Origin of the sequence: Caballeronia sp. LZ024 (genome assembly GCF_031451455.1) — a bacterium.
GTDB lineage: Bacteria > Pseudomonadota > Gammaproteobacteria > Burkholderiales > Burkholderiaceae > Caballeronia > Caballeronia telluris.
On record NZ_JARUXL010000001.1, the window covers coordinates 57672 to 113906 of the forward strand.

At 64.2% G+C, this 56235-nt stretch carries 54 protein-coding genes and 1 CRISPR repeat array (2 of these 55 running past the window's edge); of the genes, 23 read left to right on the top strand and 31 right to left on the bottom strand.

Going from position 1 to position 56235, the window contains the following annotated elements:
• The 4 genes from mrdA to QCE48_RS00255 form a co-directional block, all read right to left on the bottom strand.
• Window positions 1-327 carry the 5' end (the start) of a penicillin-binding protein 2 gene (gene mrdA, locus QCE48_RS00240; protein WP_309786780.1) on the bottom strand. Its footprint begins 2004 nt before the window's first position, so 327 of the gene's 2331 nt are visible here — the first part of the coding sequence; its start codon is at window positions 325-327; its stop codon lies beyond the left edge, outside the window.
• Between the two features lie 78 nt (window positions 328-405).
• Window positions 406-918 carry a rod shape-determining protein MreD gene (mreD, locus tag QCE48_RS00245; RefSeq protein WP_087631912.1) on the bottom strand — a complete coding sequence of 171 codons (513 nt, stop codon included), beginning with the start codon at window positions 916-918 and terminating at the stop codon, window positions 406-408.
• Window positions 915-2039, bottom strand: a complete 1125-nt coding sequence (mreC, locus tag QCE48_RS00250) for a rod shape-determining protein MreC (protein ID WP_309786779.1) — start codon at window positions 2037-2039, stop codon at window positions 915-917. The genes mreD and mreC overlap by 4 nt, the downstream gene beginning before the upstream one ends.
• 186 nt (window positions 2040-2225) lie before the next feature.
• Window positions 2226-3269 carry a rod shape-determining protein gene (locus QCE48_RS00255; protein WP_004189550.1) on the bottom strand — a complete coding sequence of 348 codons (1044 nt, stop codon included), beginning with the start codon at window positions 3267-3269 and terminating at the stop codon, window positions 2226-2228.
• 385 nt (window positions 3270-3654) lie between these two features.
• Between QCE48_RS00255 and gatC the strand changes: the two genes are divergently transcribed.
• The 5 genes from gatC to QCE48_RS00280 all read left to right on the top strand — a co-directional run bounded on the left by gatC (window position 3655) and on the right by QCE48_RS00280 (window position 8746).
• Window positions 3655-3954, top strand: coding sequence for an Asp-tRNA(Asn)/Glu-tRNA(Gln) amidotransferase subunit GatC (gatC, locus tag QCE48_RS00260; protein ID WP_309786778.1), 300 nt, complete (start codon window positions 3655-3657; stop codon window positions 3952-3954).
• Window positions 3955-4051: 97 nt separating this feature from the next.
• Window positions 4052-5548 (top strand): Asp-tRNA(Asn)/Glu-tRNA(Gln) amidotransferase subunit GatA, encoded by a 1497-nt coding sequence (gene gatA, locus QCE48_RS00265; protein ID WP_309786777.1) that lies wholly within the window; start codon window positions 4052-4054, stop codon window positions 5546-5548.
• Window positions 5545-7020 (top strand): Asp-tRNA(Asn)/Glu-tRNA(Gln) amidotransferase subunit GatB, encoded by a 1476-nt coding sequence (gatB, locus tag QCE48_RS00270; RefSeq protein WP_309786776.1) that lies wholly within the window; start codon window positions 5545-5547, stop codon window positions 7018-7020. The genes gatA and gatB overlap by 4 nt, the downstream gene beginning before the upstream one ends.
• A 75-nt stretch (window positions 7021-7095) precedes the next feature.
• Complete coding sequence (locus tag QCE48_RS00275; protein ID WP_309786775.1) at window positions 7096-7935, top strand: PPK2 family polyphosphate kinase; 840 nt, start codon at window positions 7096-7098, stop codon at window positions 7933-7935.
• Between the two features lie 31 nt (window positions 7936-7966).
• Window positions 7967-8746, top strand: a complete 780-nt coding sequence (locus tag QCE48_RS00280; protein ID WP_309786774.1) for an exodeoxyribonuclease III — start codon at window positions 7967-7969, stop codon at window positions 8744-8746.
• Window position 8747: 1 nt separating this feature from the next.
• Here QCE48_RS00280 and QCE48_RS00285 read toward each other — a convergent pair whose 3' ends face one another.
• The 6 genes from QCE48_RS00285 to argB form a co-directional block, all read right to left on the bottom strand.
• On the bottom strand, window positions 8748-9680 hold the full coding sequence (locus tag QCE48_RS00285; protein ID WP_309786773.1) for a M48 family metallopeptidase: 933 nt from the start codon (window positions 9678-9680) through the stop codon (window positions 8748-8750).
• On the bottom strand, window positions 9677-10963 hold the full coding sequence (locus tag QCE48_RS00290) for an AmpG family muropeptide MFS transporter (protein ID WP_309786772.1): 1287 nt from the start codon (window positions 10961-10963) through the stop codon (window positions 9677-9679). The genes QCE48_RS00285 and QCE48_RS00290 overlap by 4 nt, the downstream gene beginning before the upstream one ends.
• A gap of 42 nt (window positions 10964-11005) precedes the next feature.
• On the bottom strand, window positions 11006-11614 hold the full coding sequence (metW, locus tag QCE48_RS00295; RefSeq protein WP_309786770.1) for a methionine biosynthesis protein MetW: 609 nt from the start codon (window positions 11612-11614) through the stop codon (window positions 11006-11008).
• The gene (locus QCE48_RS00300; protein ID WP_087631902.1) at window positions 11611-12756 is read right to left on the bottom strand and encodes a homoserine O-acetyltransferase; all 1146 of its coding nucleotides are present in this window, start codon (window positions 12754-12756) and stop codon (window positions 11611-11613) included. The genes metW and QCE48_RS00300 overlap by 4 nt, the downstream gene beginning before the upstream one ends.
• A 193-nt stretch (window positions 12757-12949) precedes the next feature.
• Window positions 12950-13681, bottom strand: a complete 732-nt coding sequence (locus QCE48_RS00305; protein WP_309786768.1) for a pyrimidine 5'-nucleotidase — start codon at window positions 13679-13681, stop codon at window positions 12950-12952.
• Window positions 13682-13739: 58 nt separating this feature from the next.
• A complete protein-coding gene (gene argB, locus QCE48_RS00310) occupies window positions 13740-14639 on the bottom strand; it encodes an acetylglutamate kinase (RefSeq protein ID WP_062638272.1) in 900 nt (299 codons plus the stop codon).
• Window positions 14640-14777: 138 nt separating this feature from the next.
• Here argB and QCE48_RS00315 point away from each other — a divergent pair, with 138 nt between their 5' ends.
• Complete coding sequence (locus tag QCE48_RS00315) at window positions 14778-14990, top strand: cysteine-rich CWC family protein (RefSeq protein WP_309786767.1); 213 nt, start codon at window positions 14778-14780, stop codon at window positions 14988-14990.
• A gap of 52 nt (window positions 14991-15042) precedes the next feature.
• Here QCE48_RS00315 and QCE48_RS00320 read toward each other — a convergent pair whose 3' ends face one another.
• On the bottom strand, window positions 15043-16620 hold the full coding sequence (locus QCE48_RS00320) for a tetratricopeptide repeat protein (protein ID WP_309786766.1): 1578 nt from the start codon (window positions 16618-16620) through the stop codon (window positions 15043-15045).
• Between the two features lie 234 nt (window positions 16621-16854).
• Between QCE48_RS00320 and QCE48_RS00325 the strand changes: the two genes are divergently transcribed.
• A complete protein-coding gene (locus QCE48_RS00325) occupies window positions 16855-18177 on the top strand; it encodes an ATP-binding protein (protein WP_309786765.1) in 1323 nt (440 codons plus the stop codon).
• Window positions 18174-18716 carry a response regulator transcription factor gene (locus QCE48_RS00330; protein ID WP_087631897.1) on the top strand — a complete coding sequence of 181 codons (543 nt, stop codon included), beginning with the start codon at window positions 18174-18176 and terminating at the stop codon, window positions 18714-18716. The genes QCE48_RS00325 and QCE48_RS00330 overlap by 4 nt, the downstream gene beginning before the upstream one ends.
• Before the next feature lie 48 nt (window positions 18717-18764).
• Here QCE48_RS00330 and hslU read toward each other — a convergent pair whose 3' ends face one another.
• The 9 genes from hslU to QCE48_RS00375 form a co-directional block, all read right to left on the bottom strand.
• Window positions 18765-20111, bottom strand: coding sequence for an ATP-dependent protease ATPase subunit HslU (hslU, locus tag QCE48_RS00335; RefSeq protein WP_309786764.1), 1347 nt, complete (start codon window positions 20109-20111; stop codon window positions 18765-18767).
• 28 nt (window positions 20112-20139) lie between these two features.
• Window positions 20140-20676 (bottom strand): ATP-dependent protease subunit HslV, encoded by a 537-nt coding sequence (hslV, locus tag QCE48_RS00340; RefSeq protein WP_116560890.1) that lies wholly within the window; start codon window positions 20674-20676, stop codon window positions 20140-20142.
• Between the two features lie 385 nt (window positions 20677-21061).
• Window positions 21062-21481 carry an RNA polymerase-binding protein DksA gene (gene dksA, locus QCE48_RS00345; protein WP_062638304.1) on the bottom strand — a complete coding sequence of 140 codons (420 nt, stop codon included), beginning with the start codon at window positions 21479-21481 and terminating at the stop codon, window positions 21062-21064.
• A 620-nt stretch (window positions 21482-22101) separates the two neighbouring features.
• A complete protein-coding gene (locus QCE48_RS00350; RefSeq protein ID WP_309786762.1) occupies window positions 22102-23175 on the bottom strand; it encodes a GTP-binding protein in 1074 nt (357 codons plus the stop codon).
• A 144-nt stretch (window positions 23176-23319) separates the two neighbouring features.
• Window positions 23320-24522 carry a class I SAM-dependent rRNA methyltransferase gene (locus QCE48_RS00355; RefSeq protein ID WP_309786761.1) on the bottom strand — a complete coding sequence of 401 codons (1203 nt, stop codon included), beginning with the start codon at window positions 24520-24522 and terminating at the stop codon, window positions 23320-23322.
• Between the two features lie 48 nt (window positions 24523-24570).
• Window positions 24571-25494 carry a tyrosine recombinase XerC gene (gene xerC, locus QCE48_RS00360; protein ID WP_309786759.1) on the bottom strand — a complete coding sequence of 308 codons (924 nt, stop codon included), beginning with the start codon at window positions 25492-25494 and terminating at the stop codon, window positions 24571-24573.
• A gap of 8 nt (window positions 25495-25502) precedes the next feature.
• Window positions 25503-26222: a DUF484 family protein gene (locus tag QCE48_RS00365; RefSeq protein ID WP_309786757.1), complete on the bottom strand. Its 720-nt coding sequence runs from the start codon at window positions 26220-26222 to the stop codon at window positions 25503-25505.
• A 51-nt stretch (window positions 26223-26273) separates the two neighbouring features.
• Window positions 26274-27146: a diaminopimelate epimerase gene (gene dapF / locus QCE48_RS00370; RefSeq protein WP_309786756.1), complete on the bottom strand. Its 873-nt coding sequence runs from the start codon at window positions 27144-27146 to the stop codon at window positions 26274-26276.
• Between the two features lie 63 nt (window positions 27147-27209).
• Window positions 27210-28094, bottom strand: a complete 885-nt coding sequence (locus QCE48_RS00375) for a lipid A biosynthesis lauroyl acyltransferase (protein ID WP_309786755.1) — start codon at window positions 28092-28094, stop codon at window positions 27210-27212.
• Between the two features lie 263 nt (window positions 28095-28357).
• Between QCE48_RS00375 and metK the strand changes: the two genes are divergently transcribed.
• Window positions 28358-29545 (top strand): methionine adenosyltransferase, encoded by a 1188-nt coding sequence (gene metK / locus QCE48_RS00380; protein WP_309786754.1) that lies wholly within the window; start codon window positions 28358-28360, stop codon window positions 29543-29545.
• 155 nt (window positions 29546-29700) lie between these two features.
• Window positions 29701-30819 (top strand): alkene reductase, encoded by a 1119-nt coding sequence (locus QCE48_RS00385; RefSeq protein ID WP_309786753.1) that lies wholly within the window; start codon window positions 29701-29703, stop codon window positions 30817-30819.
• 9 nt (window positions 30820-30828) lie between these two features.
• On the opposite strand, the gene QCE48_RS00390 is transcribed toward QCE48_RS00385, so the two are convergent.
• Complete coding sequence (locus QCE48_RS00390; RefSeq protein WP_309786752.1) at window positions 30829-31188, bottom strand: hypothetical protein; 360 nt, start codon at window positions 31186-31188, stop codon at window positions 30829-30831.
• Between the two features lie 344 nt (window positions 31189-31532).
• On the opposite strand from QCE48_RS00390, the gene QCE48_RS00395 reads away from it, so the two are divergent.
• A complete protein-coding gene (locus tag QCE48_RS00395; protein WP_309786751.1) occupies window positions 31533-32309 on the top strand; it encodes a phytanoyl-CoA dioxygenase family protein in 777 nt (258 codons plus the stop codon).
• A gap of 19 nt (window positions 32310-32328) precedes the next feature.
• Here the strand turns inward: QCE48_RS00395 and QCE48_RS00400 are convergent, their stop codons facing one another.
• Both QCE48_RS00400 and QCE48_RS00405 read right to left on the bottom strand, forming a co-directional pair.
• Entirely contained in the window at window positions 32329-32532 is a 204-nt protein-coding gene (locus QCE48_RS00400) for a DUF3185 family protein (RefSeq protein ID WP_116560900.1), read from the bottom strand.
• A 40-nt stretch (window positions 32533-32572) separates the two neighbouring features.
• Entirely contained in the window at window positions 32573-33388 is an 816-nt protein-coding gene (locus QCE48_RS00405; RefSeq protein ID WP_309786750.1) for a mechanosensitive ion channel family protein, read from the bottom strand.
• A gap of 229 nt (window positions 33389-33617) precedes the next feature.
• On the opposite strand from QCE48_RS00405, the gene mgrA reads away from it, so the two are divergent.
• The 12 genes from mgrA to QCE48_RS00465 all read left to right on the top strand — a co-directional run bounded on the left by mgrA (window position 33618) and on the right by QCE48_RS00465 (window position 47193).
• Complete coding sequence (gene mgrA / locus QCE48_RS00410) at window positions 33618-34661, top strand: L-glyceraldehyde 3-phosphate reductase (protein ID WP_309786749.1); 1044 nt, start codon at window positions 33618-33620, stop codon at window positions 34659-34661.
• A gap of 467 nt (window positions 34662-35128) precedes the next feature.
• The gene (locus QCE48_RS00415) at window positions 35129-35899 is read left to right on the top strand and encodes a ferredoxin--NADP reductase (protein ID WP_309786748.1); all 771 of its coding nucleotides are present in this window, start codon (window positions 35129-35131) and stop codon (window positions 35897-35899) included.
• Window positions 35900-36261: 362 nt separating this feature from the next.
• Window positions 36262-37218 carry an ATP-binding protein gene (locus QCE48_RS00420; protein ID WP_309786747.1) on the top strand — a complete coding sequence of 319 codons (957 nt, stop codon included), beginning with the start codon at window positions 36262-36264 and terminating at the stop codon, window positions 37216-37218.
• Window positions 37215-37871, top strand: coding sequence for a response regulator transcription factor RqpR (gene rqpR / locus QCE48_RS00425; protein ID WP_309786745.1), 657 nt, complete (start codon window positions 37215-37217; stop codon window positions 37869-37871). Before QCE48_RS00420 ends, rqpR begins: the two co-directional genes overlap by 4 nt.
• A 238-nt stretch (window positions 37872-38109) precedes the next feature.
• Complete coding sequence (locus QCE48_RS00430) at window positions 38110-39507, top strand: amino acid permease (RefSeq protein WP_309786744.1); 1398 nt, start codon at window positions 38110-38112, stop codon at window positions 39505-39507.
• A gap of 300 nt (window positions 39508-39807) precedes the next feature.
• The gene (locus tag QCE48_RS00435; protein ID WP_309786743.1) at window positions 39808-40284 is read left to right on the top strand and encodes a 2Fe-2S iron-sulfur cluster-binding protein; all 477 of its coding nucleotides are present in this window, start codon (window positions 39808-39810) and stop codon (window positions 40282-40284) included.
• Between the two features lie 67 nt (window positions 40285-40351).
• Entirely contained in the window at window positions 40352-42742 is a 2391-nt protein-coding gene (locus QCE48_RS00440) for a xanthine dehydrogenase family protein molybdopterin-binding subunit (protein ID WP_309786742.1), read from the top strand.
• 16 nt (window positions 42743-42758) lie between these two features.
• A complete protein-coding gene (locus tag QCE48_RS00445) occupies window positions 42759-43559 on the top strand; it encodes a xanthine dehydrogenase family protein subunit M (protein ID WP_309786741.1) in 801 nt (266 codons plus the stop codon).
• A gap of 18 nt (window positions 43560-43577) precedes the next feature.
• Window positions 43578-44465: a MoxR family ATPase gene (locus tag QCE48_RS00450; protein ID WP_309794052.1), complete on the top strand. Its 888-nt coding sequence runs from the start codon at window positions 43578-43580 to the stop codon at window positions 44463-44465.
• Between the two features lie 6 nt (window positions 44466-44471).
• On the top strand, window positions 44472-45674 hold the full coding sequence (locus QCE48_RS00455) for a VWA domain-containing protein (protein ID WP_309786739.1): 1203 nt from the start codon (window positions 44472-44474) through the stop codon (window positions 45672-45674).
• Window positions 45665-46198, top strand: a complete 534-nt coding sequence (locus QCE48_RS00460; RefSeq protein WP_309786738.1) for a carbon monoxide dehydrogenase subunit G — start codon at window positions 45665-45667, stop codon at window positions 46196-46198. Before QCE48_RS00455 ends, QCE48_RS00460 begins: the two co-directional genes overlap by 10 nt.
• A complete protein-coding gene (locus tag QCE48_RS00465) occupies window positions 46171-47193 on the top strand; it encodes an XdhC family protein (RefSeq protein WP_309786737.1) in 1023 nt (340 codons plus the stop codon). Before QCE48_RS00460 ends, QCE48_RS00465 begins: the two co-directional genes overlap by 28 nt.
• Window positions 47194-47248: 55 nt before the next feature.
• Window positions 47249-50493: a CRISPR direct-repeat array (repeat unit 32 nt; unit sequence GTTTCAACCCACGCGCTCGCGAAGAGCGCGAC).
• Between the two features lie 192 nt (window positions 50494-50685).
• On the opposite strand, the gene cas2 is transcribed toward QCE48_RS00465, so the two are convergent.
• The 8 genes from cas2 to cas3 form a co-directional block, all read right to left on the bottom strand.
• Complete coding sequence (cas2, locus tag QCE48_RS00470) at window positions 50686-50976, bottom strand: CRISPR-associated endonuclease Cas2 (RefSeq protein ID WP_309786736.1); 291 nt, start codon at window positions 50974-50976, stop codon at window positions 50686-50688.
• 10 nt (window positions 50977-50986) lie between these two features.
• Window positions 50987-51109: a hypothetical protein gene (locus QCE48_RS00475; protein ID WP_309786735.1), complete on the bottom strand. Its 123-nt coding sequence runs from the start codon at window positions 51107-51109 to the stop codon at window positions 50987-50989.
• 15 nt (window positions 51110-51124) lie between these two features.
• On the bottom strand, window positions 51125-52027 hold the full coding sequence (cas1c, locus tag QCE48_RS00480) for a type I-C CRISPR-associated endonuclease Cas1c (protein WP_309786734.1): 903 nt from the start codon (window positions 52025-52027) through the stop codon (window positions 51125-51127).
• Window positions 52012-52677 carry a CRISPR-associated protein Cas4 gene (gene cas4 / locus QCE48_RS00485; RefSeq protein ID WP_309786733.1) on the bottom strand — a complete coding sequence of 222 codons (666 nt, stop codon included), beginning with the start codon at window positions 52675-52677 and terminating at the stop codon, window positions 52012-52014. Before cas4 ends, cas1c begins: the two co-directional genes overlap by 16 nt.
• A gap of 1 nt (window position 52678) precedes the next feature.
• Window positions 52679-53548 carry a type I-C CRISPR-associated protein Cas7/Csd2 gene (gene cas7c, locus QCE48_RS00490; RefSeq protein ID WP_309786732.1) on the bottom strand — a complete coding sequence of 290 codons (870 nt, stop codon included), beginning with the start codon at window positions 53546-53548 and terminating at the stop codon, window positions 52679-52681.
• On the bottom strand, window positions 53545-55377 hold the full coding sequence (gene cas8c / locus QCE48_RS00495; RefSeq protein WP_309786731.1) for a type I-C CRISPR-associated protein Cas8c/Csd1: 1833 nt from the start codon (window positions 55375-55377) through the stop codon (window positions 53545-53547). The genes cas7c and cas8c overlap by 4 nt, the downstream gene beginning before the upstream one ends.
• The gene (gene cas5c / locus QCE48_RS00500) at window positions 55374-56048 is read right to left on the bottom strand and encodes a type I-C CRISPR-associated protein Cas5c (RefSeq protein ID WP_309786730.1); all 675 of its coding nucleotides are present in this window, start codon (window positions 56046-56048) and stop codon (window positions 55374-55376) included. Before cas5c ends, cas8c begins: the two co-directional genes overlap by 4 nt.
• Before the next feature lie 92 nt (window positions 56049-56140).
• A protein-coding gene (gene cas3, locus QCE48_RS00505; protein ID WP_309788311.1) for a CRISPR-associated helicase Cas3' crosses the window boundary here: on the bottom strand, window positions 56141-56235 show its final stretch. It continues 1633 nt past the right edge of the window; only the last 95 of its 1728 coding nucleotides appear in the window; the start codon falls outside the window, past its right edge; it ends in the stop codon at window positions 56141-56143.

The window sequence follows — 56235 nt, forward strand, 5'->3', positions numbered from 1 at the left end:
GATGGGAATGACCTGCGCGAGGTTGTCGATTTCCTCATCGAGCGTGCCGTTGATCTTCGACGGCGTGATTTCGAGCGTGTAAGCCGAATAGTTCTTCGCGAGGACGACGCCGTTGCGGTCGGTGATGATGCCGCGGTTCGGCACGATCGGCGCGACCGAGATGCGGTTTTCGTTCGCCTGCAGCGAGTACTTGCTGAAATGCCAGACCTGCAGATACAGAAAGCGCAGGCCGATCAGCCCGAAGCAGATGAACACGAACAGACCCGCCGCCGCGACGCGCAGGCGGAATCTCGACAACAGTTGTTCGGCGTTCTTGATCTCGGTCATGCAAATGTCGCGTCAGGTCGCGATTTCAGTGTAGCTCCCGCGCCGCGCGCCATCGAAAGGAATGGTGCGCGACGGGGTTCAGATGGGGCGGGTATCGTCGGGGTCGGCGGCGCGGCGTTGCGGTATCAAGAGAAGAAAGCTCGCGACCGGCCACAGGAGCGCTTCGACGAAGCCGTCGATCAGATAGCCCCAGCCGGGAAACGCGGCGCCCGTCAGCAGACGGATCACGAACGGCACGAGATGCGCGCCGACCAGGAGCGGCGCGACGACGAACGCCTGCACCGGTAGCGACATCCACAGCACGCGACGGTGGATCGTGATCGCGCCGTAGGACAGGAGCGTGTAGGCGAGCGCGTGTTCGCCGAGCAGGCTGGCGTTGTGCACGTCCATCAGAAGGCCGAGCATGAACGCGATACCCATGCCGACCTTGCGCGGCTGGTGGACGTTCCAGAACAGCAGCACGAGCGCGACGACGTCCGGCACCGCGATCATGCGGCCCCACGGCATCAGGTTCAGCAGGAAGGCGGCGGCCAGGCTGAACGTGATGAAATACGGGTTGACCGGCTGCAGGATGTATTGCGGCCGGTTCATTGCGCGACTCCCGATGCGGCCCGCGGCAAGTGCGCTTTTCTGCTCTTGTGCGGCGTGGGCGCGGAGGCGGGTTTGACCGGCGCGGCAGATGTCGCGGACGCGGGCGCGGGCGTGGCGGGCTTCGGCGCGGCCGCGGGCGTCGCGGCAGCGGAGGCCGGAGCCGCCGCAGACGCCGCGCTTCCCGGCGCAGGCGCCGCGGCCTTCGACGTCTTACCCTTCTTGCCCTTGGCTTCCTTGGCGGCGGCCGCCGCCGCAGCCGCTTCGACTTCGACCGGATTCGGCGGGACGTTCACGTTGTAGTGCAGAACGAGCAACTGGCGCGCGCCACGCACCGGCGCTACCGGCAGGCATACGACGCGCGCGAACGCGGTATCGGCTTGCTTGTCGACGCGCACGACCTTCGCCACGGCCAGCCCCGGCGGATAGATGCCATCGAGACCGCTCGTCACTAACTGGTCGCCGGCCTGGACGTCGGCGCTGATCGGCACGAAACGCAGATCGAGCGTATCGCCCTTCGGCGTGCCGTAGATCACGCTGCGCAGCCCGGTACGCACGATCTGAACCGGCACTGCCTGGTCCTTGTCGGACAGCAGCGTGACTTCCGACTGCAGCGGGAATACGCGCGTGACCTGACCGATCACGCCGTCTTCGTTGACGACCGGTGCGCCGTCCTGGATGCCCTGTTGCGCGCCCTTGCCGATCACGACCTTCTGCGTGAACGGATCGCGCGTGTCGTACTGGACTTCGGCGGGCGTGGTTTGCGTCGTGGCGCGCGACTGCAACTGCAAGAGCGCCCGCAGATGCGTGTTCTCGATGCTCAGTTGCTCGGCGTCGCCGGCCTTGATGGAAAGCCCGAGGTTCTTGTCGGCGAGCTTCTGGTTCTCGCTGCGCAAAGTCGCGCTGGTGATCGCGAGATCGGTCGCGCCCATGAAGATGTCGCGCGGTACGAGCGCGGCACGCTGCAAAGGATAAAGGCCCGCACCAAGCACGCCCCGGACGATTTCGAGCGTGTTGAAGCGGGCATCGGAGATGAGCAGCGCGAGTGCGAGCACCACGAAGAAGATCAGCCGCGCGAGCGCAGACGGGCCTTGCTTGAAAAGTGGCGGCGGACTGTATTCCATGGTCGGCGCCGAGGGCGTGAGCGGTTGGATCAATGCTGCAGGTTCGGCCTTACGGCCCGGCCTGCCCTACGCTGTTTCGACAACGGCCCGGACGAGCGCCGGGCCGTGCGAGCGTCGCGTGACGCGGATGCTGCGTCGATTCGTCGGGGCGCGCGCGGAAGGAATCAACCCGACGCCCCGTCGACTTTACTCGTAGGAGAAGATGCTGCCGAGCTTGTCCATGCGCTCGAGCGCCATGCCCGAACCCCGCACGACGCACGTCAGCGGATCTTCGGCGACGAGCACCGGCAGACCGGTTTCTTCCGCGAGCAGACGGTCGAGGTCGCGCAGGAGCGCGCCGCCGCCCGTCAGCATCATGCCGCGTTCGGCGATGTCGGCGCCGAGTTCCGGCGGCGTCTGTTCGAGCGCGATCTTGACCGACGACACGATCTGGTTCAGCGGATCGGTCAGCGCTTCGAGAATTTCATTGCTCGAAATGGTGAAGCTGCGCGGAATGCCTTCGGAGAGGTTACGGCCCTTGACTTCCATCTCCTTGACTTCGGAGCCGGGGAACGCCGAACCGATTTCCTTCTTGATGGCTTCGGCCGTCTGCTCGCCGATCAGCATGCCGTAGTTGCGGCGGATGTAGTTGACGATGGCTTCGTCGAACTTGTCGCCGCCCACGCGCACCGAACCCTTGTACACGATGCCGCCGAGCGAGATCACGCCGACTTCCGTCGTGCCGCCGCCGATGTCGACGACCATCGAGCCGGTTGCTTCCGACACCGGCAGGCCCGCGCCGATCGCAGCCGCCATCGGCTCTTCGATCAGATAGACCTGCGAGGCACCGGCGCCGTGCGCGGCTTCCTTGATCGCGCGACGCTCGACCTGGGTGGAACCGCACGGCACGCAGATGATGATGCGCGGCGAAGGCGAGAACATCCGCGATTCGTGCGCCGTCTTGATGAACTGCTTGATCATCTGCTCGGTGACGGTGAAGTCGGCGATCACGCCGTCCTTCATCGGGCGGATCGCCTCGATGTTGCCCGGCACCTTGCCGAGCATCTGTTTTGCTTCCTTGCCGACGGCTTGAATCGTCTTCTTGCCGTTGGGGCCGCCTTCCTGACGGATGGATACCACTGAAGGCTCGTCGAGGACGATGCCCTTGCCGCGCATGTAGATCAGCGTGTTGGCGGTACCGAGATCAATCGCCAGGTCGTTGGAAAAGTAGCTGCGCAAAAAACCGAACATTCAAAAATCCTGTCTCGCGGGGAGCCGTGCCTCGCTTCGAGCGCCTGGGACGGCAGCGGAAAAATAACAGTTTGCAGGCAGCGAAGGATGTCGCCGCGAAATGCAAAACTGCGAAGAAATCTACCGGGGGAAAGGGACTAGCCTCGCAAACGTTTCTCGCGAAAGCTGATTTCGGGAGAACCTTGCTGGCCGCTCGATCCGGATTTGGTTGGAACGCGTAATGATACCTTATAATTTTGGAGTATCTATAGGAATTGGACGGTACTTTTTGCCATCATCAGGCCCGTTTTCGTGGTCTCCTCGATGGCTCCGCTGCGTGACGTAACTCCCTGTCCCGTCGAATGTTTTCGGTTTCGTGACAGTTCAAGCTTTCTCCGGTGATCGAATGTCTTTGACCCTGACCGATGTAAAACGCATTGCGCACCTCGCGCGCCTCGAATTGCCCGAGCAGGAGGCCGAGCCGACGCTCGCGCGCCTCAACGATTTCTTCGGCCTCGTCGAGCAGATGCAGGCCGTCGATACCACCGGCATCGAGCCGCTCGCGCATCCGATCGAGCAGATCGAAGAGGTCGCGCTGCGTCTGCGCCGCGACGCTGTTACAGAGCAGGTAAACCGCGAAGAGTTCCAGCGTTCCGCGCCCGCCGTGCAAGACGGGCTGTATCTCGTGCCGAAGGTGATCGAATAGGCGCGGTCATCGCGACCGCTTCCCCGGCTGTAAAACAGCCCACCGGAAAAGTCACGGTGCGCGTCACGAACGACGCTGCGCCCATCAGGAAATTGCAATGCATCAGAAAAGTTTGACCGAACTGCGCGCGGCGCTCGACGCGAAGGACATCTCCGCCGTCGAACTGGCGCAGCTTTACCTGCAGCGCATCGAGGCCGCGAAGGAACTGAACGCGTTCATCGGCGTCGATCGCGATCTCACGTTCCTTCAGGCGAAAGCCGCTGACGAGCGCCTCGCGAAGGGCGACGCGGGCCCGCTCACCGGCTTGCCGATCGCGCACAAGGACGTGTTCGTCACGCGCGGCTGGGCGTCGACGGCCGGTTCGAAGATGCTCGAACACTACGCGAGTCCGTTCGATGCGACCGTCGTCGATCGCTTGAGTCAGGCGGGCATGGTCTGCCTCGGCAAGACCAACATGGACGAATTCGCGATGGGTTCGTCCAACGAGAATTCGTATTTCGGCGCCGTGAAGAACCCGTGGGACCTGAAGGCCGTGCCGGGCGGCTCGTCGGGCGGATCGGCCGCGGCGGTCGCCGCGCGTCTCGCGCCGGCGGCGACCGGCACCGACACCGGCGGCTCGATTCGCCAGCCCGCGTCGTTCACCGGCATCACCGGCATCAAGCCGACTTACGGCCGCGTGTCGCGCTACGGGATGATCGCGTTCGCGTCGTCGCTGGATCAGGGCGGCCCGATGGCGCAGACCGCCGCCGACTGCGCGACGCTCCTTAACGCAATCGCCTCCTTCGACGAGCGCGATTCCACCAGCCTGCAACGCGACGACGAAGACTACACGCGCTATCTCGGCCAGCGCTGGTCGGGCGACGACGCGGCGAAACCGCTCGCCGGGCTGCGCATCGGCATGCCGAAGGAGTACTTCGGCGCGGGTCTTGCCGACGACGTGCGCGCCGCCATCGACGCTGCGCTTAAAGCTTACGAAGCGCTCGGCGCGACGCTCGTCGAGGTGTCGCTGCCGAAGACCGAGCTGTCGATTCCCGTGTACTACGTGATCGCGCCGGCGGAGGCGTCGTCGAACCTGTCGCGTTTCGATGGCGTGCGCTACGGCCATCGCGCGGCGCAGTACGGCGATCTGCTCGACATGTACAAGAAGTCGCGCGCGGAAGGCTTCGGCCCGGAAGTGAAGCGCCGGATTCTCGTCGGCACGTATGTGCTGTCGCACGGCTACTACGACGCGTATTACCTGCAGGCGCAGAAGATCCGCCGCATCATCGCGCGCGATTTCCAGGAAGCGTTCAGCCATTGCGACGTCATCATGGGACCGGTCGCGCCGACGGTCGCGTGGAATCTCGGCGAGAAGGCCGACGATCCGGTCCAGATGTATCTCGCCGATATCTACACGCTGTCCACGAGCCTCGCGGGGCTGCCCGGCATGAGCATTCCGTGCGGCTTCGGCGCCGGTGCGAACGCAGTGCGGCCGGTCGGCTTGCAGATCGTCGGCAACTATTTCAACGAAGCCCGGATGCTCCAGGTCGCCGACGCGTTCCAGCGCGCGACCGACTGGCATCAGAAGTCACCATCGGCACCGGCGGGGGTATGAACATGCAGTGGGAAGTCGTAATCGGTCTCGAGACGCACGCGCAGTTGTCGACCGTCTCCAAGATTTTCTCGGGCGCGGCAACCGAGTTCGGCGCCTCGCCGAACTCGCAGGCGTGCCCCGTCGATCTCGCGCTGCCGGGCGTGCTGCCCGTGGCGAACCGCGGCGCCGTCGAGCGCGCGATCTGCTTCGGCCTCGCGATCGGCGCGCATATCGCGCCGCGCAGCGTCTTCGCGCGCAAGAACTACTTTTATCCCGATCTGCCGAAGGGCTATCAGATCAGCCAGTACGAGATTCCCGTCGTGCAGGGCGGCACGCTGACGATCCAGGTTCCGGCCAACGAAAAGGCTGGCAAGGACGCATACGAGAAGACCGTCAACCTGACGCGCGCACACCTCGAAGAAGACGCCGGCAAGTCGCTGCATGAAGACTTCGCGAACATGACGGGCATCGACCTGAACCGCGCCGGCACGCCGCTGCTCGAAATCGTCACGGAGCCGGAGATGCGTTCCGCCGCCGAAGCGGTCGCGTATGCGAAGGCGCTGCACGGGCTCGTGGTGTGGCTCGGCATCTGCGACGGCAACATGCAGGAAGGCTCGTTCCGCTGCGACGCGAACGTCTCCGTGCGGCCGGTCGGGCAGGCGGAATTCGGCACGCGCGCCGAGATCAAGAACCTCAACTCGTTCCGCTTTCTCGAAGAAGCCATTCAGTACGAAGTGCGCCGCCAGATCGAATTGATCGAAGACGGCGGCACTGTCGTGCAGGAAACGCGTCTTTACGACCCGGACAAGCGCGAAACGCGTTCGATGCGCAGCAAGGAAGACGCGCACGATTACCGCTATTTCCCCGATCCCGACCTGATGCCGCTCGTCATCGACCACGACTGGGTGAACCGCGTGAAGAGCGGGATGCCCGAGTTGCCGGAAGCGATGCAGACGCGTTTCGTCGAGCAGTACGGTCTCACGCGCTACGACGCGGCGGGGCTCACGTCGTCGAAGGCGATGGCGGCTTACTACGAAGCGCTCGTCCAGAAGGCCGGCGCGGCGCAGGCGAAGGTCGCGGCGAACTGGCTGATGGGCGATGTTTCCGCGCAGCTCAACCGCGAATCGCTCGACATCGCGCAGTCGCCGGTGTCCGCCGCGCAGCTCGCGCTGATCGTCCAGCGCATCGCGGACGGCACCATCTCCAACAAGATCGCGAAGGACATTTTCCAGGCGATCTGGGAAGAGAAGGCGACCGACGAAGCCGCGGCCGACCGCATCATCGAAGCGAAGGGCCTCAAGCAGATTTCGGACACCGGCGCGCTGGAAGCGATCATCGACGAGGTGCTCGCGGCGAACCAGAAGTCGGTCGAGGAATTCCGCGCAGGCAAGGAAAAGGCGTTCAACGCGCTGATCGGGCAGGCCATGAAAGCGACCAAGGGCCGTGCGAATCCGCAGCAGGTCAACGACCTTTTGAAGAAGAAACTATCCTGATAGCCTTCTGAGCGTGTAACGAACGGGCTGTTGCCGTCTAGCTTGGCAGCAGCCCGTTTCCATTTGGAGCGCGATGTGGCAAAAAAACCCGATCTCGACGATTTCCGCGTGCCGTTCTTCGACGGCGGCAAGAAGCTCAAACCGTTCGACCTGACGTCGGTCGATTGCTCCGCCAAACCGTTTTCGACGGGATCGAAGGACCTGGATCGCGTGCGGCTGTCGGAGGTCGGCGCCGCGCTCGACGAACTCCAGGAGAAGCTGCATGCACAGCGGCGCCAGCGCGTGCTGCTCGTGCTCCAGGGCATGGATACGAGCGGCAAGGACGGGACGATCCGCGCCGTCTTCCACGAGGTCGATCCACTGGGCCTGCGGATCGTGCCGTTCAAGGCGCCGAGCGAGCGCGAAGCCGCGCACGATTTCCTCTGGCGCATCCACGCGCAGGCGCCGATGGCGGGCGAGCTCTGCATATTCAACCGCAGCCACTACGAAGACGTGCTCGTGCCGCGCGTGCTGAAGCTGATCGACGACGACGAATGCGAGCGCCGCTACCGTCACATCCGCGAATTCGAAGCGCTGCTCGCGGACAGCGGCACGACCATCGTCAAATGCTTCCTGCACATCTCGAAGGACGAGCAGCGCGCGCGCCTGCAGGCACGTATCGACGATCCGACCAAGCACTGGAAGTTCGACGCCTCGGACCTCGAAGCCCGCAAGCAATGGGACGACTATCAGCAGGCGTATTCGGTGGCGCTCGGCGCGACGTCGACTGACTACGCGCCGTGGTACATCATTCCGGGCAACTCGAAAACGCATCGCAACGTGATGGTCGCGGAACTGCTGCTGCGCACGTTGCAGGCGCTGAAGCTCGAATTTCCGCCGGCGAAGGCGTCGCTCAAGGGCATCGAGGTCGAGTGAACCGCAATCCATCAAAACAAAAGGAAGGTCTATGTTTCGCGTGATTACCGCCAATCTGAACGGCATTCGCTCGGCCGCCCGGAAAGGCTTCTTCGACTGGTTCGGCGAACAGGGCGCGGATGTCGTCTGCGTGCAGGAAATCAAGTGCTCGCAGGACGATCTCACGCCCGAGTTCCTCGCGCCGCACGGCTTTCAGGGCTATTTCCAGCACGCGGTGAAGAAGGGCTACAGCGGCGCCGGACTGTACACGCGGCATGAACCGGACGAGGTGGTCATCGGCTTCGGCAGCGAGGAGTTCGACCCGGAAGGGCGCTACGTGGAAGCGCGGTTCGGCAAGCTGTCGGTGGTGTCGGTCTATGTGCCGTCGGGGTCGAGCGGCGACGAGCGCCAGCAAGCCAAGTACCGCTTCATGGACGAGTTCATGCCGCATCTGGCGGCGCTCTCGAAGGAGCGCGAAGTGATCCTGTGCGGCGACGTGAACATCGTGCACAAGGAAATCGACATCAAGAACTGGAAGAGCAATCAGAAGAACTCGGGTTGCCTGCCGCAAGAACGCGAATGGCTGACGAAGCTCTTCGACGATGTCGGCTACGTCGACGTGTTCCGCACGCTCGACACGCGTCCCGAGCAGTACACGTGGTGGAGCAATCGCGGACAGGCCTACGCGAAGAACGTCGGGTGGCGCATCGACTATCAGATCGCGACGGCCGAAGTCGCCGCGACGGCGAAGTCGACGTCGGTGTATCGCGAGGTGAAGTTCAGCGACCACGCGCCGCTGATCGTGGATTACGACTGGAAGGTGAAGAAGTGAATCAGCGGCCGGTCTTCTTGAACCGGCCGAGTCCCGCGTAGTTCGGCAACTGGTCGATCGTCTTGCCGACTGCCTTGGCGTACAGCGGCATCATGTCCGGCATGCGCTTGACGAGATCCTGCCGGCGCTCCGATCCATATGGATGCATCCAGATGAAGCCGTTTTCCGAGCGGCGCGTCGCCGAGTCGATCTTGTTCCAGAGCGTGATGGCGGCGCGCGGATCGTAGCCCGCGCGCGACGCGATTTCGCTGCCGATCACGTCGGCTTCGGTTTCATCTGCCGGCGAATAGCGCATCGCCAGCAATTGCTCGCCGATACCCAACTGCGTCGAGCCGAGATCGACGAAACCGAAGAGCTGCGGCACCGTGCCCGCGCTCAGTTGCGCGGCCTGCTGGCGGCCGAGCCGCTCGCGCGAATGCTCGCGCAGCGCGTGGGCGATCTCGTGGCCCGCCATCATGCCGATTTCGTTGTCGTTCAGGCGCAGCTTGTCGATCAGTCCGCTGTAGATCACGATCTTGCCGCCCGGCAGGCAATACATGCGGATCTCGCTGGACTTGACGACATTGATCTCCCACTTCCAGTGCTTCGAGCGGTCGTTCCACTTCAGCGCGAACGGAATCTCGTGATTCACGATGTCGCGCGTGCGCTTGACGAGCGCGTTGCCGTCGCCGAGCAGGGTCTTGTTGTGCTCCGCCTCGCGCAGGATCTGCGCGTATTCCTGCGCGGCCTGCTGTTCGAGCGTCGCCGAAGGAATCAGGTTGCGAAAGAGCGCGGCGTTGCCGAAGCGGATCTGGTTGTCCGGCGCCGCATAAGGCGGCGGGGCGCGCTGGGCGTCCTGCGCGTCGGGCGCATCGGCGGCGTGAGAGGACGCTGACGCGAGCGTCAGCGTGGAAAAGACGAACAGGGCGGCGCGGATCGGGACGTGCACCGTCATCGTTGGGCTCTCCAGGGCGCGATCTTCGGCAACAGTAACATGCCCGGAATCGAGAGCGCGGTGCAGATCATGAAGTACTCGAACCAGCCCGTCTGCGCGACGATAAAGCCGCTCGACGCCGACGCCAGCGTGCGCGGCACCGAAGCGAGGCTCGTGAAGAGCGCGAACTGCGTGGCGGTGTAGCGCGGGTCGGTCGTGCTCGCGATGTAGGCGGTGAACGCGGCCATCGTGAGGCCGGTCGCGAAGGTTTCGAAGCCGTAGAGGCCGCCGAGCGCGAGCGGCGACGGCCCGAGTTTCGCGAGCCACGCGAAGCCGAGCGTCGAGACGATCTGCAGCACGCCGAAAATCCACAGCCCGCGCGCAATGCCGATCTTCACGAGCCAGATTCCGCCGATGATTCCGCCCGCGAGGCTCGCCCAGAACGCGACCGTCTTCGCGATCACGCCGATCTGCGTCATGTTGAAGCCGATGTCGAGGAAGAACGAGGTCGACAGGGTGGTCGCCATCGTGTCGCCGAGCTTGTAGAGGAAGATGAAGCCGAGGACGAGCAACGCCGTGCGCCAGCCGTCGCGCGAGACGAACTCGTGGAACGGCTCGACGATCGCCTCGCGCAGGTTCTTCGGCGGCGCGCCGTGCACTTCCGGTTCCTTCACGACGAGCGTCATCACGATGCCCGGCAGCATGAACGCCGCGGTGACGATGAAGACGGTGGACCACGGCAGGTGATCGGCGAGGATCAGCGCGAGCGAGCCGGGAATCAGCGCCGCGATCTTGTACGCGTTCACATGGACCGCGTTGCCGAGTCCCTGCTCGGTGTCGGCGAGCAGTTCGCGGCGGTAGGCGTCGATCGAAATGTCCTGGCTCGCGCCGAAAAACGCGACGAGCGCCGTGAGCGCGGCCACGCTCCAGATGTCCTTCGCCGGTGAGATGAAGCCGAGCGCGCCGATCGCCGCCGCGACCAGCAACTGCGTGACGAGCATCCAGCCGCGCCGTCTGCCGGGCCGCCAGCCGGGCAGGCGCGGCACGTAGCGGTCCATTAGCGGTGCCCAGACGAACTTCCATGTATAGGGAAATTGAATCAGCGCGAAGAGACCGATTTCCTTCAGATCGACGCCTTCCTTGCGCAGCCACGCCTGCACCAGATAGACGAGGGTGAAGAGCGGCAAACCCGACGTAAAGCCGAGAAAGACGCAGGTCAGGATGCGCGCGTTCAGGAACGCGCGCCAGCCGGGATGATCTTCGTGTGCAGTAAGAGCGGGCGCCTCGTGTGGCGAGTTGGACATAGGGATGAAAGCGAATGCTGTTGTCGATGCGCGAAGGCCAGGTTAGCCGCGCTTCACGCGATAGACCGCAAGACTACCACGCCAGTTCGCGCCCCAACGGATCGCCTGCCCGCCGTGCAGCACCACGCGATCGAGGATTTCGATGCCGACTTCCGGCGCGAGCGCCTCAAAGTCCTTGATGGTCAGAACACGCACGTTCGGCGTGTTGTGCCACTGATAAGGCAGCGCTTTCGACACCGGCATGCGCCCCTGAATCACCGCCAGCCGATGCGGCCAGTAGCCGAAATTCGGAAACGAGACGATGCACTCGCGCCCCACGCGCAAGGTTTCGCGCAGAATCGCGGCGGTCTGGTGAATCGTCTGAAGCGTCTGCGAGAGGATCGCGAAGTCGAAGCTGTCGTCTTCGAAGAGGCGCAGGCCGTCTTCCAGATTCTGCTGGATCACGTTCACGCCCTTTTGCGCGCACGCGAGCACGCCGGCATCGTTGATTTCGATGCCGTAGCCGTTCACGTCGAGTTCTTCGCCGAGCAGCGACAGGAGCGACCCGTCGCCGCAACCCAGATCGAGCACGGTCGCGCGCGGTTCCACCCAGCGCGCGATCGCGCGGAAATCGGCGCGCATCGCGAGGTAATCGAGTGTGTTCTGGTTCATGCGCCCACCTCGGCGGCAATGCGTTCGTAATAGGCGCGCAGCAGGTTGTGATAGCGCGCGTCGTCGAGGAGGAAGGCGTCGTGGCCGTGCGGTGCGTCGATTTCCGCGTAACTCACGGTGCGCTTGTGGTCGAGCAGCGCCTTCACGAGTTCGCGCGAGCGCGCGGGCGCGAAACGCCAGTCGGTCGAGAAACTCGCGATCAGGTATTTCGCCTTCGTGTGCGCGAGCGCCTTCGTGAGATCGCCGTCGAACGCCTTCGCGGGGTCGAAGTAGTCGAGCGCGCGCGTGATCAGCAGATACGTATTGGCGTCGAAGTATTCGGCGAACTTGTCGGCCTGATAGCGCAGATACGACTCCACTTCGAACTCGACATCGAAGTTGAAGTTGTACGCGTCGAGCGCGCCTTCGGCCCGGCGCAGCGCGCGGCCGAACTTGTTCGCCATGTCGTCGTCGGACAGATACGTGATGTGGCCGATCATCCGCGCCACGCGCAGGCCGCGGCGCGGCTTCACGCCGTGCGCGTAGTAGTCGCCGCCGTGGAAGTCGGGGTCCGAGAGAATGGCCGAGCGCGCCGTCTCGTTAAACGCGATGTTCTGCGCGGAGAGCTTGGGCGTCGACGCGACCACGATGCAATGGCCGAGCCGCTCCGGGTACATCATGCTCCACGCGAGCGCCTGCATGCCGCCCAGGCTTCCGCCCATCACGGCGGCGAAGCGTTCGATGCCGAACCGGTCCGCGACGCGCGCCTGCGCGTGCACCCAGTCCTCGACGGTCACGACCGGAAAGCTCGCGCCGTAGGGCTTGCCGGTCGAGGGATCGATGCTCATCGGGCCGGTCGAGCCGAAGCACGAACCGAGATTGTTCACGCCGATCACGAAAAAGCGGTTGGTGTCGAGTGGCTTGCCCGGGCCGACGAGGTTGTCCCACCAGCCGACGTCCTTCGGGTTGTCGGCGTAGACGCCCGCGACGTGATGCGACGCGTTCAGCGCGTGACAGACGAGCACGGCGTTCGAGCGCGCGGCATTCAGTTCGCCATACGTTTCGACGACGAGATCGTAGTCGCCGAAACGGCTGCCGTTCTGCATGCCGAGCGGCTCGGAAAAATGCAGTGTCTCTGGAGTGACGATGCCGATCGATTCCATTCATTCCGCCTTCATTGACTGGGCGGCTAAACGGTGTCGGCGATGCGCGGGGGAAAAGCGATTGCGCGGCTGACGACCTCTTTAGCCGCATTTGTAGTGAACCCGGCGAAGGGTTCGCGCGCCCGCAATCGAGTCAGCAAATCGGCGCGTGTTCTAAATCGAGATAGCGAGGAAGTATAGCGGAAAATCGGCTTTAGACGCCCAGCGCGAGCGAGCGCAGCGACCGCACGCGCAGATCGACGTAATGCGGGCGTCCCGTGCCGGGGCGTCGCATCGAGAGCTTGCCGCTCGCGTCGCGCGCGTGCGGCAGATGGCCGACGATCCACACCGTGCGAATCCCGAGGCGCTTGTAGCGCTTCAGATGCCCGCGCGTATCTTCGACGAGGATCGCGTCTTCGAGACGCACATCGGCGCGGCGCATCGCCCGGCGCAGCATTTGCGCGTCGGGCTTCGCGCGCCAGTTCTGGCCGTCGCGCATGTCCTCGATCGCGATCACGCGCTCGAACAGCCTGCCGATGCCGAGTTCCGCGAGCACCGCGCGCGCGTAGAGCGTCGGCGCGTTGGTCAGCACGATCTTGCGTCCGGGCAGCGCACGCAGCATCCGCGCGAGTCCGCGTTCGGCGCGCAGCATCGACTTCAGGTCGGCGAAGGTGTGCACGGCGCGCAGGAAATCGGCCGGATCGGTGCCGTGATGCCGCACGAGCCCGAGCAGCGTCGCGCCGTAACGCACCGTATAGCCGACGCGCAGACGGTTCGCCTCATCGACATCGACGTTCAGCGTGTCAATGATGTACTGCGTCATCCCCTTGTTGATCGCCGGGAAGATTTCGTGCGACGCGTGGTGCAGCGTGTTGTCGAGGTCGAAGAGCCAGACGGGGCCGCGCTGTTTGACGCGACGCCGCCGCGGAGTGCGAGTGGGTTTCATGCGCGGGAGATGGATGCCGGCGCAGCGGTGCCGCGCCGGTGATGCAGGGAGAGGACGCTCAGTGCGAGCGGATCATCGTGCCGAACGGCTGTTCGGTCAGGATTTCGAGCAGCACCGAATGCTCGATGCGTCCGTCGATGATGTGCACCGAACGCACGCCGCTCTTCGCGGCATCGAGCGCCGACGAGATTTTCGGCAGCATGCCGCCGGAGATCGTGCCGTCGGCGAAAAGCGCGTCGATCTCGCGCGCGGAAAGGTCGGTGAGCAGATTGCCTTCCTTGTCCATCACGCCGGGAATGTTGGTCATCATCACGAGCTTCTCGGCGTTCAGTACGACCGCCAGCTTGCCCGCGACCAGATCCGCGTTGATGTTGTACGAAAGACCGTCCTCGCCGAAGCCGATCGGCGAGATGACCGGAATGAACGCGTCGTCCTGTAGCGCCTTCACGACCGCCGGATTGATCGCCTCGACCTCGCCGACCTGGCCGATGTCGATGAACTGGCCCGGATTATCGCGATCCGGCATTTGCAGCTTGCGCGCGTGGATGAGACCGCCGTCCTTACCGGTCAGGCCGACCGCCTGCCCGCCGAAATGGTTGATCAGCGTGACGATGTCCTGCTGCACTTCGCCGCCGAGCACCCATTCGACGACTTCCATCGTCTCTTCGTCCGTGACGCGCATGCCCTGGATGAAGGTGCCCTGCTTGCCGATTTTCTTCAACGCCTGGTCGATCTGCGGGCCGCCGCCGTGGACGATCACCGGATTAATGCCGACCAGCTTCAGCAGGATCACGTCGCGCGCGAAGCCCTGCTTCAGGCGCTCTTCGGTCATCGCGTTGCCGCCGTACTTGATCACGATCGTCTTGCCGTGGTACTGGCGAATGTAGGGCAGCGCCTCGGCCAGAATTTCGGCTTTCAGGGTCGGCGCGATCTGCGTAAGGTCGGGAAGCTCGGACATGGCGGCAAATGAGGCGAGGAGCGGTTTAAACACGCCGAATTGTACAGGACTGACGTTTCGCAGCAGGGCGATTTGCCGCAGCCGTTGCGCGGCCGCGCGAGCGTGGGATGATCGTGATATTTCCGTGACAAATCGACGATGACGACCGAAACCGTCCGCAAGGAAGATGCCGGCCGCGAGACGTGTTCGCGCTGCGGGACCGCGTTTCGCTGCGGATCGCTCGCCGGCGACGCCCAATGCTGGTGCGCATCGATGCCTGAACTGCCGCTTGCACGGTTGAGAGGCGGCGCCGGATGCCTGTGTCCGGCGTGCCTCGCCGACGAAATCCGGCGCGCGCAATCGGAGGCATAAAAAACGGCGACCCGAGCGAAGTCGCCGTTTTCGACTGGAGCCGCCTGCTGGCTTACTCGGCCAGCTTTTTCGTCGCGCGCCGTTTCGGTGCTGCCGCGCTCGCGTGTTTCGCGGCGAGCGCGCTCAAATCGCGCGCGAGCGCTTCCAGCACCGGATCCCATTGCGCGAAATGCTTCTGCCGATACAGCGTCGCGTTCGGATACCACGGGCTGTCGGTGCGCTCCAGTTGCCAGACCCAGTGCGGATTGACATCGAGCAGCACCCACGTCGGCTTGCCGAGCGCCGCGGCCAGGTGCGCCACGCTCGTGCACACGGTGATGACGAGGTCGAGCGAGTCGATGAAGGCGGCGGTGTCGTCGAAGGTATCGAACTGGGCGGTGTGATCGGCGATGGCGAAGCCTTGTTCGCGCGCGGCAGCGACGACATCCTGCAAGCCCTTTTGCAGCGAAAAGAACGCGACGTTGTCTAGCGAGCCGAACGCCTTGGCAAAGCGTTCGATGCCGACACTGCGGAACCGATTGCGCTGATGCGTCGCGCTGCCGCTCCAGGCGAGGCCAACGCGCAATTGCTTGCCGTCCTGCGCCTCGGCGCGCCACGGCGCGGCGCGCTCTGCGTCGGCGGTGAGATAGGCGCGCTTCGCGGGAATCGATTCTTCGTCGATATTGAAATGCAGCGGCAGGCTCAGGAGCGGGAAGTTGAAATCATGCTCGGGCAGATCGGCGTCGTGCGCAATACACTCGACGCCCTTCGGCGCCATGCGCGCCATCAGCGGATGCAGGCCCTTGAACGTCACCCATACGAGCTTGCCGCCCTGTGCGTGAACCTGCTTCGCAAGCAGGGGCACGAAGCGGCAGAACTGCAGGACGTCGCCGAAACCCTGTTCGCCCCACAGGAGCAGTGTCTTGCCGCGCAGCGGCTCGCCATTCCAGCGCGGCACGCTGAAACCGGGGTAAGTGCCCGCCAGTTCCGACGACCCGTCCCAGCGCGCCTCGAAGTTCTGCCAGCCGCGTGCGTAGTTGCGCTGAACCAGGTCCAGCAGCGCCAGGTTGAACGGAAAACGCGGCGTCCGCGGCGCGGCCTCGGCGGCGGCGAGGGCCGCGGCAGTGGCGTCTTCCCAGCGCTGGGCTTCTTTCAGCGCGAGACTGTAGTTCGATTGCGCGAGCCCGTTCGATGCATCGATCTGCACGGCGCGCCGGCCGGCCGCGAGTGCGTGCTCCAGTTCGCCACGCTGCGGATAGAGGCGCGCCAGGTTGGTCCACGCCTCGATGTCGTTCGCGTTACTCGTGACGGCTTCTTCCAGCAGCCTGAGCGATTCGTCGGCGTGACCGGTTATTTCCAGCGCGACCGCGAGATTGTTGCGCAGCGTCGGCACGGAAGGGTCGATGGCGTACGCGCGCTGATAGAACGGGACGGCTTCGGCGTGATGCCCGCCGCGTTGCAACGCATAGCCGAGATGCCAGAGCGCGGTTGCATGCTGCGGCTTGCGCTCGACGAGGTTCGCGGCCAGCGTGATCGCATCGGCGATCGCGCCGCGCTTGAGCATGACATCGATGAGTTGCAGTCTCGCGTCGATGAGTTCCGGTTGCAGGATCAACGCCGCCTGCAGCCAGATGGCCTCTTCTGCGGCCAATTGTCGCTCGGAGGCGGATTGAGCATTGGCGAGATAGACGGGCAGCACGCGCGCGATAATGTCGTCCTGGGCGGTGTGGGAAGGAGTTCGGCTGGAGTTGTGGCTGCGAGTCATCGTTTTTGGAAGTTGGCGGCCGGGCCGCGCCAGGTTTTCGAAATTTAACTTTCGATGGTGTGGCAACCTGTAATCTTCGACCACAAGATATTTCCGAAATACACGCAGGATTCCATCGCGATGCATCGAATCACGAACACGGGGCGCGTCAACCTCGGACATCTGTTCTGGCTGCGCAGCCTGGCGATCATTGGGCAACTCGTCACGATCGCCGTCGTCCAGGTTTTCTACGGCGCGCATCTGCCGCTGCCCGCGATGCTGCTGGTCATCGGCCTGGAGGCGATCTTCAACGCGTTCACGTGGCTGCGCGTCGCGCGGGCGCGACCCGAGACCAATCTCGAACTGTTCGGGCAACTATGGGTCGATCTCGGCGCGCTGTCGGCGTTGCTGTTCCTCTCCGGCGGCGCGACCAATCCGTTCGTCACGCTCTACATTCCGTCGCTCGCCATCGCGGCGGCCGTGCTGCCGTGGACGATGATGGCGATCCTCGCGCTCTTCGCCGTGATTTGTTATGCGCTCCTCAGCTATCACTACGTGCCGCTCAACATCGAGAATCCGGCGAATCTCTTCGAGTATTTCCGCATGGGGCTGTGGGTGAACTTCATGGTGAGCGTCGGGCTGATCGGCTGGTTCGTCGCGCGCATGTCACGCGCGCTGCGCCTGCGCGATGCCGCGCTCGCCGACGCCCAGCAACGCCACCTGCGCGACGAGCGGGCGGTCGCGCTGGGCGTCCAGGCCGCGACGGTCGCGCATGAAATCGGCACGCCGCTCTCGACCATTGCAATGCTGAGCGAAGAATTGCGCGACGCCGCGTCGAGCGACAAAGGCCTCGCGCCCTATGCCGCGGACCTCGAACTGCTCGAACAGCAGATGGGCCTGTGCACGTCCGCGCTCGCGCGGCTGCGCAGCCGCGCGAGCGGGCCGTCGAACCGGCAGGCGCTTGCCGACTGGCTCAAAAGCTTCGTCGCGCAGTGGCGGCTGCGTCATCCGCATGTGCGCTTCGAGCGCCTCGGCACGACGCCCGCCGATGTTTCAATCGACGATACCGTCGCGGTCGGCCAGATTCTCACGATTCTGCTGGATAATGCGGCGCGGGCGAGCAGCGATTCGGTGACGCTCGAAACGTCGATCAAGCGCGAAGCCGGCGAGCCGGTCATCCAGTTCGACGTCTGTGATCGCGGACCGGGCATTCCGCCCGCGCTGCGCGGCTCGCTCGGCGCGATGCCGGTCGACAGCACGCAGGGCGGCCACGGCGTCGGGCTCTATCTCGCGTTCACGTCGGCGGCGCGGCTCGGCGGATCGATCGAACTCGCGGCGGCCAGCCCGCGCGGCACGCACGCCGTGTTGCGACTGCCGGAGCACGGCGCGGCCACGGAAAATGCACGTGCAGCAAGGATGCAACAGGGCGGCCAGGCGTCCGCCACCAAGGAGAAAAAAGCATGAGCGATACGAACTTTCTGATCATCGACGACGACGAGGTCTTCTCGGGCATCCTCGCGCGCGGGCTGACGCGGCGCGGCTATACGCCGCACCAGGCGCACAATGCGGAGGAGGCGCTGAAGCTCGCGAACTCGCAGAAGTTCAACCAGATCACCGTCGATTTGCATCTGGGCAACGATTCCGGACTCACGCTCGTCGCGCCGCTGCGCGACCTGCAGCCCGACGCGCGCATTCTCGTCCTGACCGGCTACGCGAGCATCGCGACAGCCGTGCAGGCGGTGAAAGATGGTGCGGACAACTATTTGGCGAAGCCGGCGAACGTCGAAACGATTCTATCGGCGTTGCAGGAAGAGGCGAGCGAGCAGACCGCCGAGGAAGCCATCGAGCATCCGACGCTGCTTTCCGTCGCGCGACTCGAATGGGAGCACATCCAGCGCGTGCTCGCGGAGAACAACGGCAACATCTCCGCGACGGCGCGCGCGCTGAACATGCACCGGCGGACGTTGCAGCGAAAGCTGGCTAAAAAGCCGGTGCGGCAATAAAAAAAGGGCGGCTCGCGAGAGCCGCCCTTTCCACTTTCCGAAACGCTTTTACAGCACGTAGCGCGACAGGTCCTCGTCGTCGGCCACGTCGTTCAATGCGCGATCGACGTAAGCGGCGTCGATCTTCACCGGCTGGCCCGTGTGATTGCCCGCCGAGAACGACACTTCTTCCAGCAGCTTTTCGATCACCGTATAAAGCCGCCGCGCGCCGATGTTCTCCGTCTTCTCGTTGACCGAAAACGCGATTTCCGCGAGGCGGCGGATGCCGTCGTCGGCGAAATCGAGCTGGACGTCTTCCGTCGCCAGCAGCGCCTTGTACTGCTTTACCAGACTGGCGTCGGTCGTGTTCAGAATCGATTCGAAGTCGCCGACCGACAACGAATCCAGTTCCACACGAATCGGAAAGCGTCCCTGCAACTCGGGAATCAGATCGCTCGGCTTCGCCAAGTGAAACGCGCCGCTCGCGATGAACAGGATGTGATCGGTCTTGATCATCCCGTACTTGGTGTTGATCGTGGTGCCTTCGACGAGCGGCAGCAAGTCGCGCTGCACGCCCGCGCGCGAGACTTCGGCGCCGCCCGCTTCGCTGCGCGACGCGATCTTGTCGATTTCGTCGAGGAACACGATGCCGTTCTGCTCGACGTTCTGCACCGCCTTCGCTTTCACTTCTTCATCGTTCAGGAGCTTGCCGGCTTCCTCGTCGGTGAGGAGCTTGAGCGCTTCCTTCACCTTCACCTTGCGGCGCGTCTTCTTGCCGCCGCCGATGTTCGCGAACATCGAGCGGATCTGCTCGGTCATGTCTTCCATGCCCGGCGGCCCCATGATGTCCATGCCGACCTGCGGCTGCTCGACATCCAGCTCGACTTCCTTTTCATCCAGCGCGCCTTCGCGCAGACGCTTGCGGAAGGTCTGGCGCGTGGTGTTGTTCGTGTCGTCGGCGGATTCGGCGGCCGTCGATGCGCCGAAGCCGACCGTGCGCGAGGGCGGCAGCAGGATGTCGAGGATGCGGTCTTCCGCGCGGTCTTCCGCCTTCGAGCGCACCTTCTTCATCTCCGATTCGCGCGTCTGCTTGACCGAGATTTCGATCAGGTCGCGCACGATGCTGTCCACGTCGCGGCCGACGTAGCCGACTTCGGTGAACTTGGTCGCTTCGATCTTGATGAACGGCGCGTCGGCGAGCTTCGCCAGACGCCGCGCGATTTCGGTCTTGCCGACGCCGGTCGGTCCGATCATCAGGATGTTCTTCGGCGTGATTTCCTGACGCAGCGGTTCTTCGACCTGCTGACGGCGCCAGCGGTTGCGCAGCGCGACGGCGACCGCTTTCTTCGCGCGGCCCTGGCCGATGATGTGCTTGTCGAGTTCCGAGACGATCTCGGCGGGAGTCATGGTGGTCATCGCTTGGTCCTTTGCCTTTAGTCCGGTCTTACTCGATCGTCTCGATGACGCGATTGTGGTTCGTGTAGATGCACATGTCGCCCGCGATCGCGAGCGACTTTTCGACGATCTCACGCGGCGAAAGCTCGGTATTTTCCGCGAGCGCCTGCGCCGCCGCCTGCGCATACGCGCCGCCCGAGCCGATCGCGCAGATGCCGTTTTCGGGATCGAGCACATCGCCGTTGCCGGTGATGACGAGCGTGGCCTGCGCGTCGGCGGCGATCAGCATGGCTTCCAGGCGGCGCAGCATGCGGTCGGTGCGCCAGTCCTTCGCCAGTTCTACGGCGGCGCGCGTCAGGTTGCCCTGATGCTTTTCGAGCTTGGCTTCGAAGCGGTCGAGCAGGGAGAACGCATCGGCCGTGCCGCCGGCGAAGCCGACCAGCACCTTGCCGCCATAGATGCGGCGCACCTTCTTGGCGCCGCCCTTCATGACGATGTTGCCGAGCGTGACCTGGCCGTCGCCGCCGAGGGCGACCTTGCCGCCGCGCCGCACGGAGACGATGGTCGTGCCGTGAAATTGTTCCATGTGCGTTCCTTTAGAAAGCGAAGGACGCGGGCGGCTGCGAAAAACCGCCTCGCTGTCGAGAATTCGATGGAGTGCACGGCGCGGGGTTCCGCGCATCTCGCGCTCGGTGGAGTCGCGCCGCGCTCGCGCCCTGACTGCGCGCGTCCAGAGCATTTTAGGGCGGCGCCCGAATAATCAAGTCGGGATTTGCCGGCCGGCGGGCAGAAATTGCGCGCCGGAGTCGACGCGCGACAAGAAACAAAAAAGGCACACGTGGAACGTGTGCCTTTCGAAGTGGCGAGTTGCCGCGCCGTGCTGGCCGATATCCGCGAAGGCGGCGACTCTCCCGCTGCGGGCGGACCCGCGACGCGAGCCGGCAGTTCGCCGGCGGGGCCGGTTCAGCCGGTCAGTCGCCGAACAGCTTCTGGCGCAGTTCGCGGCGCTCTTGCGCCTCGAGCGACAGCGTCGCGGTCGGACGCGCGATCAGCCGGGGAATGCCGATCGGCTCGCCCGTTTCCTCGCACCAGCCGTAATCGCCGGACTCGATGCGCGCGAGCGACTGCTGCACCTTCTTCAGCAGCTTGCGTTCGCGATCGCGCGTGCGCAGTTCGAGGGCATGTTCTTCCTCGATCGTCGCACGGTCCGCCGGGTCCGGCACGATCACCGTTTCCCGCAGATTTTCGGTCGTCTGCCCGGCATTCTTCAGAATGTCGGCCTGCAGTTGTTCGAGCCGGTTCTTGAAGAAGGCGAGCTGATCCTCGTTCATGTAATCCTTCTCGCTCATCTTCAGGATTTCGGCTTCGGTCAAGAGTCGTTTCGTCGTCATCTGGCTTGCTTCTTCAATGTGGAGCGACGTCTTTCGCATCGCCCGCACTTCTGCGTTGCCCGCTGACAGCGTCCAGTGCGGATTTCTCGCACCGAAAAACATGCTGTCGTGACGCGTTTCGCGTCGACGCGGGGCCGAACTCCTCTGAAAACCGATTTTGAAGTGCCCGAAAAACGCCCGGAAAGGTTCCGCGCGGTTTCCTTCGCATCTTCAACCTCGAACGCGTTGTCTCGAATTAGCCCGGTCTCAGGCTATTCGACACGCCTGCGTTCTCGGTGTCTCTTCAGTCTTTCTGCGATCCGTGCGGTGGCCTTTACCCGCCACACGGACCGTTGCGCTGCTTCAGCGGGGCTGTATTGTAACTGAATCGCAATTTCCGAAGATAACCGAGGAAAACCCTGTCGATTACCGCCGGAATCTCAAAAATATAACGCCTGAGACGTCAAAAAGCGACCAACGTTCGTGTGTGCGGTCACAGTTTTCATGCGAAAGCCGCACGAAAAAACGCCGCGCGCGGTGAAGCGGCGGCGTTTCGTCGATTGCCCGTTCGCTCGGCCGGCGGATCGCCGGTCACAAACGGGCCCGATGCGCGCCGGTAAAGGCGCGCATCGGTGCGCGGATCACTTGACCAGGCAGGCGTCGAGGCCGTCGGTGATCAGGTCCTGCGGCAGCTCGATGCCGATGAACACCATCTTGCTGTTCTTCTTTTCGATCGGCTGCCATTTGCCCGCGAGGTCGCTGCCCATCATCTGATGCACGCCTTGGAACACGACCTTGCGATCGACGCCCTTCATGTACAGCACGCCCTTGTAGCGCAAGAGGCGCTCGCCATAAATCTGCAGAATGCCGCCGAGGAAGTCTTCGAGGCGATTGGCGTCGAACGGCTTGTCGCTGCGGTAGACGAAGGACTTGATCTTGTCGTCGTGGTGCGCGTGGTGATGGTGATGTTCGTGGTCGTGGCTGTGATCGTGGCCGCAGGTCGAGTGATCGTGGTCGTCGTGCGCGTGATCGTGTTCGTGCGCGTGGTCATGTGCGTGATCGTCTTCCGCGAGGAAATCGGGGTCGATTTCGAGCTTCGAATTCAGGTTGAAGCCGCGCAGGTCGAAGATTTCCTTGATGTCCGCCTCGCCGAAATTCACGACGCGGATCGCCGCGCGCGGATTCATGTGCACGAGCCGGTGCTTGAGGTCTTCGAGCGCGGCGGCATCGATGAGATCCGACTTCGTGATGAACAGGCGATCGGCGAAACCGACCTGGCGCTGCACGACTTCGTGCTCGTCCAGTTGATGATTGCCGTGCTTCGCGTCGACGAGCGTGATGATCGCGTCGAGCAGGAATTCGTCGGCGATGGTGTTGTCCATGAAGAATGTCTGCGCGACGGGGCCCGGGTTTGCGAGACCGGTCGTCTCGATCACGACGCGGTCGAAGTCGAGCGTGCCCGCCTTCTTGCGGTTCGCGAGGTCTTCCAGCGCGCGGGCCAGATCGCCGCGGATCGTGCAGCAGATGCAGCCGTTGCTCATCTGGATGATCTGCTCGTTCGTTTCCTGCACGAGGATTTCGTTGTCGATATTCTCTTCGCCGAACTCGTTTTCGATCACGGCGATCTTCATGCCGTGCTTCTCGTTCAGGATGCGCTTGAGCAGCGTGGTTTTGCCGCTGCCCAGGAAGCCGGTCAGGATGGTTACTGGGATCATGTCGTCGCCTGTGCTTTGAGGTCGTAGGGGTTAGCGCGCCGCGTTTTTCACGCATTGAAGCGGCGAGTCAGCCGATTATTGAAACATATTTGTCGGTCGGGCGCTTTGGGCGGCCCGTCGCCGGAACCAGAAACTTTTGGCCGCTCAGGCGATTTGCAACAATAGGCCTTTCAGGTATTCGCCTTCCGGGAACGCCGTGAGCAACGGATGATCGACGCCCGCGCCCAGGCGCTTCAGGATGCGCGCGTCGACGCGAGCGTCGGCCGCGGCGCCCGCGACGATCTTCTGGAACAGCTCGGCGTCGATCGCGCCGGAGCACGAATAGGTGAAGAGCAGGCCGCCGGGGCGCAGCAGCTTGAATCCGGTGAGATTGATGTCCTTGTAGGCGCGCGCGGCGCGGTCCACGTGTTCGCGCGACGGCGCGAATTTCGGCGGATCGAGCACGATCAGGTCGAAGCGCTCGCCTTCGTCGTGAAGACGGCGCAGCGTCTTGAACGCGTCGGCGTCGAGCCACTGCGCGCGCTCGGGGTCGAAACCGTTCGCGAGCACGTTCTGTTGCGCGAGCGCGAGCGCTTCGCCGGACGAATCGATCGACACCACGCGCTTCGCGCCGCCCTTCATCGCCGCGAGCGAAAAGCCGCCGGTGTAGCAGAAGCAGTTCAGCACGTCGCGGTCTCGCGCGTGCTCGGCGACGAGCACGCGGTTGTCGCGCTGATCGACGTAGAAGCCCGTCTTGTGGCCGTTCATCACGTCGACGTGATAACGCACGCCGCATTCGTTCGCGATGAGCGTGGCGGGCGGCGCATCGCCCGCGAGCACGCCGGTGATCTGTTCGAGGCCCTCTTTCTGGCGGATCGACACGTCCGAGCGCTCGTACACGTTCGGACAGCCGGTCGCGCCCGTGAGTGCATCGACGATCGCGCTCTTCCATGCCTCGACGCCCGTCGCCATGAACTGGCAGACGAGCTGGCCGCGTTGCAACGCATCGTCGGCGACGTAGTAATCGACGATCAGGCCGGGCAAGCCGTCCGCCTCGCCGAAAACGAGCCGCGTCGCGCCGGTGTTCTTCACCAGCGCCTGCCGGTGCGCGATCGCCCGCTGCACGCGGCGCTTGAAGAAGGCGTGGTCGATCGGCTCGGCTTCGTCGAAACTCCAGACGCGCGCGCGGATCTGCGATTGCGGGCTGTACGCGGCGCGCGCGAGAAAGCGGCCGTCGTGCGCGCGCACGGTGACGGTGGCGCCAGGCGCCGGCTTGCCGTCGATGCGGTCGATCGCGTTCGCGTAGATCCACGGATGGCGTCGCGCGAGCGACTTGTCCTTGCCCGGTTTGAGCGTGATGGTGTTCATTGAGGCCTTGATGGGGCGACCGCGATGGCACGGCGCGCCCGGGAAAAATCAGTCGCGTTTCTTGGCGCGCGGATGCGCGGAATCGTAGACGCGGGCGAGGTGCTGGAAATCGAGCGACGTGTAGACCTGCGTCGCGGTGATGTTCGCGTGGCCGAGCAGTTCCTGCACCGCGCGCAGGTCGCCGCTCGACTGCAGCACGTGCGTGGCGAACGAGTGCCGCAAGACGTGCGGATGCACATTCGTGGGAATGCCGGCGAAGAGCGCCATGCGCTTCACGCGCTCGCGCACGACGCCCGGCGCCATGCGGTTGCCGCGCACCGACAGGAAGAGCGCGTGTGGATCGTGCCTGACGAATTCGCCGCGCGCGTCGATCCAGGCGCGCAGCGCCGTGATGGCCTTGGCGCCGACCGGCACCGAGCGGCGCTTGCCGCCCTTGCCGAGCACGGTCACTTCGGCGTTCGGCAGATCGAGCCAGCCGATCGAGCGGTGGTGCTCCGTTTCGACGTAATAGACATCGAGACTCACGAGCTCCGCGAGCCGCAATCCCGACGAATAGAACAATTCGAGGATCGCGTGGTCGCGCAGCGCCTCGGTCGTGCCGGCTTGCGGCGCTTCCATCAGCGCGTTGGCGTCGTCGACGGACAGTGCCTTCGGCAACGTCTTCGCGCCCTTCGGCGCGCGCACGGTCGCGACGGGATTCGCCGCCATCTCGACGCGTTCAGCAAGCCAGCGATAAAAGGCGCGCCATGCCGAGAGCCGGTGCGCGATCGAGCGCGCCGAGAGTCCGCCCGCGTGCGCACGCGAAACGGCGCCGCGCATGTCCGCCGCGCTGAGTGTGTCGAGCGCGCGGCCGTTCGCTAGCTTCTTCAGTTCCTCGAGTTCGTGCGTGTAGCCGCGCAGCGTGTGCTCCGACAGCCGCCGCTCGTGTTCGAGCATCGACAGATAGGCGGCGATCGGGTCGGCGGCGTTCATCGCGCTCGTCAGTGCGGCAGGAGGCGGGTCAACGCCGCGCTCGCGAGTGCCGCGATCTGCGTGAGGAAGTCGGTCGCCATGCCGTCGTGGAAGCGGCGCGCATCGGGCGAACCCATCACGAGCAGGCCGAACGCGGGCGCGTCCGGCCCGGCGAGCGGGTCGCGCAGCGCGAGCAGCGCGATCGATTCGGTGACGTTCGCGGCATCGACGACGCCGTCGGTCGTTGCCGACGCCACCGACACCGAACTCGCCGACGTCAGCCATTGCGCGGCCTCGAAACCGGTGTTCGCGCCGCAATAAGGCGTCGCGAGGCTGGCGGTGAACAACCGCACTTCTTCTCCGACATGGCGCGCGAAATCGGCCTGGCTATACGGCTCGGCCACGTCCCACACGCGCAGCGCGGCCTGCGGCACATCGAAGATTTCGCACAGGCCCGCGCTGATGGTTTTCGGCAGCGCGTGCGGATCGCGCTCGGCGATCACGCGGATCGTCCAGCGGTTGAACTTCGAGGCGATGCTGTCGTTCTCGTGCCCGTAGCGCAACAGTTCGGCGAGCCGGCGTTCGAGCTGCTTGTTCTTTTCGCGCAGCATTTCCATCTGGCGTTCCTGCAGCGACACCGCCGCTTTGCCGTGCGGATTCGAAAGCCGGATGGTGCCGAGCAGTTCGGCGTGTTCGGCGAAGAAATCGGGGTTGTCGAGCAGATAATCGGCGACTTCGCGTTCGTTCATGGTTTCGGACTTATTCAGGCGGATTCAGGCTGAGTGGCGCTCAAAGGGCGGTCATTGCACATCGGCGAGGTCGATCTCGCCTTCGAAGACGGTCGTCGCGGGCCCGGCCATCAAGAGCGGCGCGGAGTCGTCCGACGCTCCGGCCCAGGTGATCGTGAGCGTGCCGCCGTGCGTGGCAACGCGCACCGGCGAGTCGAGCAGGCCGCGCCGGATGCCCGCCGCGACCGCCGCGCAGGCGCCCGTGCCGCACGCGAGCGTCTCGCCCGCGCCGCGCTCGTAGACGCGCAGCTTCACCGAATGCCGGTCGACGATCTGCATGAAACCCGCGTTCACCCGGTTCGGAAAACGCGCGTGCTTCTCGATGAGCGGGCCTTCGGCCAGCACGGGATAATTCTCGACATCGCCGACGACCTGCACCGCGTGCGGATTACCCATCGACACCGCCGAAATCCAGCGCATTTCGCCGTTTATGTCGAGCGGCCAGAGCGTGTCGGCGCCTTCGCGGCGGCCTTCGAGCCCTTTCGCATCGAACGGCACGCGCGGCGGATCGAACACCGGCTGGCCCATGTCGACGACGACTTCGCCGTTTTCCAGCATCGTCAGCGCGATGACGCCCTGTTGCACCTGCACGCGCACGCTCGAAGCGCCGGTGAGCCCGCGATCGCGCACGAATTTCACGAAGCAGCGCGCGCCGTTACCGCAATGCTCGACCTCGCCGCCATCGCAATTGAAGATGCGGTATTTGAAATCGACGCCCTCGATGGTCGGCTTCTCGACGAGCAGCAACTGGTCCGCGCCAACGCCGAAATGCCGGTTCGCGAGCGCGCGCACCTGCGCTGCGCTCAGATTCAGCGGTTTCGTGTAGCCGTCGAGCACGACGAAATCGTTGCCCGCGCCGTGCATCTTGGTGAATTTGAGTTTCATGGCCGCTATTGTATGTGAGCGGGGCATCCACGTACCGCTGGCCGGATGGCTAACGCCCAAGCGTCAATAGAAGCCGGCTTCGCCCGGCGGGCGCGTCTTGAAGCGCTTGTGGACCCAGTAATACTGCTCGGGAATGCGCGGAATCTGCTCTTCGATGAATTCGTTCATGCGGCGCGCGTCGGCGACATCGTCGCCGGTCGGATAATTTTCCCAAGGTTCGAAGATTTTCAGCCGATAACCCTTGTAGCCAGGCAGCACTTCGCCGATGAACGGCACGACCTGCGCGTGCCCCGCCTTCGCGAGCCGTCCGACGGCCGTCAGCGTGCACGCCGGGATGCCGAAAAACGGCACGAAGGCCGAATTGCGCATGCCGTAGTCCATGTCGGCGCCGAGCATCACGGGCTTCTTGTCGCGCAGCCAGCGCAGCACGATGCGCGCGCTGTCGGCGCGGCTCGCCATGTCGGCGCCGAAACGGGCACGCTGCGCCTTCGCGATATCCTCGATCTGCGGGTTCGAGAACGGCTGATAGAGCGAACCGCATTGCCGGTGCAGCGAGTAGTTCAGGAAGATCGAGCCCGCTTCGATGCCGACGAAGTGCAGGCCGAGAAAGAGCGTCGGCGGCAGGTCGGGGTCGGACAGGTCGACGGCGCTGTCGACCTGAATCAGCTTTTCGAGCTTTTTCGCCGATCCGAACCACTGGACACTGCGTTCCACGTAGCTGCGGATCGCGTGCCGGAAGTGCAACTGGGCGACTTCCTCGCGACGCTCGGGCGTCCAGTCGGGGAAGCACAGCGAGAGATTGATATGAACGATGCGCTTTCTGCGGCTCGGGATCTGATAGAGCAGCCAGCCGAGGCCGTCGCCGAAACGGGCGGTGATGCCGTAGGGCAGAATCGCGAGAAACTTCAGGAAGCCGACCGCAAGCGCAATTCCGATGCGGCCTAGCATGACGGGCTCCGGCGAGGGCACGGCCAGTCGGAGCGGGACGAAAATGAAAGAGGGGCGAATGGCGACAAGCGTTCGGCTCTGTGACAAATGAAGGAAATCGCTATAATAAAACCTTCGCCGAGTTAATGGACAACTTGCGGGGCGAAGCCGGACAGGCCGAAAGGTGCTGCCGGAATCAGTAATCCGCTAAAGCGTCGCCGCTTCAGACTCCCAGAGAAGTCGGCTACGTGAGCAAACTAACCGTACTCAATGGAGTCTGAAGCGTGTCAAACGACTATCTGTTTACCTCTGAATCCGTCTCCGAAGGCCACCCGGACAAGGTCGCCGATCAAATCTCCGACGCCATCCTCGACGCCATCCTGGCTCAGGACAAGTATTCGCGCGTCGCGGCAGAAACCTTGTGCAATACCGGCCTCGTCGTCCTCGCGGGCGAAATTACGACCACCGCCAACGTCGACTACATCCAGATCGCGCGCGAAACCATCAAGCGCATCGGCTACGACAACACCGATTACGGCATCGACTACCGCGGCTGCGCGGTGCTCGTCGCGTATGACAAGCAGTCGCCGGACATCGCGCAGGGCGTGAACACCGCCCACGACGACAACCTCGACCAGGGCGCCGGCGACCAGGGCCTGATGTTCGGCTACGCCTGCGACGAAACGCCCGAACTGATGCCGCTGCCGATCCACCTGTCGCACCGTCTGGTCGAGCGTCAGGCGAACCTGCGTCGCGACGGCCGCCTGCCGTGGCTGCGTCCGGACGCGAAGTCGCAAGTCACCGTGCGTTACGTCGACGGCCGTGCGCATTCCATCGATACCGTCGTGCTCTCCACGCAGCACGCGCCGGAAATGGAACTCACGCAACTGCGCGAGGCGGTGATCGAGGAAATCATCAAGCCGACGCTGCCCGCCGAGCTCATCAAGGGCGACATCAAGTTCCTCGTGAACCCGACCGGTCGTTTCGTGATCGGCGGTCCGCAAGGCGACTGCGGGCTGACGGGCCGCAAGATCATCGTCGATACCTACGGCGGCGCGGCGCCCCACGGCGGCGGCGCGTTCTCGGGCAAGGACCCGTCGAAGGTCGACCGCTCGGCGGCCTATGCCGGCCGTTATGTCGCGAAGAACATCGTCGCGGCGGGGCTCGCCTCGCGCGCGCTGATCCAGGTGTCGTATGCCATCGGCGTGGCGCGCCCGACGTCGGTGATGGTCAATACGTTCGGCACCGGCCGCGTGTCGGATGCGGAAATCACGAAGCTCGTGCTCGAACACTTCGACCTGCGTCCGAAGGGCATCATCCAGATGCTCGACCTGCTGCGCCCGATCTACGAAAAATCCGCGGCTTACGGCCACTTCGGCCGCGAAGAGCCGGAATTCTCGTGGGAGTTCACGGACAAGGCGCTCGCGCTGGCCGAAGCCGCCGGCACGGAACCGGTGGTTCAGGTCGCCTAACTCGCTATCGGCGCCTCGCGCTGCACGGAAAACCCGGCCAATCTGCCGGGTTTTTTTTCGTGCGTCGCGCGTCGCGCGTCGCCAGAAGCGTCTTTCCGATGCGGTGCATTTCTTGCGAACGGGGTGAAACGACGCCCGACCGGAAAGGAACGCCCATGCCGCTGCAAAAACTGTTGTCGCCGATCAAGGTCGGCGCGCTCGAATTGCCCAATCGCGTCGTGATGGCGCCGCTCACGCGCAACCGCGCATCGCAGCCCGGCGACGTCCCCACCGAAATGAACGCCCGCTACTACGCGCAGCGCGCGGGCGCGGGGTTGATCGTGTCCGAAGCCACGCAGGTTTCAAAACAAGGACAAGGCTACTGGGGCGCGCCCGGCATCTATTCCGACGCGCAGGAAGCTGGCTGGAAAGGCGTCGCCGGCGCCGTGCACGCGAAGCAGGGACGCATCGCCCTGCAGTTGTGGCACGTCGGGCGCGTGTCGCACCGGCTCGCGCAGGCAGACGGCGGCCAGCCGGTCGCGCCGTCCGCGATCCGCGCCGAGAACACGCAGGTGTTCGTGAAGAAGGAAGACGGCTCGCTCGGTTTCATCGACGTGGACGAGCCGCGTTCGCTCGAAACCGGCGAGCTGCCCGGCATCGTCCTGCAATACGTCGATGCGACGAACCGGGCGAAGCGCGCCGGTTTCGACATGGTCGAAGTGCACGCGGCAAATGGCTATCTGCTGCAGCAGTTCATGTCGACGAATACGAACCGGCGCACCGACGAATACGGCGGCGGCGTCGAGAACCGCGTGCGACTGACGGTCGATGTGCTGGAAGCGGTGGCGGGCGTGATGGGCGCGGATCGCGTCGGAATTCGAATCTCGCCGAACTTCGTCGGCTTCGACATGAAGGACGCGGAGAGCGAGGCGTCGTCGATTTATCTGGCGGGGGAGCTCAAACGCATCGGCGTCGCGTATCTGCATGTCGCCGAGCCGGATTGGGCGGGCGGCGAGCCGCTCTCGGACGATTTTCGCCGCGCGCTTCGCGACGCCTACGACGGCGCGATCATCGCGTGCGGCGAATATACGGCGGAGGAAGCGGAGCGGCGAATCGAAAGCGGCGAGGCGGACGCCGTGGCATTCGGCCGCGCGTTTCTGGCGAATCCGGATCTGGTCGAGCGTTTCGGACGCGGCGCGCCGCTCAACGAGCCGATCGAGGCGACGTTCTATGGCGGCGGCGAGGAAGGCTACACCGATTATCCGACGCTCGACGAACTCGACCGCCGGACGTGATGCCGACGCTCAGCGCGCGGCGAACGCGAACCAGCCGGCGCTGCTCGGCGCCAGCCGGCGCGGACGACGGCTCGTCTGCGCGGCGGCCTTGGCCTTGCGAACCGGCGCGCGCAACTGGGCGGGACGGCGCAGCAGCGCCTTCAGCGAAACACGCCGCGACGCCGCGCGAACGCGCAGCGTGAGGAAGAATCCGCGAAACCAGGAGCGAATGCCGTCGACGGGGTGCACGAACTTCAATTGCTCGGTGACGGCCTGCGTCCGGGCGGTGTGATGACGCAACGCGCGGACGACACCGCGTCGCGCGGGACGCGCCGCACGGGCGGCGACGCGGGTGACGCGGGTGAGACTCGAGGCGAATCGGTTGGTCATGGCTTTGTATGCGTCGGTTGGGCGGCGAAATGTCGCGGTTCAACTCGACGATAGTCGTCTCAAAAAAGTCGTTCAATTGTCCGGTGAGCGTTCGAGCGCGCGCCGGATCGAAAGTTGCACCGATTTGATGCGCGAAGATTACAAGACTATTGTGACCCCGGTAAGTCCGCGTTTTCCCTGCGTTTTTATGAAAGAAGCGCTTCAAACACAACGGTTGGAACTCCAAAATGTCTGTGGTGAAAAGCTCGAAAGCGTCTGCGGATTTACAATCGGGAATTCGCCCCTAATTTGCCGTCAGCGTCCGTCGACGCGAAACCGCAAACGCGCTTACTTGTGAGCTGGAAATGTCTGAGCAATCGTCGTTGAAGTCGAAGAAGGAACAGGTCCGCGAGCTGCGCGAGACCGGCTATGTGATCGTGCCGGGGCTCGTGCCGCCGGCGCGCCGTGAGGCGCTCGCCGCGCTCGCCCGTCGCCAGCTTGCCGAAGCCGCGCCGCCGGCCGAGTTCGAAGCCGATCTGAAATATCCGGGCGCGCCGGAATCGAAGGACGCGCCGGGCGGCCATACGGTGCGCCGCCTGCTCGACGCTTACGTGCGCGATCCGCTCTTCGCCGACGCCGCGACGTCCCCGGAAATTCGCGGCTGGATGGAGCTGTATTTCGGCGAGGAGTCGTTCCTTTCGCGCGCGCACCATAACTGCCTGATGACCAAGCATCCAGAGTACGGCAGCTTGACGGGCTGGCACCGCGATGTGCGCTACTGGGCGTTCGAACGCGACGACCTGGTGTCGGCGTGGATCGCGCTCGGCACCGAGAAGGTCGAAAACGGCGCGCTCTGGTTCGTGCCCGGGTCGCAGAAGCTGCCGTTCACCTCGGGGCGTTTCGACGAAGCCAAGTTCTTCCGCTCCGACCTCCCCGAGAACGAAGCGCTGATCCGCACCGCCGTGTCGCCGGAACTGAGGGCGGGCGACGTCGTGTTCTTCCACTGCAACACGCTGCACTCGGCGGGCAAGAATCTCACCGATCAGGTGAAGTTTTCGCTCGTCTACACCTATCGCGGCGCGAGCAACGCGCCGCTGCCCGGCACGCGCTCGGCGGCGAAACCGGAAGTGGCGCTCGGCTGATCCGCGTGGCTTCGGACGTCTAGCGCCGCGAAGGAATCGTCAGGCCGATCAGCCCGACGAGCGTCGCGACCACGCCGCCGACGATCAGCCAGATCGTCTTGTCGGTTGCCGAGCCGGTGAAAAAGCGCGCGACGTCGTTGCTGAGCGAATGAAACGACGTGCCGCCGAAGTAAAGCAGCACAATGCCGCCGACCAGAAGACCCGCGGAAATCGCCTTGATCATGGACTCCCCTTTTTGAGATGGACGAAGGCGCGAGAGATTACTAGGCGTTCGTGGGCGCGTCCAGTTTCGGCTCGGGCTCGGGCTTCGTGAGCGGCTGGATCTGCCGCAGCAGATCGGCCTGCACACTCGCGTGGTCGCTCGCGCGCGTCCACACGCCGACGTTCAGCTTGACGCCGGTATCCGTGTAATCCGTCACCGCGATCCACGGCTTGGCCGGCACGTCGCCGATGCGCGGGTCGCTTGCCACCAGCTTGTGCAACTGTTCGAGCGCGTGCTCGACGCGCTGCGCATGCGGCACGTGGAACGTCAGCACGACGCGACGCCGTTCGTTCGCGCTGTAGTTCGTCACCGGATTTGCCCAGATCGTACTGTTCGGCACGAACATGATGACACCGTCGGCTTTGGTGAGGCGCGTCGTGAAAAGGCCGATTTCGTTGACCGTACCGGCCGTCGTGCCGATGCCCTCGATGTAGTCGCCGACGCGAAACGGCCGCAACAGCAGCAGCATCAAACCGGCCGCGATGTTTTGCAGCGTGCCCTGCAGCGCGAGGCCGATGGCGAGGCCGGCGGCGCCGAGCACGGTCAGGATGCTCGCCGCCGCGATGCCGAACTTGCCGAGCGCGGCGACGATCGCGATCACGCGGATCGCCCAGAGCGCGAGGCTCGCGAGCACGGGCGTGAGCGTGGCGTCGGCGTTCGTGCGGCCGAGCGCGCGCTTCAGCGTATTCGCGACGCGATTCGAGATCCACCATCCGATCATGACGATCAGGATCGCCATCAGGATGTCGAAGCCGTATTTGAGGCTTGCTGTCAGCAGCAGGTCGTAGGCGGGGCGAAGTTTCTGGATCGGGTCCATCGGTGATGCTCCTTGCTTGAAGATTTGCATTGGGCTTCGGGCGCTCGGGTTCGTTCCCCGTGCGCGCGCGGATCGGCCATCGGGCCAGTCTCACGGACGGTCTCGAATAGCGGGACGCCGTTGTACGGCCTGCGCCGCGCGACGCAATTGGCTACCATGGCAGGCTGCGCTTGGGCAATGCCCGCACCGGCGCTTCGTCATCCGTTTAAATCGATCGAGGAAATCCGTCATGGCTTATGAAGCAGCTTCCGAACGCTATTCGCAGATGGCTTACCGCACCTGCGGCAAGAGCGGCCTGAAGTTGCCGGCGTTGTCGCTGGGGCTCTGGCACAACTTCGGCGACAGCACGCCGATCTCCACGCAGCGCGAGATCCTGCGCACGGCGTTCGATCTCGGCATCACGCACTTCGATCTCGCGAACAACTACGGCCCGCCCTACGGCAGCGCGGAGACCAACTTCGGGCGCCTCTTCAAGGACGATTTCCGGCCGTATCGCGATGAGCTGCTGATCTCGTCGAAGGCGGGCTGGGATATGTGGCCGGGCCCCTACGGACAGGGCGGCGGCTCGCGCAAATACGTGCTCGCGAGCCTCGACCAGAGCCTGAAGCGCATGGGACTCGACTACGTCGACATCTTCTATTCGCACCGCTTCGACGCCGATACGCCGCTCGAAGAGACCGCCGGCGCGCTCGCGACCGCCGTGCATTCGGGCAAGGCGCTGTATGTCGGCATTTCGTCGTATTCGCCCGGCAAGACGCGCGAAATGGCGCGGCTGCTCGCCGAACACAAGGTGCCGCTTTTGATCCATCAGCCGTCGTACAACATGCTCAATCGCTGGATCGAAGAAGAACTGCTCGACACCCTCGACGACATCGGCGCGGGCAGCATCGCGTTCACGCCGCTCGCGCAGGGGCTTTTGACCAGCAAGTATCTGAACGGCGTTCCGCAGGATGCGCGGGTCAACAAGCCGGGCGGCGGATCGCTGAAGCAGGAGCATCTGAGCGCCGAGAACATCGAGCACGTGCGCAAGCTGAACGAACTCGCCGGGCGGCGCGGCCAGAGTCTCGCGCAGATGGCGCTCGCGTGGGCCCTGCGCGGCGGCCGCGTGAGCTCGGTGCTGATCGGCGCGAGCCGGGCGGAACAGGTCCGGGAGAACGTCGGCGCGCTGAAGAATCTCGACTTCACGAGCGAAGAACTGGCCCAGATCGACCAGCATGCGCGCGAAGGCGGCGTGAATCTCTGGGAAAAGCCGTCGACGGATCAGCGCATCTGAGCCGGTGAGCCCGCGCCAGCCTGACGCCAGCAGGGACATTCCCGGTTGCGCTAGTTGAGAATTGTTATCATGCGGGGCTCGGCGCGGTTTCCCTTTCGACCGGGAAGCCATCTCCCGAACGCTTTCTGCGGGGCCTGCGCCTTAAGGTCACACCCGCTGCGGGGCGTTGCGCCACGCCAAAATGCCCGTCGCGCTAAAATAGCGGATTGCGCCGGGCTGCGGATTGTGCGGCTGCCGGCATGTGAGCCGCGCGAACGCCGCATGCGAACCCAAACATGGGCGCATGAACCCAGCGCAAGGCGTTCGTTTAAGCTGCCAAAAGCGCCCAATTGCACTGAATTTGCATCGAAAATGCGCGGGCCCCCGATCGACGGCCATAGGCGGCGGTCGTTTCGCGCAGCGCATTGTTCCTGGTCTGCACGGCCGCGTGCCGCTGACGCCACCGTTTTCGCACTATCCAAGAAGCCATGAGCAACCTTAATTCTCAAACCGTCCTGAGCGTCCATCACTGGACCGATACGCTTTTCAGCTTCACCTGCACCCGCGACGCGTCGTTTCGTTTCGAAAACGGCCAGTTCACGATGGTCGGACTGGAAGTCGACGGCAAGCCGCTCCTGCGCGCTTACAGCCTCGCCAGCGCCAACTACGAAGAGCATCTCGAATTCCTGAGCATCAAGGTTCAGGACGGCCCGCTCACGTCGCGCCTGCAACATCTGAAAGTGGGCGATTCGGTGTTGATCGGCAAGAAGCCGACTGGCACGCTCGTCGCCGACAATCTGCTGCCCGGCAAGACGCTGTGGCTGCTCTCGACCGGCACGGGCCTCGCGCCCTTCATGTCGATCATCAAGGACCCGGACGTCTACGACCGTTTCGACAAGATCGTGCTGACGCACACCTGCCGTTTCGTCGACGAACTCGCGTACAAGGACTTCATCACGGAGCACCTGCCGGCGCACGAGCATCTGGGCGACCTGATCCAGGAAAAGCTGGTCTATTACCCGACGGTGACGCGCGAGGAATTCGCGAACCGCGGCCGCATCACCGACCTGATCGAGACGAAGAAGCTTTTCGCCGACCTCGACGTCGCACCGTTCTCAAAGGAAAACGACCGCGTGATGCTCTGCGGCAGCCCGCACATGCTGCGCGACACGCGCGCGCTGCTCGACGAAATGGGCTTCGATGAAGGCAGCAACAACCATCCGGGACACTACGTCGTGGAGAAGGCATTCGTCGGCTGATCGGGCGGCGCAGTGCGATTCAGAAGACCGGAGCCGGGTGCTCCGGTTTTTTTTTGCCAGTCGAACGATGGATCATATCGAGACGGTTACATCTTGCGCCATATCAAGACTTCGCGTGTAAGTGCTTTTCTGACACCGCAAATCTACAGAATGTTGCGAAAGCGCATTAAGTTTGAGCCAAGAACCGTTGCAGCGTATGGATTCTGTATTTTTTTGGGATATGATCCGCGAACATTAGGACGAGTCTCGCTTTAAGGTCCAACGACCGTCTTTCGTGTTACAGAGTGTAAATTTCGTTACGTCGCGGTGTCGGATCGCCGGCCGCGACACCACCGGACTGCGCTCCTCCCGAGGAGAGTGAAATGAACACGTCGACCGTTGCCATAACCGACCGGAGCCTGGCGCCGCGCGCCGCGCTGTGCGCCGTGCCGCCGGCTTGCGCGCCTTCCGGGTCGCCTGCCGTATCCCCTGACGCGAGTCCGTCCGGCGTGCCGTCCACACGTGCCACCGGCGAGCAGTCGGCGATCTCGGCGCTGATCGATGCCAGGCTTGCCGCCGATCGCGAGATTCAACGGCTCTCGGCTCGCGTGCAACAGTTGTCGGCGCAACTCGTCGCCGTCGACGAGCGTGTGCGCCGCTCGCTCGCCCAGGATCTGCACGACGACGCCGGGTCCGCGCTGACCGCCGCGCGTTTCGCGCTCGCACGCATCGAAACCTGGCTTCCGGCCGACGCGCCCGCGCCTTGCGGCGAAGCGCTCCAGACGGCCCGGCAGTCGCTCGACGCCGCCTGCGACGCGACCCACCGCGTAGTCGCAAATTCCCATGCGCCGTGTTTCGACGACGGCGTCGCCGCAGCGCTGGTCGACTGGGCGGCGCGCTTCGCGGCCGTCACGTCGCTCGACGTGCATGTCGCGTATCGCGCCGACGACCACCGTCTCGCGCGGCTGCCCGAAGCCATCGCGCTCGCCGTGTTCCGCGTGGCACAGGAGGCGCTGAATAACGTCGCGCGGCACGCCAGCGCCGGCAAAGCGTCCGTGCGCATCGCGGCGGACGCGCGTTTCGTGACGCTCGTGATCGAAGACGACGGCATCGGCATCCCGGCCGCCGCGCGTCGCAAGCGCGGCCGCTTCGGCCTCGCGGGCATGCGCGCGCGCTGCGACGCGCTCGGCGGCAGCCTGCGCCTGAGCGCGGCAAAAACGGGCGGCACGACGGTTCGCGCGCGCTTTCCGTTGATGTGCGCCACCAGCCCGATTGCGCCGATCCGCCGCGCACTGCACGCGGTCGAATCGCGCGCGCGGCTCGCGAGGGCGTCGAATTGAGCCTGCGCATTCTGCTCGCCGACGATCACGCCATCGTTCGCCGGGGCGTTTCACACCTGCTGCTGGACCGCGGCATCGCGTCCGAAGTGATCGAGGCGGAGACCGGCGCGCAGGCGATCAGCCTCGCCGGCCAGTGTCCGCTCGATGTCGCGCTGCTCGACATATCGCTGCCCGACGTGAACGGCGTCGACGTGCTCAAGCGTCTGAAGCGGCAGGTGCCGCGCCTGCCGGTGCTGATGTTCTCGATGTATCGCGAGGATCAATACGCCGTGCGCGCGCTGAAGGCCGGCGCGGCGGGCTATTTGTCGAAATCGGCCGATCCCGCGCTGATGATCTCCGCGATCCAGCAGGTCGCGGCGGGGCGCAAGTATGTGAGTCCGGCGATGGCGGAAGCGCTTGCCGACTACGTTTCGCTGGATTCGGAACAGTTGCCGCACGAAAAGCTCTCCGACCGCGAATTTCAGACGCTGTGCATGCTCGCGTCGGGTAAGCGTCTGACGGACATCGCCAACGCGCTGTCGCTGTCGGTAAAGACGGTGAGCGTGTACCGATCGCGTCTGCTCGACAAGATGAAGCTCGCGAACAACGCCGAGCTGACCTTTTACGTGATGAGCAATCGTCTCGTCGATATGAATCCCGCCATCGCGAGTTGATCGCTCGCGCCGTCCGCGCGCATTAGTCCGATTTTTCTGCCGGCGCGCGTTTGAACAGACAAATCGACCGCTCAAACGCTGCTCCGCGCGGCAAATCCTCCAGATGCACCGCCAGGAAAGCGATTCCCGTCTGTCTCAATAAGTCTGCTGATTCCAGTGTCGATGTCTGCGTCCGATAAAATTGCGGGTTTTCCCGTGGTCGACGCGCCTCGCGCGTGTATTAGGAGACTCCCGCCCCATGTCCTTGTTTCGCAAGAAGAATATCGAACACATGCTCGCTGGCGCGGAAAGCGCCGGGCTCAAGAAAACGCTCGGCGCGCTCGACCTGACGTTCCTCGGCATCGGCGCCATCATCGGCACCGGCATTTTCGTGCTCACCGGCACCGGCGCTGTGCAGGCCGGCCCCGCGCTGATGGTGGCGTTCGTCGTCGCGGCGATCGCCTGCTGCTTCGCCGCGCTCGCCTACGCCGAATTTTCCTCGACGATTCCCGTCGCCGGTTCCATCTACACCTATTCCTACGCGACGCTCGGCGAACTCGCCGCGTGGATCATCGGCTGGGACTTGATGCTCGAATACGGGCTCGCCAGCTCGGCGGTGTCGGTCGGGTGGTCGGGGTATCTGCAATCGCTGCTGTCCGGCTTCGGCATCTCGCTGCCGACCGCGCTCACTGCCGCACCCGGCGCGCTGCCCGGCCACGAGACGTTCTTCAATCTGCCCGCGTTCCTCGTGATGATGGCGATCACGGCGCTGCTCGCGGTCGGCGTGAAGGAATCGACGCGCGTGAACAACCTGATGGTCGCGATCAAGGTGACGGTCGTGCTGCTCGTGATCGGCGTGGGCGTGTTCCACGTCAAGCCGGCGAACTGGCATCCGTTCATGCCGAACGGCTGGTCCGGCGTGTTCGGCGCGGCGGCCGTGATGTTCTTCGCGTTCATTGGCTTCGATTCGGTGTCGTCGGCGGCGGAGGAAGTGAAAAATCCGAAGCGCGATTTGCCGATCGGCATCATTGCGTCGCTCGTCGTGTGCGCGGTGCTGTATGTGGCGGTGGCGGCGGTCGTGACCGGCATCGTGCCGTCGGCGCAGTTCGCGAGCGTTTCGCATCCGGTGTCCTACGCGCTGCAGGTGGCAGGACAAAACTGGGTCGCGGGCTTCATCGATTTGGGCGCGGTGCTCGGCATGCTGACCGTGATCCTCGTGATGAGCTACGGCCAGACGCGCGTGATCTTCGCGATGTCGCGCGACGGCCTGTTGCCCGCGCGGCTCTCGAAAGTGCATCCGCGCTTTGCGACGCCGTATTTCACCACCTGGCTCGTCGGCATCTTCTTCGGGCTGATCGGCGCGCTCGTGCCGCTCAACGTGCTGGCCGAACTGATCAACATCGGCACGCTCGCGGCGTTCTCGATGGTGTCGATCGCCGTGCTGATCCTGCGCCGCACGCATCCGGAACTGCCGCGCGCGTTCCGCTGCCCGGGCGTGCCGGTGGTGCCGGTGCTCGCGGTGGCATCGTGCCTGTTCCTGATGGCGAATCTCCAGGCGATGACGTGGATCGCGTTCGTCGTGTGGCTCGTGATCGGGCTGGCGATTTACTTCTGCTATGCGCGCAGGAATTCGAAACTCGGACGCGGCATGCAGTAACGCCCGTCATTCGTCACGCCAAAGCGCCGCCTTCCAGGGCGGCGTTTTGCTTTGTGCGATCCGTGCGCGCGCACGGGCGGATTGCTGCAAAGCAGCGAGAGCGGGCGCATCGAACGCGCGTTCGGAGCCGATGGCGACGCCCGCTTTTTTGTGTTTTACTCCTTGTTACAACAACGACACGCGAAGTTCCAGCCGGACCAGCAGACGCTCGAGAGCGGCAGCAAGGAAGGTGAAGGACGTGAAGCTCGTGAGCATGTGTTTGGGCTGGCCGGCAGGCCATTCCCCATAGGAGACACAACAATGACGCTCAGCATCAGTCTGACGGTCAACGGCAAACCCGTGACCGCCGACGTCGAACCTCACATCCTCCTCGTGCAGTTCCTGCGCGACCAGTTGAGGCTCACGGGCACCCACATCGGCTGCGACACAGCGCAGTGCGGCGCGTGCACCGTCCATCTCGACGGCCGCGCGATCAAGTCATGCAACATCCTCGCCGCGCAGGCGGACGGCCTCGACGTCACGACGATCGAAGGGATGTCGAAGGAAGGCGAGCTTCATCCGATGCAGGCGGCGTTCAAGGACTGTCACGGGCTGCAATGCGGTTTCTGCACGCCGGGCATGGTGATGAGCGCGAGCGCGCTCGCCGCCCAGAGCCCGGCGCTCACCGAAGAAGAAGTGCGCGAACAGCTCGACGGCAATCTGTGCCGCTGTACCGGCTATCACAACATCGTGAAAGCGGTCCTGCAGGGCGCCGAAGCCATGAAGGCGAGCGGCTGATCCACGCCGCCGCCAGGCTTTCCGGGTTCATTCCATTCGATGAATCGCGCCTACTTTGGAGACCGCGATGAACGCCCCTGAGCAACAGCACATGATCGGCGCCGCCGTAAAACGCAAGGAAGACTATCGCTTCCTGACGGGCGCGGGCCAGTACACCGACGACGTCGTTTTCCCGCAGCAAAGCCATGGCGTGTTCCTGCGCTCGCCGCACGCACACGCGAAAATCCGCAGCATCGACACGGCCGCGGCCAAGGCGTCGCCCGGCGTGATCGCCGTCTTCACCGGCGCCGATCTCGCGGCGGCGAATGTCGGCGGGCTGCCTTGCGGCTGGCTGATCCACAGCACCGACGGAAAGCCGATGCACGAGCCGCCGCATCCCGTCATCGCGCACGAGAAGGTGCGGCATGTCGGCGATCAGGTGGCGCTCGTGGTCGCGGAATCGGTGAAGGAAGCGAAGGACGCGCTCGAACTGATCGACGTGGATTACGACGTGCTGCCGGCCGTCGTCGATACGGGCAGCGCGTCGGAGCCGGGACGCCCGCTCGTGCACGACGGCGTGCCGGACAACGTCTGCTACAACTGGGGCCACGGCGACAAGGCGAAGACCGACGCCGCGTTCGCGCAGGCCGCGCACGTGACGACGCTCGACATCGTGAACCAGCGTCTCATCCCGAACGCGATCGAGCCGCGCGCCGTGAACGCGAGCTATTCAAAGCACGACGAGAGTTACACGGTCTACGTCGCGAACCAGAATCCGCACGTCGAACGGCTGTTGATGGCGGCGTTCGTGCTGTCGCTGCCGGAGTCGAAGCTGCGGATCATCGCGCCGGATGTCGGCGGCGGCTTCGGCTCGAAGATTTTTCTGTACGCCGAGGACGTCGCGCTTACCTGGGCGTCGAAGAAGGTCGGGCGTCCGATCAAGTGGACGGCGGAGCGCTCGGAAGCGTTTCTCTCCGACGCCCACGGCCGCGACCATGTGACGAAAGCCGAACTCGCGCTGGACCGCGACGGCAAGTTCCTCGCGATGCGCGTCCACACGACGGCGAACATGGGCGCGTATCTGTCGACGTTCGCGTCGTCCGTGCCGACCATTCTCTACGCGACGCTCCTCGCCGGCCAGTACGCGACGCCCGCGATCTACGCCGAGGTGAAGGCGGTCTTCACGAACACCGTTCCCGTCGATGCGTATCGCGGCGCGGGCCGGCCCGAGGCGACTTACGTGGTCGAGCGGCTCGTCGAGACGGCGGCGCGCGAGATGAACATCGATCCGGCCGAGATTCGCCGGCGCAACTTCATCCGCGAGTTTCCTTACGCGACGCCGGTCGGCCTGACCTACGACACCGGCGATTACGACTCGCTCCTGAACCGCGCGCTCGAGATCGCCGACGTGAAGGGCTTTCCCGCTCGCCGCGACGAAGCGAAGAAGCACGGCAAGCTGCGCGGCCTTGGCTACTCGTGCTACATCGAGGCGTGCGGGCTGGCGCCGTCGAACATCGCGGGGGCGCTCGGCGCACGCGCGGGCCTGTTCGAAGCCGGCGAAGTGCGCGTGCATCCGACTGGCTCCGTCACCGTGTTCACCGGCTCGCACAGTCACGGACAGGGCCACGAGACGACCTTCGCGCAAGTGGTCGCGGACCGGCTCGGCGTGTCGATCGACAACGTCGAGATCATTCACGGCGACACCGGACGCATTCCGTTCGGCATGGGCACATATGGTTCTCGCTCGATCGCGGTCGGCGGCTCGGCGCTGATGAAGGCGCTCGACAAGATCGAAGCGAAGGCGAAGAAAATCGCCGCGCATTTGATGGAGGCGTCGGCGGAGGATATCGAGTTCAAGGACGGCATCTTCCGCGTCGCGGGCACGGACCGCACGAAGGCGTTCGCGGACGTGTCGCTCGCGGCCTACGTGCCGCACAACTTTCCGCTCGAAACGATGGAGCCGGGCCTCAACGAAAACGCGTTCTACGATCCGACCAACTTCACGTATCCATCGGGCGCGTATATCTGCGAAGTCGAAGTCGATCAGGACACGGGCGAAACGCGCATCCAGAAGTTCACCGCCGTGGACGACTTCGGCAACGTGATCAATCCGATGATCGTGGAAGGACAGGTGCATGGCGGGCTCGGCCAGGGCATCGGCCAGGCGATGCTGGAGCGCTGCGTGTACGACAACGAAAGCGGCCAGTTGCTCTCCGGCTCGTTCATGGATTACGCGATGCCGCACGCGATCGACCTGCCGAACTTCACGGTGGAAACCGCGAAGGGCACGCCATGCACGCACAATCCGCTCGGCGTGAAGGGCTGCGGCGAGGCGGGCGCGATCGGTTCGCCGCCGGCCGTCATCAACGCGATTCTCGATGCGCTCGCGCCGCTCGGCGTGAAGGACTTGCAGATGCCCGCGACGCCGCATCGCGTGTGGTCCGCGATGCGCGCCGCTTCCGCTTCCTCGAACACTTAAGGCTGAGGACTTCGACATGTACACATTCGATTACCAGCGGCCCGAAGAAGCCGATGCAGCGGTCAAGACGCTCACCGCAAACGGCGATGCGAAGTTCCTCGCGGGCGGACAAAGCCTCCTTCCGACGATGCGCCTTCGTCTGGCTCAACCGTCGGCGCTGATCGACGTGACGCGCATCGCGTCGATGAAACAGATCAGCGTGAGCGGCGACACGGTCACGATCGGCGGCGCGGTGTGCCACGCGCAGGTCGCGGCGAACGCGGACGTTAAGCAGGCGCTGCCCGGACTCGCCGACCTCGCCGGACGCATCGGCGACCGGCAGGTTCGCGAGCGCGGCACGATCGGCGGGTCGCTTGCCAACGACGATCCCGCCGCGTGCTATCCGTCGGCCGTTCTCGCGCTGAACGCGACCGTCGTGACGGACCGCCGCCGCATCGCCGCCGACGACTTCTTTCTCGGCATGTACGAGACCGCGCTCGAACCGGATGAACTGATTACCGCCGTCGAATTTCCGCTCGCCGAGCGTGCCGCCTACGAGAAGTTTCGCAATCCGGCTTCGCACTTCGCGTTGGTCGGCGTCTTCGTCGCCAAGCGTGCGGACGGCGTGCGCGTCGCGGTGACGGGCGCGGCACCTTCCGTGTTCCGGGCGAAGGAACTGGAGGCGGCGTTGTCGAAGGATTTCTCGGTGGCGTCGGCGCGCAGCGTGACGATTTCGCCCGGCGGCCTGAACGACGACATGCACGCGAGCGCCGTCTATCGCGCGCATCTGATTCCGGTGCTCGCGGGCCGCGCAATCGAGCGGGCCAACGCGTTCTAGCGTTTCTTCAGGAGCTTCATGGAGCCTGCGTCGATCGACGAAACGCTCGCGCGTCTGGGCGAGCAACAGTACTTCGCGAGCCGCGAACTCGCGACTGCGCTTTTTCTCGCCCTCAAAATGCAGCGGCCGCTCTTTCTCGAAGGCGAACCGGGCGTCGGCAAGACCGAGCTGGCGAAGGCGGCGGCGGGGCTCATCGGCACGTCGATGCTGCGCCTGCAATGCTACGAAGGGCTCGACACCGCGAGCGCGCTCTACGAGTGGGACTATCCGCGTCAGATCATGGCGCTGCGGCTCGCGGAAGCGTCGGGCGAAGCGCCGTCGAACGATTCGCTCTATCGCAGCGAGTTTCTGCTCAAGCGGCCGCTGTTGCAGGCGCTGATGCCCGATCCGTCGAACGCGCTGGCGCGGCGCGTCTTGCTGATCGACGAAATCGATCGCGCCGACGAGCCGTTCGAAGCGTTCCTGCTCGAACTGCTGTCGGATTTTCAGGTGTCGATTCCCGAGTACGGCACGGTGCGCGCGGAGCGGCCGCCGCTCGTCGTGATGACGTCCAACCGCACGCGCGAGGTTCACGACGCGCTCAAGCGCCGCTGTCTGTATCAGTGGATCGGCTATCCCGAGCGCGATGTCGAACTGGCGATCGTCGCGGCGCGCGCGCCCGAGAGCGGTGCGCAATTGCAGGCGCGCGCGGTCGCGTTCGTGCATCGGTTGCGCACGCTGGATTTGTTCAAGGCGCCGGGCGTCGCGGAAACGATCGACTGGTGCCGCGCGCTCGCCGCGCTGTCAGTCAGCGAACTCGATCCGCAATCGGTGCAGGACACGCTCGGCGTGCTCTTGAAGTATCAGGACGACCTCGCGCGCGTCGATCGCGAGACGCTCGCGCAGTGTCTCGCCGCGCCGGCCTGATCCGCGATGGAACCGTTCGCGCGCAACGTCGTGCACTTCATTCGCCTCTTGCGCGGCGCGGGGCTCGGCATGTCGCCGGCGCACGCGGTGGATGCGCTCGACGCGCTCTGCTGGATCGACATCGCCCGTCGCGAGGACGTGCGCGCGACGCTGGCGTCGCTCGTCGTGCATGCACCCGACGAGCGCGATATCTTCGATGCCGCATTCGATCTCTTCTGGCGCGATCCCGACTGGGAAGGCAAGCTGCGCGCGCTGCTGTTGCCGAAAGTCAAAAGCGGCGCGCCGCCGCCCAAACGCAACAACCGCCTCGCCGATGCGCTTGCGGCGCGCGCTGAATCGTCGGCGCAGCAACGACCCGCAGAGCCCGACCGTGAGCCCGAGCAACTGCACGCGCGCATGACGTTCAGCGCGGACGAGCGCCTGAGCCATCGCGACTTCGACACCCTCACCGCCGACGAATGGCGCACGTTGCGGCATCAGATTCGCTCGCACCGGTTGCCGCTCGCGACCGAACCGACGCGGCGTCTGAAGGCGGCATCGCACGGCACGCACGCGGATTTGCGCGCGAGCGCGCGTCACGCGGTGCGATCCGGCGGCGACTGGACCGTGTGGAAGTACCGCGCGACGGTCGAGCGCCGTCCGCCGCTCGTGCTGCTGCTCGACATTTCCGGCTCGATGAGCGCGTATTCGCGGGCTGTGCTCTACTTCTGCCATGCGCTCTTGCAATCGCGCGAACGGCTGCAGGTCTTTCTGTTCGGCACGCGGCTCACGAACGCGACGCGCGCACTGCGCGAACGCGATCCCGATGTCGCGATCGCGGGGCTGGCGGATCAGGTCGTCGACTGGTCGGGCGGCACGCGCATCGGCGCCGCGCTCGCCGAGTTCAACCGGCGCTGGGCGCGCCGCGTGCTCTCGGGGCGGGCGACGGTGCTGTTCGTGACCGACGGCCTCGATCACGAAGCGATCGACGTGCTCGATGCCGAAATGGCGCGGCTCGCGCGCTTCGCGCATCGGCTCGTGTGGCTCAATCCGCTGTTGCGTTATCCGGATTTCACGCCGCGCGCGCGGGGCGTGCGCGCGATCCTGCCGCACGTCGATGCGATGCTCGCGGCGCATAACCTCGACAGCCTTGCTGCTGTCGGGCGGGAACTGGCGTCGATGAACGGACGCACGGCGGCCCGCAACACAGGAGACATGCGATGGAACTGACCGAGACTCACACGTTGCCTGTGCCGCAGTCGCGCGCATGGGAAGCGCTGAACGACACGGAGATACTGCGTGCTTGCATTCCCGGCTGCGAGAGCATCGAAGCCGACGGCGAGAACGCGTATGCGGTGGCGATGACAGCATCGGTCGGGCCAGTGAAGGCGCGCTTCAAGGGACGCATGAATCTCACCGAGATCGACGCGCCGCATACGTACACGATCGTGTTCGAAGGGCAGGGCGGCGCGGCGGGTTTCAGCAAGGGCAGCGCGAAGGTGGATCTCGAACCCGGCGACGATGCCGACACGACGAAGCTCTCGTATAGCGCGAATGCGCAGGTCGGCGGGAAGCTCGCGCAGATCGGCTCGCGGCTCGTCGATGGAGCGGCGCGCAAGATTGCCGGGGAATTTTTCAAGCGCTTCAGTGCGCAGTTGCAGGGCGCGCCGGCGGCGGGAGACGGCGAGGCCGCGCCGGGTGACGACGAGGAGAAAGGAAAGAAATCATGGACAGCGTGGATCTCGAAGTCCTGAGGAACAGCGCTCGGTGGCTCGAAGACGGACATCGCGTGCTGCTCGTCACGGTGGTGAAGACGTGGGGCTCGTCGCCGAGGCCCGAGGGCGCGATGCTCGCGGTGCGCGATGACGGGCACGTGGTCGGCTCGGTGTCGGGCGGATGTATCGAGGACGATCTGATCGAACGCGTGCGACAGCGCGGGATCGATCAGTCGCGGCCCGAGGCCGTGAAGTACGGCATTACGGCGGAAGAGGCGCATCGTTTCGGGCTGCCTTGCGGCGGGACGATTCAGCTCGTGCTGGAGCCGTTGACGCGGCAAAGCGGGATCGCGGGATTATGCGAGGCAGTGGAGGCGGGAAGGCTCGTCGCGCGGTCGCTGGACATGACGACGGGCGAAGTGCGGATGGAACCGGCGCTGGCGACCGATGGCGTGCTCTTCGACGATGCGACGCTGCTCACGATCCACGGTCCGCGTTATCGGATGCTGGTGATCGGCGCGGGGCAGTTGTCGCGGTATCTGTGCAATATCGCCGTGGGGCTGGATTATCAGGTGACCGTGTGCGATCCGCGCGAGGAGTATACGCAGGAGTGGGACGTGCCCGGGACGACCATCGTGCGGACCATGCCGGACGATACGGTCATGGACATGAAGCTCGATGAACGATGCGCGGTGATCGCGCTGACGCATGATCCGAAGCTGGACGATCTCGCGTTGATGGAGGCGTTGAAGACGCCGGCTTTTTACGTCGGCGCGCTGGGGTCGCGGAGGAACAATGCGGCTCGGCGGGAGCGGCTGAAGGAGTTTGATTTGTCCGAGGCGGAGTTGGCCCGGTTGCATGGGCCGGTGGGGATTTATATCGGGAGCCGCACGCCGCCGGAGATCGCGGTTTCGATTCTCGCGGAGGTGACGGCGGCGAAGAACGGGGTGTCGTTGCCGGAGCTATTGAAGGTCGAAGGGGCGAAGGCCGCGCGGGAGGTCGAGGGGCGGGATGGGGTGGTTTGTGGGGTTTGAGGGGGGCGCGAAGAGCGCGACATGCCGGGTCGACTCCACCAGCGCTGTCAATGTCGTTTCAATCCACGCGCTCGCGAAGGGCGCGACAGAGCGCACCGCATGAGGCGCAGCCGGACGGATGGTTTCAACCCACGCGCTCGCGAAGAGCGCGACCCACGGCGCGCCGACAAGCGCAGGCGTCAAGGCAGGGTTTCAACCCACGCGCTCGCGAAGAGCGCGACTTGCCGGTCACTTCGAGTGCGTCCTGCACCTTCGCGTTTCAACCCACGCGCTCGCGAAGAGCGCGACCCTCATTCATCCATCCGGCGCGCGCCGCGGAAGCAAGTTTCAACCCACGCGCTCGCGAAGAGCGCGACTTTCGTGGTTTCCTTCGATCGGCTCTCCGCAGAAGTTTCAACCCACGCGCTCGCGAAGAGCGCGACTTCGCGGATGGCTTGATTCGGCAATCAATGACATGTTTCAACCCACGCGCTCGCGAAGAGCGCGACCTAACGCTCGAGCAGCTCAATTCGATTCTAAGGGTTTCAACCCACGCGCTCGCGAAGAGCGCGACCATTTCCGTATTCAATAGCGGATTGCTAACAAATGGTTTCAACCCACGCGCTCGCGAAGAGCGCGACCAACATCTGAATTGCGACGACGGCAAGCAGGTGTTTCAACCCACGCGCTCGCGAAGAGCGCGACCTCTGGCATCGCGTCGATATTCCAGAGATGACCAAGGTTTCAACCCACGCGCTCGCGAAGAGCGCGACGTCAGCAGGATTTCTCAATCTGGTGGAAGGAGTGAGTTTCAACCCACGCGCTCGCGAAGAGCGCGACGAGCTGCGGGTTCGTGAGCCCAGCCCCGGAGATGTTTCAACCCACGCGCTCGCGAAGAGCGCGACGCCTCCGAGGATATATAGGCCCATAAATATGCCAAGTTTCAACCCACGCGCTCGCGAAGAGCGCGACCCAAGCGCCCCCGCCATTGCAGGCCAACCGCCCGAGTTTCAACCCACGCGCTCGCGAAGAGCGCGACAGTTGGCCCGGGATCGGATGGCGGCAATGGCGCGCCGTTTCAACCCACGCGCTCGCGAAGAGCGCGACGCCAGGCATGCGACAGCGGCGCGGCGCGAAAAGTGTTTCAACCCACGCGCTCGCGAAGAGCGCGACCCCACGGGTATGAAACTGTCGGCCATCCAGAGATTGTTTCAACCCACGCGCTCGCGAAGAGCGCGACCGCGCGCGCCGCATCGCCACGCCACGCGCCCGAGAAGTTTCAACCTACGCGCTCGCGAAGAGCGCGACGTAGGGCACACCGAATGCGGCATAGCTGCCGCCCTGTTTCAACCCACGCGCTCGCGAAGAGCGCGACCCACAACTTGGCAGCCGCCCGTCGCTTGGGTGTTGTTTCAACCCACGCGCTCGCGAAGAGCGCGACTCAACCGGGTCAGTCGATTCGCGCGGGTTCCACGAGTTTCAACCCACGCGCTCGCGAAGAGCGCGACGCGTGTATCGCGCGCGGGCGTACGTCGACGACAACCGGTTTCAACCCACGCGCTCGCGAAGAGCGCGACCTATGATAGTGATCAAACTAGTTCACAACGGTACAGTTTCAACCCACGCGCTCGCGAAGAGCGCGACGCCACACGCTCACAGGCGGGCCACCGACCTGTTGTTTCAACCCACGCGCTCGCGAAGAGCGCGACAGGTCATTGCGTTGCTCATTTGATCGCAAGCTCCTTGTTTCAACCCACGCGCTCGCGAAGAGCGCGACTCGTGCCGATAGGGCCGGTCGGACCCTGCTCGACGAGTTTCAACCCACGCGCTCGCGAAGAGCGCGACCGAGAACGACGCGGATGTTGATCGCGAGCGGTTCGAGTTTCAACCCACGCGCTCGCGAAGAGCGCGACGGGCCGGCAGAACCGCATCATCAGCCCTTGTGTTTGTTTCAACCCACGCGCTCGCGAAGAGCGCGACTGCATGCGGATGAAGCCGGATCGGGTGTTGCTGGCCGTTTCAACCCACGCGCTCGCGAAGAGCGCGACGATGCGTCAGAAAATACTGACGAGGCGTCGACGATTGTTTCAACCCACGCGCTCGCGAAGAGCGCGACGCTTCCTTGTTGGACTGTTCGACAAGCCAGCGAAGTTTCAACCCACGCGCTCGCGAAGAGCGCGACCGCCATTTCAGCGTTAGGCGACTTGGAGTGATTCGTGTTTCAACCCACGCGCTCGCGAAGAGCGCGACTGATCCATCCGAGTGGATGGGTCATTGCGAATACAAGTTTCAACCCACGCGCTCGCGAAGAGCGCGACGCGCTGCGCTGCGCTATTTCCGCCTGCGTGCTCATGTTTCAACCCACGCGCTCGCGAAGAGCGCGACCGCATCAACGATCGTGATCGAATACGGGATCTGAGTGTTTCAACCCACGCGCTCGCGAAGAGCGCGACTTGACCGTCATTTTCTGCGTCGCCTCGCGCTCGCGGTTTCAACCCACGCGCTCGCGAAGAGCGCGACCGGCCGGTGTCGACGTGCCACTGTCGAACGACTTCGTGTTTCAACCCACGCGCTCGCGAAGAGCGCGACGCCCGCCGCACTCTTAGCAAAACTCTGCTCGAAGGTTTCAACCCACGCGCTCGCGAAGAGCGCGACCGGGCACGATGCCCGACCATGTGGGCGGCTCGTATTTGTTTCAACCCACGCGCTCGCGAAGAGCGCGACGATGTCCATGCGACCTGCGCGGATTTCTGGCAAAGTTTCAACCCACGCGCTCGCGAAGAGCGCGACGATGCGACCCGCGCGCAGACTTACCGGCACGGTCGGTTTCAACCCACGCGCTCGCGAAGAGCGCGACCAACGGGGACTCCAACTGCCCGACCTTTTGCGTCCAGTTTCAACCCACGCGCTCGCGAAGAGCGCGACCAAAACATACGCCGGGACCGTGGTCGTGGGATGACGTTTCAACCCACGCGCTCGCGAAGAGCGCGACGTGCTCAGCACGATCGTGACTGCCGTCGACGGCATGTTTCAACCCACGCGCTCGCGAAGAGCGCGACCCGATGACGAGTTCCAGTTTCGCGACCTGCGTGCGTTTCAACCCACGCGCTCGCGAAGAGCGCGACGCAGCAAAAAGAGGCGATCGCTGCACTCGACAAGTTTCAACCCACGCGCTCGCGAAGAGCGCGACGATTCCCTCAAATATAGAACCGAGAGTGGCACGGTTTCAACCCACGCGCTCGCGAAGAGCGCGACCAGCCCGCGACATGGGACGCGCTCGAAGCGCGGCGTTTCAACCCACGCGCTCGCGAAGAGCGCGACTCCATCCCTCTCAACTCAATGATTTCCCGACAAAAATCCCCGCTCATCCGCGAACCTGTCGAAAAAACCGCAAACACCGCACGACACCAGCCCAAACCAACCAAAATTCACATAATAATCAAGCCGTTACAAACCCCGCGAACCTCCCGGCATTTCCCCACCCGCTTCACGTTCGCACTTCACCCCGCCCACTCAAACAACCAACGGCCCATTCAAATCGACAGCCGCCTTCGCGCCGACGTGTTCAATCCGCTTCCCCCAGTTCTTGCCGAGAAAATAAAAGCGCAAGCTATCGACCTCCGGATCGATCAATCCGACTAACCGATGCCTGAGCAAGGTCCACTGCGCCGGGTCCACCTCGATCTCGAACACCGAGTACTGCACACGCTGACCGTAATCCCGGCAAGCGCGCGCCACTCTGCGCAGACGGCCCGACCTGCCGTCGGACGAAGTCGCGACGTCGTAGCTCACCAACACCATCATGAACGGCTCCTCACTTCCAGAGAAACGCCGGATAGGCATCGAGATCGCCGCGCAGATGACGCGCGAGCAACTGCGCCTGCACGAACGGCACCATCCCGAGCGGCATTTTTTCGTCGATGAATGGATGCAACATCTCGTCGCGCTTGCGTTACTGATACGCGACGAGAATCGCCTTGCGCGCCGCTTCGCTCATCGTCACGGCGCCGTTATCGAGTGTCTTGAAGTCGCGCTCGTTCAACTGCTTGCGGTTCACGAGCGACAGCGCGAGGCGATCCGCGATGACCGGCCGCATCTCTTCCATTAGATCGAGCGCCAGACTCGGCCGCCCCGGCCGGTCGCGATGCAGAAAGCCCACGGCAGGATCGAGCCCGACCGTTTCGAGCGCCGACCGGCAGTCGTGCGTGAGCAGCGTGTACAGAAAGGAAAGGACCGCGTTGATCGCATCGAGCGGCGGCCGCCGGCTTCGGCCGCGAAACTGAAGCGCGGGATGCCTGACGCGGATCAGATGACCGAACACACCGAAATAGCTCTGCGCGGCCTCGCCTTCCAGGCCACGCAACACGTCGATGTCGCATTCGATCCGCAGACGCCGCGCGATCATCGCAAGACGCGTCCGCGCCCGTTCGATCGCTTGCAGACAATCATCCGGGAAGTCGTCGCCATAGTCGCGCAACGCACGGCTTATCACCGCGCGCTGGTTGTACAGCTTGCCCGCCAGAACGTTGCGCACGATCGGCGCCGCGCGCGGCAGGTCGTCGCTCACGCGATACTGCTCGCGGCGCAGCAGCACGTTGCCGGCCACCGGACCTTCGACGCGCGCGAGAAACCGCCCGTTGGCAGACAGATACGCGACGCTCACCCCCTGTTGCGCGCAATACCCGAGCAGCGGCGGCGACACGAGCACGCGACCAAAGCAGAGGACGCTCGCCAGCATGTGAATCGGCAGACGCGCGCGTTCGGCGCCGTCCACTTCCATGACGACATTCGCGCCGTCCTTCTTGAGCCACGCGCCCTCCGTCGTCACGTAGAGCGTGTTCAACTGCCGTCGCATGGATCAGTCTCAAGTTGGGCTTCAAACCATGTCCTCGCCGATGCGTGCCGACTCAGCGTCCGAGGCTGACAGTCGTCGATCAATGAGCAGGCGTCGCAGCGGCGCGCTTCGTATTGAGCCGGCGGCGTCCGTGCGTTGCGCATCAACGCGCGGACCGCTTCGATTGTCGCGAGCGTCAGGCGCCGGAGTTCGGCATCGAAGGACACGATGCGCCGCCGCCGCGTCGTGCCGTAGAAGAGCGCGCCTTCGTCGATCGACTGGCCGAGCATCGCTTCGAGGCACAGCGCCTGTGCGCATAGCTGGACTTCGTCCGCGCGATGGGCCTTCGGACGTCCACGCTTGTATTCGACCGGATAGGCGCGCTCGCGCGAGCCGTCGTCCGATTGGTGAAACTCGACGACATCCGCGACGCCCGCGATACCCAGACCGGGATTCGATAGCGGCATGGCCGTCACCGTTCGGACACCATGCCGGCCGGCGGCGCGCGGCGTATCGGCGCGTTCGTGCAGCACGCGCCCCTCGGCGGTGTACACATTTTCCGTCCAGATGCGCTCGACGTGGATCAGCGCGCACTGACGCGGACAGTACAGAAAATGCTGAAGCGCCGAGAGGGGGATCGTGGCTTCGTCGACGGATGCGCCGTCTGTCATCCTAGATGCGGTCGATCACCGTCACGCCCGGCGGAATCCTGTGAGCGTCGATCGTCACTTCGTAGTTCGAGAAGTGGCGCGCGGGCAGATCGGCGTCTGTCTTCGTGCGCGCGACTTTCACGGCATCGAAGAGCACATGCGCCGGCGCGTTGCCCATCGGATGATCGTGCTTGAAGACGATGAGCTTGCGCGCCGCCATCTCGCCGCGCGCGGCCGAGCGGTCGTGTTCGAACATGCCGGTGAGCGAGCGCCAGAGGAGTTCGAGATCGTCCTCCGTGAAGCCGGTGCGTTCGGCGAGTTTCGCGGAGATGAAGCCGTGCGCGCGGTAGAGTCCATACGGCAGGATATGCTTGCGTCCCATCGTGCGTTCGTTTTCGGCGTCCTTCTCGTGCGTGACGGCCATGCGTGTGATCGACACTTCCATCGGCACGACCGGTTCGATCGACGATGCGAACGTGAACTGGACCGGCCCGCGCACCTGTCCGCAATTGATGCCGGTGGTCATCACGGCACCGAACGCGCGGATGTCGAAGAAGTTGTCGCACATCCAACGGGTCACGGCGTCTGCCTGCTTGGGATCTTTCGGCAGTTTTTTATCGACGGGTTCGAGGTTCTTTGCCTGATAAGCCTTCCTGTGCTGATTGTTCAGCACGGCCTTTTCCTGCATGTAGATCGCGTGTCCTGCTTCGCCGTCTTTCTCCAGGCTCACGTAATTGCGAATCTTGCGCTTGAGGCAGACATCGGTGACGAGGCCATGATTCGTTTCGGGGTCGAGGCGCGGGAGATTGCCCGCGTCCGGATCACCGTTCGGATTGCCGTTGGTCACGTCGAACAGATAGACGAATTCGTAGCGATTGGCGATGGTGGTCATGCGGTTGTTTCTTCCGTGATGGGGTCAGTGTGGTCGTCAGTGAGACCGGATGCGTCGTTGCCGTCGGACTTGCGCCGGAAGCGTTCGCTGCGCTGGTGGTAATAGCCGATCGCAAAGCGGCCCTGATCCTCCAGCGACAACGTGCGCGGAAAGTGGCTGCCAACGCCGTCGAGGATCTCGCCGGCTTCCCGTTCGAGCGAGATGGCGCGGCCTCGGGTCTCGGGAGCCTTCATCGCCTTCGACAGATGGTTTTGCGCACCGCGCATCAGAAGCGGAAACACGAGCGCGGGCGTCGCGGACGCCGAGCCGTAATAGCGGTCGCGAATCGTCGCATTGAGCTTGTCACCCAGCGCGGCGTTCTGAATGCTCTCCAACACCGAGAACAGGCGACCGAGGCGATAACTCGGCGTGGGATCGTTTCTATTCAGGCTCACAGGTATCTCCGTTTCGATTCCTTTCACGTTCAGGCGCAGATCGCGCGCGAGAACGGCTTTGCATAACGCCACGCGCAGACCCGAGACGTCCTTGTCCGCGCGCATGCGCACGATTGCGGCGCTCAGCAGCGAACGCGGATAGCGGGACCCGGTGAGCACCGCGCGCATCATGGCGCCCGCGAGTTGCGGCGGGACGTTCTCGCTCTTTTCTTGTGCGGCGGTGGCAGCGAGAAGGCGCCACGCGGCGGGCGGCGTCTTCCACGGCACGGGTTCGATCAGAAGATCGTCGTAGTGCTGCGCGAGGCGTTTCGCGAACTCCTCAAGGCTTGCTGTCGCCCAATACCGTATCGACAGCCGCGACGCATTCGGCGACAGTCCCAGCACGAACATCTTCGTTTTCGGATCGAGGCGCGTATCGAGCGTTTCGACTGCGCGTCCCTGCGATACCTCTTTGAGCGCGAGCCGCAGATTGGCCGTTTCGCCGGAATCGGTCGGCGATGGATCGAGCGCGTCCAGGAGCAGCGATTCGGCCGCTTCCTGCGCGGATTCGTCGTCGGCTTCGGCCCAGAACACGACGCTGGCATCGCCGATCTGCACGCACTGCCGATGATGCGGATCGCGTTGCAGCAAATGATTGAGGACCGTGGTGTAACCGAACGCGGCGGACGTCGAGACGGGCGCGTTGGCGCCGTTCTCCTTTCCATATGACTTGGAGCAGTCGACGTGGAAGGAGAAGATCGACGCCCCCGCAACCTGCGCGCCCCAAACGCCCTTGATCGCCGGATGCAACCGCGCGATCGGCCGCGTTTCGCCCGTGACGAGACACATGGCCGTGGGACTATCGTCCTCGGCGCCGTGGCGCGCGACCAGTTCGTTCGCCGCCGCGCTTTCATGGATGTAGCCCGCGACGCCATCGAGCCGGAACACCACATTCGACGCGAACAAGTCCGGCACATGTTTGACGATGGCCGGAAATTCGCTCCACTTCTCCGGCACCCACGCTTCGAGAAACTTTCGCAACGCGACGAGTCCTTCGTCGGTCGCATCGGCAAGGCGCTCCAGATGCAGCGCCCTGAACGCGCCATGCGATTTCAGATTCAGCGCGGGCGCGCCCGACCCCGCCTTCTGTTCGACGCCGAGCACGAACGCGGTCTTGTCCCAAAGAAAGAACGGCGCCGGCGAGATGCCCGGACGCTTGAACGAAGCGGGCACGGTCAGCAGCTTCCATTTCGGCTTCTTGCCTTCGTGGTCGCGGATATCGTCCACATCGACGAGCGTTCCGTCCTTCGCGAGCAGCAGCGCGAAGCTGATCTTCTCCTGGCTCAGCCCGAAAGCGGGCAGCTTGCCGCGCTTCGCTTGCTGGTCGTAGTGTCGCGCAAGGGCGCTGAAGATCATCGCGTGCTCCCTTCAAGGACGAGCAGCGGAATCTCGATCCATCCGTTCTTCATGGATGCGCGGAAGAAGTGCGGCGTCATGCCGTTGTCGAAATCGATGTCGTGCAGCATCCAGCCAAGGTCTTTCATCTCGATCAGCGATTCGTGCGGCGAAGACGCTTCCTTGCCGTCTTCGAGCAATTCGAAATTCGCGGGAAACTCGCGGGTCCCGAAGCAGGGCGTGTGAAAACATTGGCCCTTGCGCGCGCGCCGGTTGAAGATGTCGAGATGCTTGCCGACAGTCTCGCCGGCTTCGGCCTTGTCGGTCAGAACGAAATGCGCTTCGATCACATAGGCGACGTCGCGCAGGATCATGGATGCGCGCTGCTGGCGGTCTTCATCGACGTAATTGACGAGACCATCGACGCGTGCCGCCTTCATCGCCGAGCGCGCGCTGGCGGCCGGAATCTTGCTCGCGACTTCGTTGCGGCGAATCGTATTGAAGCGGATTGGCTTCAACACCTGAATGCGATCGACGACCCAGCGGATCGCCGGCTTCCAGTGAATCGCCTCGACGATTCCACGCGCGGCCGACGGCGTGATGACGTCGTAGGACACGCGCTCGACCTTCATTTCGGGTCGCGTGAACAAGGCTCTGTCGCCCCAGACGTGCAGGCGGATTCCATATGCCATGTTGTCTCTCTTGTCTTTCGTGCTTGGACCGACTTACAATCTATAAGATATCCTGATTAATTAAAATGGACGCGAATCAAGAAGGCTTGATGTCAGGCAATCAGACCCCCGATGTTCAAGTTAACGTCTTCATTGATACGAAGGCCGTACCGTTCATCATAAAAATTCATTGTGGTCAATTGCATGA

What these genes read in the sequence shown, in the direction of transcription:
- QCE48_RS00365 (WP_309786757.1), bottom strand. Translation starts at nt 26,222, where the DNA reads ATGAACGAACGCGAAGTCGCCGATTATCTGCTCGACAACCCCGATTTC.
- QCE48_RS00325 (WP_309786765.1), top strand. Translation starts at nt 16,855, where the DNA reads ATGCATCGAATCACGAACACGGGGCGCGTCAACCTCGGACATCTGTTC.
- argB (WP_062638272.1), bottom strand. Translation starts at nt 14,639, where the DNA reads ATGTCCGAGCTTCCCGACCTTACGCAGATCGCGCCGACCCTGAAAGCC.
- cas1c (WP_309786734.1), bottom strand. Translation starts at nt 52,027, where the DNA reads ATGCGACGGCAGTTGAACACGCTCTACGTGACGACGGAGGGCGCGTGG.
- QCE48_RS00300 (WP_087631902.1), bottom strand. Translation starts at nt 12,756, where the DNA reads ATGGAATCGATCGGCATCGTCACTCCAGAGACACTGCATTTTTCCGAG.
- QCE48_RS00375 (WP_309786755.1), bottom strand. Translation starts at nt 28,094, where the DNA reads ATGCTAGGCCGCATCGGAATTGCGCTTGCGGTCGGCTTCCTGAAGTTT.
- QCE48_RS00305 (WP_309786768.1), bottom strand. Translation starts at nt 13,681, where the DNA reads ATGAAACCCACTCGCACTCCGCGGCGGCGTCGCGTCAAACAGCGCGGC.
- QCE48_RS00400 (WP_116560900.1), bottom strand. Translation starts at nt 32,532, where the DNA reads ATGATCAAGGCGATTTCCGCGGGTCTTCTGGTCGGCGGCATTGTGCTG.
- QCE48_RS00450 (WP_309794052.1), top strand. Translation starts at nt 43,578, where the DNA reads ATGGAGCCTGCGTCGATCGACGAAACGCTCGCGCGTCTGGGCGAGCAA.
- QCE48_RS00445 (WP_309786741.1), top strand. Translation starts at nt 42,759, where the DNA reads ATGTACACATTCGATTACCAGCGGCCCGAAGAAGCCGATGCAGCGGTC.
- gatB (WP_309786776.1), top strand. Translation starts at nt 5,545, where the DNA reads ATGAACATGCAGTGGGAAGTCGTAATCGGTCTCGAGACGCACGCGCAG.
- QCE48_RS00430 (WP_309786744.1), top strand. Translation starts at nt 38,110, where the DNA reads ATGTCCTTGTTTCGCAAGAAGAATATCGAACACATGCTCGCTGGCGCG.
- cas7c (WP_309786732.1), bottom strand. Translation starts at nt 53,548, where the DNA reads ATGACCACCATCGCCAATCGCTACGAATTCGTCTATCTGTTCGACGTG.
- dapF (WP_309786756.1), bottom strand. Translation starts at nt 27,146, where the DNA reads ATGAAACTCAAATTCACCAAGATGCACGGCGCGGGCAACGATTTCGTC.
- hslV (WP_116560890.1), bottom strand. Translation starts at nt 20,676, where the DNA reads ATGGAACAATTTCACGGCACGACCATCGTCTCCGTGCGGCGCGGCGGC.
- QCE48_RS00420 (WP_309786747.1), top strand. Translation starts at nt 36,262, where the DNA reads ATGAACACGTCGACCGTTGCCATAACCGACCGGAGCCTGGCGCCGCGC.
- mreD (WP_087631912.1), bottom strand. Translation starts at nt 918, where the DNA reads ATGAACCGGCCGCAATACATCCTGCAGCCGGTCAACCCGTATTTCATC.
- QCE48_RS00455 (WP_309786739.1), top strand. Translation starts at nt 44,472, where the DNA reads ATGGAACCGTTCGCGCGCAACGTCGTGCACTTCATTCGCCTCTTGCGC.
- metW (WP_309786770.1), bottom strand. Translation starts at nt 11,614, where the DNA reads ATGAACCAGAACACACTCGATTACCTCGCGATGCGCGCCGATTTCCGC.
- QCE48_RS00255 (WP_004189550.1), bottom strand. Translation starts at nt 3,269, where the DNA reads ATGTTCGGTTTTTTGCGCAGCTACTTTTCCAACGACCTGGCGATTGAT.
- QCE48_RS00330 (WP_087631897.1), top strand. Translation starts at nt 18,174, where the DNA reads ATGAGCGATACGAACTTTCTGATCATCGACGACGACGAGGTCTTCTCG.
- QCE48_RS00435 (WP_309786743.1), top strand. Translation starts at nt 39,808, where the DNA reads ATGACGCTCAGCATCAGTCTGACGGTCAACGGCAAACCCGTGACCGCC.
- QCE48_RS00405 (WP_309786750.1), bottom strand. Translation starts at nt 33,388, where the DNA reads ATGGACCCGATCCAGAAACTTCGCCCCGCCTACGACCTGCTGCTGACA.
- QCE48_RS00395 (WP_309786751.1), top strand. Translation starts at nt 31,533, where the DNA reads ATGTCTGAGCAATCGTCGTTGAAGTCGAAGAAGGAACAGGTCCGCGAG.
- QCE48_RS00385 (WP_309786753.1), top strand. Translation starts at nt 29,701, where the DNA reads ATGCCGCTGCAAAAACTGTTGTCGCCGATCAAGGTCGGCGCGCTCGAA.
- QCE48_RS00285 (WP_309786773.1), bottom strand. Translation starts at nt 9,680, where the DNA reads ATGACGGTGCACGTCCCGATCCGCGCCGCCCTGTTCGTCTTTTCCACG.
- gatA (WP_309786777.1), top strand. Translation starts at nt 4,052, where the DNA reads ATGCATCAGAAAAGTTTGACCGAACTGCGCGCGGCGCTCGACGCGAAG.
- QCE48_RS00465 (WP_309786737.1), top strand. Translation starts at nt 46,171, where the DNA reads ATGGACAGCGTGGATCTCGAAGTCCTGAGGAACAGCGCTCGGTGGCTC.
- QCE48_RS00390 (WP_309786752.1), bottom strand. Translation starts at nt 31,188, where the DNA reads ATGACCAACCGATTCGCCTCGAGTCTCACCCGCGTCACCCGCGTCGCC.
- cas8c (WP_309786731.1), bottom strand. Translation starts at nt 55,377, where the DNA reads ATGATCTTCAGCGCCCTTGCGCGACACTACGACCAGCAAGCGAAGCGC.
- QCE48_RS00460 (WP_309786738.1), top strand. Translation starts at nt 45,665, where the DNA reads ATGGAACTGACCGAGACTCACACGTTGCCTGTGCCGCAGTCGCGCGCA.
- QCE48_RS00355 (WP_309786761.1), bottom strand. Translation starts at nt 24,522, where the DNA reads ATGAACACCATCACGCTCAAACCGGGCAAGGACAAGTCGCTCGCGCGA.
- QCE48_RS00415 (WP_309786748.1), top strand. Translation starts at nt 35,129, where the DNA reads ATGAGCAACCTTAATTCTCAAACCGTCCTGAGCGTCCATCACTGGACC.
- QCE48_RS00315 (WP_309786767.1), top strand. Translation starts at nt 14,778, where the DNA reads ATGACGACCGAAACCGTCCGCAAGGAAGATGCCGGCCGCGAGACGTGT.
- hslU (WP_309786764.1), bottom strand. Translation starts at nt 20,111, where the DNA reads ATGACCACCATGACTCCCGCCGAGATCGTCTCGGAACTCGACAAGCAC.
- dksA (WP_062638304.1), bottom strand. Translation starts at nt 21,481, where the DNA reads ATGACGACGAAACGACTCTTGACCGAAGCCGAAATCCTGAAGATGAGC.
- gatC (WP_309786778.1), top strand. Translation starts at nt 3,655, where the DNA reads ATGTCTTTGACCCTGACCGATGTAAAACGCATTGCGCACCTCGCGCGC.
- xerC (WP_309786759.1), bottom strand. Translation starts at nt 25,494, where the DNA reads ATGAACGCCGCCGACCCGATCGCCGCCTATCTGTCGATGCTCGAACAC.
- cas5c (WP_309786730.1), bottom strand. Translation starts at nt 56,048, where the DNA reads ATGGCATATGGAATCCGCCTGCACGTCTGGGGCGACAGAGCCTTGTTC.
- QCE48_RS00440 (WP_309786742.1), top strand. Translation starts at nt 40,352, where the DNA reads ATGAACGCCCCTGAGCAACAGCACATGATCGGCGCCGCCGTAAAACGC.
- QCE48_RS00475 (WP_309786735.1), bottom strand. Translation starts at nt 51,109, where the DNA reads ATGTTGCATCCATTCATCGACGAAAAAATGCCGCTCGGGATGGTGCCG.
- mgrA (WP_309786749.1), top strand. Translation starts at nt 33,618, where the DNA reads ATGGCTTATGAAGCAGCTTCCGAACGCTATTCGCAGATGGCTTACCGC.
- cas4 (WP_309786733.1), bottom strand. Translation starts at nt 52,677, where the DNA reads ATGACAGACGGCGCATCCGTCGACGAAGCCACGATCCCCCTCTCGGCG.
- QCE48_RS00290 (WP_309786772.1), bottom strand. Translation starts at nt 10,963, where the DNA reads ATGTCCAACTCGCCACACGAGGCGCCCGCTCTTACTGCACACGAAGAT.
- QCE48_RS00280 (WP_309786774.1), top strand. Translation starts at nt 7,967, where the DNA reads ATGTTTCGCGTGATTACCGCCAATCTGAACGGCATTCGCTCGGCCGCC.
- mreC (WP_309786779.1), bottom strand. Translation starts at nt 2,039, where the DNA reads ATGGAATACAGTCCGCCGCCACTTTTCAAGCAAGGCCCGTCTGCGCTC.
- cas2 (WP_309786736.1), bottom strand. Translation starts at nt 50,976, where the DNA reads ATGATGGTGTTGGTGAGCTACGACGTCGCGACTTCGTCCGACGGCAGG.
- QCE48_RS00350 (WP_309786762.1), bottom strand. Translation starts at nt 23,175, where the DNA reads ATGATCCCAGTAACCATCCTGACCGGCTTCCTGGGCAGCGGCAAAACC.